The organism is Brevundimonas sp. Bb-A, from assembly GCF_009394735.1.
In the GTDB taxonomy this organism is placed as follows: domain Bacteria; phylum Pseudomonadota; class Alphaproteobacteria; order Caulobacterales; family Caulobacteraceae; genus Brevundimonas; species Brevundimonas aurantiaca.
In genome coordinates this window covers 1,916,732-1,972,454 of the sequence record NZ_CP045456.1, presented here as the reverse complement: position 1 = coordinate 1,972,454, position 55,723 = coordinate 1,916,732, and the positions used below count along the sequence as shown (strand labels likewise).

At 67.1% G+C, this 55,723-nt stretch carries 56 protein-coding genes and 3 tRNA genes (2 of these 59 cut by a window edge); 28 read left to right on the top strand and 31 right to left on the bottom strand.

All coding sequences use genetic code 11. The annotated features are described in order from the left end of the window. A protein-coding gene (locus BSP_RS09720) for an amino acid permease (protein ID WP_152950221.1) crosses the window boundary here: on the top strand, positions 1-1,076 show its 3' portion. Its footprint begins 535 nt before the window's first position; only the last 1,076 of its 1,611 coding nucleotides appear in the window; its start codon lies off the left edge, out of view; the stop codon is at positions 1,074-1,076. A 187-nt stretch (positions 1,077-1,263) separates the two neighbouring features. Here BSP_RS09720 and BSP_RS09715 read toward each other — a convergent pair. Continuing rightward, a tRNA-Leu gene (locus tag BSP_RS09715) sits at positions 1,264-1,348 on the bottom strand. Positions 1,349-1,635: 287 nt separating this feature from the next. Next, positions 1,636-1,709 (bottom strand) — tRNA-Gln (locus BSP_RS09710). 199 nt (positions 1,710-1,908) lie between these two features. Between BSP_RS09710 and BSP_RS09705 the strand changes: the two genes are divergently transcribed. After that, positions 1,909-1,985 (top strand) — tRNA-Pro (locus tag BSP_RS09705). A gap of 111 nt (positions 1,986-2,096) precedes the next feature. On the opposite strand, the gene ilvC is transcribed toward BSP_RS09705, so the two are convergent. Next, entirely contained in the window at positions 2,097-3,131 is a 1,035-nt protein-coding gene (gene ilvC, locus BSP_RS09700; protein ID WP_152950219.1) for a ketol-acid reductoisomerase, read from the bottom strand. Here ilvC and BSP_RS09695 point away from each other — a divergent pair. From BSP_RS09695 to BSP_RS09680, 4 genes are all read left to right on the top strand, one after another. Then, complete coding sequence (locus tag BSP_RS09695; protein WP_152950217.1) at positions 3,130-3,672, top strand: DUF924 family protein; 543 nt, start codon at positions 3,130-3,132, stop codon at positions 3,670-3,672. The two genes, ilvC and BSP_RS09695, sit on opposite strands and share 2 nt — an antisense overlap. 78 nt (positions 3,673-3,750) lie before the next feature. Further along, the gene (gene yaaA / locus BSP_RS09690) at positions 3,751-4,536 is read left to right on the top strand and encodes a peroxide stress protein YaaA (RefSeq protein ID WP_152950216.1); all 786 of its coding nucleotides are present in this window, start codon (positions 3,751-3,753) and stop codon (positions 4,534-4,536) included. 52 nt (positions 4,537-4,588) lie between these two features. Further along, on the top strand, positions 4,589-5,413 hold the full coding sequence (locus tag BSP_RS09685; protein ID WP_152950214.1) for a 3-hydroxybutyrate dehydrogenase: 825 nt from the start codon (positions 4,589-4,591) through the stop codon (positions 5,411-5,413). Positions 5,414-5,437: 24 nt separating this feature from the next. Further along, positions 5,438-6,502: a patatin-like phospholipase family protein gene (locus BSP_RS09680; protein ID WP_152950212.1), complete on the top strand. Its 1,065-nt coding sequence runs from the start codon at positions 5,438-5,440 to the stop codon at positions 6,500-6,502. Here BSP_RS09680 and BSP_RS09675 read toward each other — a convergent pair. Continuing rightward, positions 6,499-7,425: an L-threonylcarbamoyladenylate synthase gene (locus BSP_RS09675; RefSeq protein WP_152950210.1), complete on the bottom strand. Its 927-nt coding sequence runs from the start codon at positions 7,423-7,425 to the stop codon at positions 6,499-6,501. The genes BSP_RS09680 and BSP_RS09675 overlap by 4 nt on opposite strands. Next, on the bottom strand, positions 7,422-7,973 hold the full coding sequence (locus BSP_RS09670) for a cytochrome b (RefSeq protein ID WP_054765639.1): 552 nt from the start codon (positions 7,971-7,973) through the stop codon (positions 7,422-7,424). The genes BSP_RS09675 and BSP_RS09670 overlap by 4 nt, the downstream gene beginning before the upstream one ends. A gap of 124 nt (positions 7,974-8,097) precedes the next feature. On the opposite strand from BSP_RS09670, the gene BSP_RS09665 reads away from it, so the two are divergent. Next, on the top strand, positions 8,098-9,882 hold the full coding sequence (locus tag BSP_RS09665) for an acyl-CoA dehydrogenase (RefSeq protein WP_152950208.1): 1,785 nt from the start codon (positions 8,098-8,100) through the stop codon (positions 9,880-9,882). A gap of 75 nt (positions 9,883-9,957) precedes the next feature. After that, complete coding sequence (locus BSP_RS09660) at positions 9,958-12,177, top strand: S9 family peptidase (RefSeq protein ID WP_152950206.1); 2,220 nt, start codon at positions 9,958-9,960, stop codon at positions 12,175-12,177. Positions 12,178-12,196: 19 nt separating this feature from the next. Here the strand turns inward: BSP_RS09660 and BSP_RS09655 are convergent, their stop codons facing one another. After that, the gene (locus BSP_RS09655; RefSeq protein WP_152950204.1) at positions 12,197-13,057 is read right to left on the bottom strand and encodes an NAD(P)-dependent oxidoreductase; all 861 of its coding nucleotides are present in this window, start codon (positions 13,055-13,057) and stop codon (positions 12,197-12,199) included. A gap of 122 nt (positions 13,058-13,179) precedes the next feature. On the opposite strand from BSP_RS09655, the gene BSP_RS09650 reads away from it, so the two are divergent. Continuing rightward, entirely contained in the window at positions 13,180-14,079 is a 900-nt protein-coding gene (locus tag BSP_RS09650) for a flagellar motor protein MotB (protein WP_152950202.1), read from the top strand. A gap of 114 nt (positions 14,080-14,193) precedes the next feature. After that, positions 14,194-14,931, top strand: coding sequence for an arginyltransferase (locus tag BSP_RS09645; protein ID WP_152950200.1), 738 nt, complete (start codon positions 14,194-14,196; stop codon positions 14,929-14,931). A gap of 24 nt (positions 14,932-14,955) precedes the next feature. Here the strand turns inward: BSP_RS09645 and parC are convergent, their stop codons facing one another. Beyond that, complete coding sequence (gene parC / locus BSP_RS09640) at positions 14,956-17,169, bottom strand: DNA topoisomerase IV subunit A (RefSeq protein ID WP_152950198.1); 2,214 nt, start codon at positions 17,167-17,169, stop codon at positions 14,956-14,958. A gap of 148 nt (positions 17,170-17,317) precedes the next feature. Between parC and BSP_RS09635 the strand changes: the two genes are divergently transcribed. After that, a complete protein-coding gene (locus tag BSP_RS09635) occupies positions 17,318-19,048 on the top strand; it encodes a cytochrome c biogenesis protein DipZ (protein ID WP_054765632.1) in 1,731 nt (576 codons plus the stop codon). Between the two features lie 6 nt (positions 19,049-19,054). Here the strand turns inward: BSP_RS09635 and BSP_RS09630 are convergent, their stop codons facing one another. From BSP_RS09630 to BSP_RS09585, 10 genes are read right to left on the bottom strand one after another with little or no spacing between them, the layout of a single operon-like run. Then, entirely contained in the window at positions 19,055-19,441 is a 387-nt protein-coding gene (locus BSP_RS09630; RefSeq protein WP_054765631.1) for an iron-sulfur cluster assembly accessory protein, read from the bottom strand. Next, on the bottom strand, positions 19,441-19,830 hold the full coding sequence (locus tag BSP_RS09625; protein WP_054765630.1) for an SUF system Fe-S cluster assembly protein: 390 nt from the start codon (positions 19,828-19,830) through the stop codon (positions 19,441-19,443). Before BSP_RS09625 ends, BSP_RS09630 begins: the two co-directional genes overlap by 1 nt. 4 nt (positions 19,831-19,834) lie before the next feature. After that, positions 19,835-21,073, bottom strand: coding sequence for an aminotransferase class V-fold PLP-dependent enzyme (locus tag BSP_RS09620; RefSeq protein WP_152950196.1), 1,239 nt, complete (start codon positions 21,071-21,073; stop codon positions 19,835-19,837). Continuing rightward, the gene (sufD, locus tag BSP_RS09615) at positions 21,052-22,074 is read right to left on the bottom strand and encodes a Fe-S cluster assembly protein SufD (protein ID WP_152950194.1); all 1,023 of its coding nucleotides are present in this window, start codon (positions 22,072-22,074) and stop codon (positions 21,052-21,054) included. The genes BSP_RS09620 and sufD overlap by 22 nt, the downstream gene beginning before the upstream one ends. After that, the gene (gene sufC / locus BSP_RS09610; RefSeq protein ID WP_054765627.1) at positions 22,071-22,820 is read right to left on the bottom strand and encodes a Fe-S cluster assembly ATPase SufC; all 750 of its coding nucleotides are present in this window, start codon (positions 22,818-22,820) and stop codon (positions 22,071-22,073) included. Before sufC ends, sufD begins: the two co-directional genes overlap by 4 nt. Position 22,821: 1 nt before the next feature. After that, positions 22,822-23,127 carry a type II toxin-antitoxin system RelE/ParE family toxin gene (locus tag BSP_RS09605; protein WP_152950192.1) on the bottom strand — a complete coding sequence of 102 codons (306 nt, stop codon included), beginning with the start codon at positions 23,125-23,127 and terminating at the stop codon, positions 22,822-22,824. Continuing rightward, on the bottom strand, positions 23,124-23,384 hold the full coding sequence (locus tag BSP_RS09600; RefSeq protein ID WP_054765625.1) for a hypothetical protein: 261 nt from the start codon (positions 23,382-23,384) through the stop codon (positions 23,124-23,126). Before BSP_RS09600 ends, BSP_RS09605 begins: the two co-directional genes overlap by 4 nt. Before the next feature lie 52 nt (positions 23,385-23,436). Continuing rightward, positions 23,437-24,903 (bottom strand): Fe-S cluster assembly protein SufB, encoded by a 1,467-nt coding sequence (sufB, locus tag BSP_RS09595; RefSeq protein WP_152950190.1) that lies wholly within the window; start codon positions 24,901-24,903, stop codon positions 23,437-23,439. Further along, complete coding sequence (locus tag BSP_RS09590; protein WP_152950188.1) at positions 24,903-26,042, bottom strand: cysteine desulfurase family protein; 1,140 nt, start codon at positions 26,040-26,042, stop codon at positions 24,903-24,905. Before BSP_RS09590 ends, sufB begins: the two co-directional genes overlap by 1 nt. Then, positions 26,039-26,521 (bottom strand): Rrf2 family transcriptional regulator, encoded by a 483-nt coding sequence (locus BSP_RS09585; RefSeq protein WP_054765622.1) that lies wholly within the window; start codon positions 26,519-26,521, stop codon positions 26,039-26,041. The genes BSP_RS09590 and BSP_RS09585 overlap by 4 nt, the downstream gene beginning before the upstream one ends. A 158-nt stretch (positions 26,522-26,679) precedes the next feature. On the opposite strand from BSP_RS09585, the gene BSP_RS09580 reads away from it, so the two are divergent. Beyond that, the gene (locus BSP_RS09580; protein WP_152950186.1) at positions 26,680-27,330 is read left to right on the top strand and encodes an alpha/beta hydrolase; all 651 of its coding nucleotides are present in this window, start codon (positions 26,680-26,682) and stop codon (positions 27,328-27,330) included. Between the two features lie 21 nt (positions 27,331-27,351). Here the strand turns inward: BSP_RS09580 and BSP_RS09575 are convergent, their stop codons facing one another. After that, positions 27,352-28,329 carry a TerC family protein gene (locus tag BSP_RS09575; RefSeq protein WP_152950185.1) on the bottom strand — a complete coding sequence of 326 codons (978 nt, stop codon included), beginning with the start codon at positions 28,327-28,329 and terminating at the stop codon, positions 27,352-27,354. A 186-nt stretch (positions 28,330-28,515) separates the two neighbouring features. Here BSP_RS09575 and BSP_RS09570 point away from each other — a divergent pair, with 186 nt between their 5' ends. Beyond that, a complete protein-coding gene (locus BSP_RS09570) occupies positions 28,516-29,832 on the top strand; it encodes an NAD(P)/FAD-dependent oxidoreductase (RefSeq protein ID WP_054765620.1) in 1,317 nt (438 codons plus the stop codon). A 10-nt stretch (positions 29,833-29,842) separates the two neighbouring features. On the opposite strand, the gene BSP_RS09565 is transcribed toward BSP_RS09570, so the two are convergent. The 6 genes from BSP_RS09565 to BSP_RS09540 all read right to left on the bottom strand — a co-directional run bounded on the left by BSP_RS09565 (position 29,843) and on the right by BSP_RS09540 (position 35,383). Beyond that, entirely contained in the window at positions 29,843-30,805 is a 963-nt protein-coding gene (locus BSP_RS09565; protein ID WP_152950183.1) for a DMT family transporter, read from the bottom strand. A 67-nt stretch (positions 30,806-30,872) separates the two neighbouring features. After that, entirely contained in the window at positions 30,873-32,459 is a 1,587-nt protein-coding gene (ahpF, locus tag BSP_RS09560) for an alkyl hydroperoxide reductase subunit F (protein WP_152950181.1), read from the bottom strand. 142 nt (positions 32,460-32,601) lie between these two features. Further along, complete coding sequence (gene ahpC / locus BSP_RS09555) at positions 32,602-33,165, bottom strand: alkyl hydroperoxide reductase subunit C (RefSeq protein ID WP_152950179.1); 564 nt, start codon at positions 33,163-33,165, stop codon at positions 32,602-32,604. Positions 33,166-33,286: 121 nt separating this feature from the next. After that, positions 33,287-33,625, bottom strand: a complete 339-nt coding sequence (locus tag BSP_RS09550) for a hypothetical protein (RefSeq protein ID WP_152950177.1) — start codon at positions 33,623-33,625, stop codon at positions 33,287-33,289. A gap of 40 nt (positions 33,626-33,665) precedes the next feature. Continuing rightward, positions 33,666-34,868 carry an exo-beta-N-acetylmuramidase NamZ domain-containing protein gene (locus BSP_RS09545; RefSeq protein WP_152950175.1) on the bottom strand — a complete coding sequence of 401 codons (1,203 nt, stop codon included), beginning with the start codon at positions 34,866-34,868 and terminating at the stop codon, positions 33,666-33,668. Continuing rightward, complete coding sequence (locus BSP_RS09540) at positions 34,865-35,383, bottom strand: DOMON-like domain-containing protein (protein ID WP_152950174.1); 519 nt, start codon at positions 35,381-35,383, stop codon at positions 34,865-34,867. Before BSP_RS09540 ends, BSP_RS09545 begins: the two co-directional genes overlap by 4 nt. A 199-nt stretch (positions 35,384-35,582) precedes the next feature. Between BSP_RS09540 and tyrS the strand changes: the two genes are divergently transcribed. Together tyrS and BSP_RS09530 are read left to right on the top strand one after the other, a co-directional pair. After that, positions 35,583-36,836 (top strand): tyrosine--tRNA ligase, encoded by a 1,254-nt coding sequence (gene tyrS, locus BSP_RS09535; protein WP_152950172.1) that lies wholly within the window; start codon positions 35,583-35,585, stop codon positions 36,834-36,836. A 125-nt stretch (positions 36,837-36,961) separates the two neighbouring features. Continuing rightward, positions 36,962-37,429, top strand: a complete 468-nt coding sequence (locus BSP_RS09530) for a peroxiredoxin (protein WP_152950170.1) — start codon at positions 36,962-36,964, stop codon at positions 37,427-37,429. A gap of 60 nt (positions 37,430-37,489) precedes the next feature. On the opposite strand, the gene BSP_RS16220 is transcribed toward BSP_RS09530, so the two are convergent. Continuing rightward, positions 37,490-37,651: a hypothetical protein gene (locus tag BSP_RS16220; RefSeq protein ID WP_182713658.1), complete on the bottom strand. Its 162-nt coding sequence runs from the start codon at positions 37,649-37,651 to the stop codon at positions 37,490-37,492. Here BSP_RS16220 and BSP_RS09525 point away from each other — a divergent pair. Further along, entirely contained in the window at positions 37,650-38,759 is a 1,110-nt protein-coding gene (locus tag BSP_RS09525; RefSeq protein ID WP_255478906.1) for a peptidoglycan DD-metalloendopeptidase family protein, read from the top strand. The two genes, BSP_RS16220 and BSP_RS09525, sit on opposite strands and share 2 nt — an antisense overlap. Then, the gene (locus BSP_RS09520; protein ID WP_224762143.1) at positions 38,743-39,291 is read left to right on the top strand and encodes a polymer-forming cytoskeletal protein; all 549 of its coding nucleotides are present in this window, start codon (positions 38,743-38,745) and stop codon (positions 39,289-39,291) included. Before BSP_RS09525 ends, BSP_RS09520 begins: the two co-directional genes overlap by 17 nt. 53 nt (positions 39,292-39,344) lie before the next feature. Here BSP_RS09520 and prfB read toward each other — a convergent pair. Further along, positions 39,345-40,467, bottom strand: a protein-coding gene (gene prfB / locus BSP_RS09515) for a peptide chain release factor 2 (RefSeq protein ID WP_152950166.1) whose coding sequence is annotated in 2 segments (ribosomal slippage) — positions 39,345-40,397 and positions 40,399-40,467 — 1,122 coding nt in all. Because the reading frame shifts where the segments join, the coding sequence is not laid out codon by codon here. 120 nt (positions 40,468-40,587) lie between these two features. After that, positions 40,588-42,999 carry a penicillin-binding protein 1A gene (locus BSP_RS09510; RefSeq protein ID WP_152950164.1) on the bottom strand — a complete coding sequence of 804 codons (2,412 nt, stop codon included), beginning with the start codon at positions 42,997-42,999 and terminating at the stop codon, positions 40,588-40,590. A gap of 136 nt (positions 43,000-43,135) precedes the next feature. Between BSP_RS09510 and BSP_RS09505 the strand changes: the two genes are divergently transcribed. The 3 genes from BSP_RS09505 (at position 43,136) to BSP_RS09495 (ending at position 45,355) form a co-directional block, all read left to right on the top strand. Further along, complete coding sequence (locus BSP_RS09505) at positions 43,136-43,564, top strand: organic hydroperoxide resistance protein (RefSeq protein ID WP_152950162.1); 429 nt, start codon at positions 43,136-43,138, stop codon at positions 43,562-43,564. 169 nt (positions 43,565-43,733) lie between these two features. Continuing rightward, entirely contained in the window at positions 43,734-44,738 is a 1,005-nt protein-coding gene (gene cobS / locus BSP_RS09500) for a cobaltochelatase subunit CobS (RefSeq protein ID WP_054765606.1), read from the top strand. A 413-nt stretch (positions 44,739-45,151) separates the two neighbouring features. Continuing rightward, positions 45,152-45,355: a DUF1508 domain-containing protein gene (locus BSP_RS09495; RefSeq protein ID WP_152950160.1), complete on the top strand. Its 204-nt coding sequence runs from the start codon at positions 45,152-45,154 to the stop codon at positions 45,353-45,355. A 38-nt stretch (positions 45,356-45,393) separates the two neighbouring features. On the opposite strand, the gene BSP_RS09490 is transcribed toward BSP_RS09495, so the two are convergent. Both BSP_RS09490 and BSP_RS09485 read right to left on the bottom strand, forming a co-directional pair. Continuing rightward, the gene (locus BSP_RS09490; protein WP_152950159.1) at positions 45,394-45,735 is read right to left on the bottom strand and encodes a HigA family addiction module antitoxin; all 342 of its coding nucleotides are present in this window, start codon (positions 45,733-45,735) and stop codon (positions 45,394-45,396) included. Next, on the bottom strand, positions 45,710-45,991 hold the full coding sequence (locus tag BSP_RS09485; RefSeq protein WP_152950157.1) for a type II toxin-antitoxin system RelE/ParE family toxin: 282 nt from the start codon (positions 45,989-45,991) through the stop codon (positions 45,710-45,712). Before BSP_RS09485 ends, BSP_RS09490 begins: the two co-directional genes overlap by 26 nt. 107 nt (positions 45,992-46,098) lie before the next feature. Between BSP_RS09485 and BSP_RS09480 the strand changes: the two genes are divergently transcribed. From BSP_RS09480 to BSP_RS09460, 5 genes are all read left to right on the top strand, one after another. After that, positions 46,099-47,871 carry a response regulator gene (locus BSP_RS09480; protein WP_227975911.1) on the top strand — a complete coding sequence of 591 codons (1,773 nt, stop codon included), beginning with the start codon at positions 46,099-46,101 and terminating at the stop codon, positions 47,869-47,871. A gap of 64 nt (positions 47,872-47,935) precedes the next feature. Further along, on the top strand, positions 47,936-49,846 hold the full coding sequence (gene mutL / locus BSP_RS09475; RefSeq protein ID WP_152950155.1) for a DNA mismatch repair endonuclease MutL: 1,911 nt from the start codon (positions 47,936-47,938) through the stop codon (positions 49,844-49,846). A 75-nt stretch (positions 49,847-49,921) separates the two neighbouring features. Next, positions 49,922-51,280, top strand: coding sequence for a hypothetical protein (locus BSP_RS09470; RefSeq protein ID WP_152950153.1), 1,359 nt, complete (start codon positions 49,922-49,924; stop codon positions 51,278-51,280). A 49-nt stretch (positions 51,281-51,329) separates the two neighbouring features. After that, positions 51,330-51,791, top strand: coding sequence for a low molecular weight protein-tyrosine-phosphatase (locus BSP_RS09465; protein ID WP_152950151.1), 462 nt, complete (start codon positions 51,330-51,332; stop codon positions 51,789-51,791). A gap of 160 nt (positions 51,792-51,951) precedes the next feature. Then, the gene (locus BSP_RS09460) at positions 51,952-52,404 is read left to right on the top strand and encodes a hypothetical protein (protein WP_152950150.1); all 453 of its coding nucleotides are present in this window, start codon (positions 51,952-51,954) and stop codon (positions 52,402-52,404) included. Between the two features lie 71 nt (positions 52,405-52,475). Here BSP_RS09460 and rsmD read toward each other — a convergent pair whose 3' ends face one another. Together rsmD and BSP_RS09450 are read right to left on the bottom strand one after the other, a co-directional pair. Next, complete coding sequence (rsmD, locus tag BSP_RS09455; RefSeq protein WP_152950148.1) at positions 52,476-53,051, bottom strand: 16S rRNA (guanine(966)-N(2))-methyltransferase RsmD; 576 nt, start codon at positions 53,049-53,051, stop codon at positions 52,476-52,478. A gap of 3 nt (positions 53,052-53,054) precedes the next feature. Then, positions 53,055-54,512 carry a pseudouridine synthase gene (locus BSP_RS09450; RefSeq protein WP_152950146.1) on the bottom strand — a complete coding sequence of 486 codons (1,458 nt, stop codon included), beginning with the start codon at positions 54,510-54,512 and terminating at the stop codon, positions 53,055-53,057. A gap of 12 nt (positions 54,513-54,524) precedes the next feature. On the opposite strand from BSP_RS09450, the gene tadA reads away from it, so the two are divergent. The 3 genes in view from tadA to BSP_RS09435 are tightly spaced (at most 40 nt apart) and all read left to right on the top strand, a layout consistent with a single transcriptional unit that may run on beyond the window. After that, the gene (gene tadA, locus BSP_RS09445) at positions 54,525-54,983 is read left to right on the top strand and encodes a tRNA adenosine(34) deaminase TadA (protein ID WP_054766924.1); all 459 of its coding nucleotides are present in this window, start codon (positions 54,525-54,527) and stop codon (positions 54,981-54,983) included. 39 nt (positions 54,984-55,022) lie between these two features. Further along, positions 55,023-55,448, top strand: coding sequence for an MliC family protein (locus BSP_RS09440; RefSeq protein ID WP_224761429.1), 426 nt, complete (start codon positions 55,023-55,025; stop codon positions 55,446-55,448). Between the two features lie 40 nt (positions 55,449-55,488). Beyond that, on the top strand, positions 55,489-55,723 hold the beginning of the coding sequence (locus BSP_RS09435; RefSeq protein WP_152950145.1) for a nitronate monooxygenase family protein. 812 nt of this gene lie beyond the right edge of the window; 235 of the gene's 1,047 nt are visible here — the first part of the coding sequence; the start codon lies at positions 55,489-55,491; its stop codon lies beyond the right edge, outside the window.

Here is a 55,723-nt window from a genome sequence, read left to right as displayed (position 1 = left end):
TGGTCCTGGGCACCACCGAGTCGGCCCGCGTCAACGCCATCCTTGTGGCGATCAAGGTCGCGGCCCTGACGGTCTTCATTGTCCTGACCCTGCCGGTCATCGACACCGCCAACCTGTCGCCCTTCGCGCCCAACGGCCTGTTCGGCGCCTATTCGGGCATGGGCATCGTCGGCGCCGCCGCCTCGATCTTCTTCGCCTATGTCGGCTTCGACGCCGTCTCCACCGCTGCTGAAGAGACCAAGAACCCGCAGCGCAACGTGCCGATCGGCCTGATCGGCTCCCTGGCCTTCTGCACCGTCTTCTATCTGCTGGTCGCCCTGGGCGCGGCCGGCGCCATCGGCGCCCAGCCGGTCCTCGGCGCCGCCGGTCAAGCCGTCCAGCCGGGCTCGCCTGCCTTCGTCGCCGCCTGCGCCCTGCCGGCCAACGCCGAGGCCCTGGTCTGCTCGAACGAGGCCCTGGCCCACGTCCTGCGCGTCATCGGCCATCCGCAGGTCGGCAACGCCCTGGGCACCGCCGCCCTCTTGGCCCTGCCCTCGGTCATCCTGATGATGATCTACGGCCAGACCCGCATCTTCTTCGTCATGGCGCGCGACGGTCTGCTGCCGGAAGGCCTGACCAAGATGCACAAGCGGTTCAAGACCCCCTATGTCGTGACCCTGTTCACCGGCGTCGCCGTCGCCATCGCCGCCGCCCTGTTCCCGGTCGGCCAACTGGCGGACATCTCGAACTCGGGCACCCTGTTCGCCTTCTTCATGGTGTCGATCGCGGTCCTGATCCTGCGCAAGACCGATCCGAACCGGCAACGTCCGTTCAAGACGCCCCTGGTCTGGATCATCGCGCCGCTTTCGGCCGCCGGCTGCGCCTTCCTGTTCTGGAACCTGCCGCATGACGCCAAGATGGTTCTGCCCATCTGGGGCGCCGTGGGCCTGGTGATCTATTTCGCCTATGGCTTCCGTAAGAGCCACGTCGCCCGCGGCCTGGTGGATGTTCCGGAACTGTCGCCGGACGCTCCCGTGGGCCCGGTCCCGCCCATGCCGGGCGCCCCGGCCCCCGGCTCCAAGGAAGAACGCGACTGATGCAAAGAAGGCCGGGGTCGACGCCCCGGCCTTTTTCTTCGCCGCAAGGGAAACAGTGGCGCGCCAACGGCGCCTCAACTAACGCCACGCGCGATGGGCCCACAAAATGGCCTCAAGCAGCGCGAAGCGCGATAAGCCTGCCCTACAAAGACAAAAAGGCCCGGGATCGATCCCGGGCCTTTTTGCTTGGTGCGGATGAGAGGACTCGAACCTCCACGCCTCGCGGCGCTGGAACCTAAATCCAGTGCGTCTACCAGTTCCGCCACATCCGCATGGGCAGGCAGTGGGCTCTAGAGGGCTGGATCGCCCCTGACAAGGGGCGCTGTAACCCCAACACCGTTCGGCCACCAGTTCATTGCGAATCGCGCCGCCCTGGGAATTGCGCGCCAGAAAGCCGCCTCCGCGCTGAATCGTCCGCGTCTTGAGGCTAGGCCGGTCGGGAAGGTTCCGGCGTCGAGCGGCCTTGGCGCGCTTCGATTCCACGCCAAGAGCCGGTCAGCGACGACGGCCTGACGCCAAGGGAGGCCCAAGGCAGGCCTTTGCTTATGGGAGGGGCGGATGGCTGGGGAACTAGGACTCGAACCTAGAATGACGGTACCAAAAACCGGAGTGTTACCATTACACCATTCCCCAGCAGGTCCGGCGTCCGCAGCACTCTCGTGCGGCGGAGGCGGTCAGATAGGCCAAACCGTTTTCGGATGCAACACCCCCGCTCAGGACAATTTTCGCCGACTGCGAAGAAGGTCGAAATGGACGCTTGCGGCCTCCGAAACCCATGGCTATAAGCCGCGTCCTCACTTCGGGGCGACGCCTTGCGGCCAGCCCCCACGGTCGGAGTGTGGCTCAGCCTGGTAGAGCACTGCGTTCGGGACGCAGGGGTCGGAGGTTCGAATCCTCTCACTCCGACCATTCTCTCTCATACCTCTAGTGATCGTCACCCTCGGGCTCGACCCGAGGGCCGGCCCGTCCGCCGCATGGCGTCGATAAGGACGCACAGGATGACGAGTCATCTCCCGCGCATCAGTCGTCGTTCGCCGCCGTCTCCCGCGCCCGCCGCGCCACCGCGTTCAGACGCGCCCCCACCGACTCGATCGGCCGCCGCCCCAGGGCCGCGCGCCGCGCCATGAGGTCGGGCGAGCCGGCGTCATAGTCCGCCATCAGATCCCGCACGAATCCTCCGCCCTGAACCTCGGCCAGGACCTGATCCATGGCGGCGCGCGATTCGGCGCCGATCACGCGCGGGCCGGTGCGGTAGGCCCCGTACTCCGCCGTATTGGAGATCTTGGCGAAGGCGCCGGCTATGCCGCGCTCGTACATCAGGTCGGTGACCAGCTTGGCCTCGTAGAAACATTCGAACCAGGCCACCTCGGCCGGATAGCCGGCCTCGACCAGTTTCATGAAGGCCGAATCGATCAGTTCGGCGATCCCGCCGCACAGCACCACCTGTTCGCCGAACAGATCGCTCTCGCACTCGTCCCGCATCGTCGTCTCCAGAATGCCCTTGCGTCCGCAGCCCAGGGCCGCGGCATAGGACAGGCCGAGCGCATGGGCCCCGCCCGTCGCGTCCTGATGCACCCCGAACAGGCAGAAGACCCCCTCCCCGGCCTCGTACAGGTCGCGAATGCGCGGCCCGATCCCCTTGGGCGAGGCCAGGATCACGTCCAGGTCGGCGCGGGGCTCCACCAGGCCGAACCGCACCGACAGGCCGTGGGCGAAGACCAGGGCCGCGCCGGGCCGCACAGTCGGCGCCAGCTCGTCGCGCCACAGGTCGCGATGCGCCTCGTCCGAGGTCATGACGGCGACCACGTCCGCCCCCGCCGCCGCCTCGCCCGCCGTCATCACCGTAAATCCGTCGGCCTCGGCGACGGCCCGCGTCTTCGAACCGGGCTTCAGGCCGACCACGATGTCGGTCACGCCCGAATCGCGCAGGTTCAGCGCATGGGTGCGTCCCTGGCTGCCGTAGCCGATCATGGCCACGCGCTTGCCGCGAATGATCGAAAGATCGCAGTCGCGGTCATGGAAGACGGGCAGAGGATTGGCTAGGATCTGGCTCATGGCCCCCTTCATAACCTCATCCGACGTCGTCGCCTTCTGGAAAGAGGCCGGTCCCGAAAACTGGTTCGCCAAGGACGAGGCGTTCGACGCCCAGTTTCGGACGCGCGGCCAGGATCTGCACCTGTCGGCCGCCCGGCGCGAACGCGACGACTGGATCGAGGCCCCCGAGACCGCCCTGGCCCTGCTGATCCTGCTGGATCAGTATCCGAGGAACAGTTTCCGCGGCACGGCCCATCAGTTCGCCACCGATCCCCTGGCGCTGATGTTCGCCGAACAGGCGGTGGCGCGCGGCTGGCACCTCCGGGTCGAACCCGAGCTGAAGAACTTCCTCCTGCTGCCCTTCGAACATTCCGAACGGCTCGAGGATCAGGACTGCTACCTGGCCCTGGTCGCCGGCGACGCCGAGCTGGAGAAATGGGGCCGCCTGCACCGCGACATCATCGTGCGCTTCGGCCGCTTTCCCCACCGCAACCTCGCCCTGGGCCGCGCGACGACGCCGCAAGAGCAGGCATTCCTGGACGAAGGCGGCTTCGGCGGCTGAGCCGCGGCATTCCGGCCTCGCCCGTTCAAATCTTCGCAGAAGCGGCCTATGTGAGCGGCGCCATCACGGAGCCGTCCCTTGCTGATCCTTCTTTCTCCCGCCAAACGGCTCGACTTCTCGCCGGCCGATCCGGCCCTGCCCGGCACGGAGCGTCGTTTTCTGGAAGACACCGCCAGCCTGGCGGCGACGGCGCGGCGTCAGACCAAGGCCGACCTGCGTCGCCTGATGGGGATTTCGGATGATCTGGCGACCTTGAATCTGGAAAGGTTCAGGGCGTTCGATTCGGAATCGACGGACGGCGTCCAGGCCGCCTTCGCCTTCGCCGGCGACGTCTATGAGGGGCTGAAGGCGCGTGAGCTGGACGCCGCCGCCCTGGCCTTCGCCCAGGACCATCTGCGGATTTTGTCCGGCTTCTACGGGCTGCTGCGTCCGCTCGACCGGATCCAGCCCTATCGACTGGAAATGGGCACGCGGCTGAAGACCCGCCGCGGCTCCAGCCTTTATGATTTCTGGGGCGATCGGATCTCCAAACAGCTGAACGCCGACGCCGAAGACCTCAGAGCCCAGGGATCGCCCGATCCGGTCGTCGTCAACCTGGCCAGCCAGGAATATTTCGGCGCCGTCGACGCCAAGGCTCTGAAACTGCCGGTCGTCACGCCCCAGTTCCGCGAGGAGAAGAACGGCGAAACGCGGATCGTCTCCTTCTTCGCCAAGAAGGCGCGCGGCGCCATGAGCCGCTTCGCCATCGACGAACGGCTGGAACGAGTCGAGGATCTGAAGGCTTTTGATCGGAACGGCTACGGTTTCGACAAGGCGGCCTCGACCGAGACCGAATGGATATTCATCAGGTCGGGAAATTCTTGATCTTCGCCGGGCGCCCCCGCTAGTCTCTCGCGAAAGAACGAAAGGCGCATCCATGTCCACCTCGCCCCAGTCCCCTGACTTCCGCGACATCGGCGATCTGAAGGGTCAGGCGGCGGTGATCTCGGGCTCGACCTCGGGCATCGGCCTGGCCCTGGCGCGCGCGGTGGCGACGCGGGGCGGCGACGTGGTCCTGAACGGCCTGGGCGATCCGGCCGAGATCGAGCGCACCCGCGCCGCGCTTGAAGCGTCTTCCGGCGTGCGGGTGCGCTATCACCCCGCCGACATGACGCGCGGCGAGGAGGTGGCCGACATGGTCGCCTTCGCCAAGCGCGAGTTCGGCCGCCTGGACATTCTGGTCAACAACGCCGGCGTCCAGCATGTGGAGTCGGTCGAGAAGTTTCCCACCGACAAATGGGAACAGATCATCGCCATCAACCTGTCCTCGGCCTTCTACGCTACCCGCGCCGCCATCCCGATCATGAAGGCCCAGGGGCGTGGTCGGATCGTCAACATGGCCTCGGCCCACGGCCTGGTCGCCAGCCCCTTCAAATCGGCCTATGTCGCGGCCAAACACGGCGTCATCGGCTTCACCAAGACGGTGGCGCTGGAGCTGGCGCAGGACAACATCACCTGCAACGCCATCTGCCCCGGCTTCGTCCATACGCCGATCGTGGAAAAGCAGATCGAAGACCAGGCCCGCACCCGCGGCATCAGTCCTGAGAAGGTCATGAGCGACGTGATCCTGGCCGCCCAGCCGACCAAACAGTTCGTCACGACGGATCAGTTGGCGGGGCTGTTCCTCTATCTGGTCAGCGACCTGGGCGCCTCGGCCAACGGCGCCAGTTTCTCGATCGACGGCGGCTGGACCGCTCAATAAGATCATCCCAGCGGGGGCCGACCTATGGCGATCTTCAAACGCAAGACCGCCGAGCCGACGGACCTGGCCGCCGCTTCGGCAGGCCGGCGGCCCTTCTGTCTGGCGCTTCAGGGCGGCGGGGCGCACGGCGCCTTCCAATGGGGGGTGCTGGATCGACTGCTGGAAGACGATCGGCTGGATATCCGCGCCGTCTCGGGCGTGTCCGCCGGCGCCATGAACGGGGCCGCCCTGGTTTCCGGCCTGGCGAGCGGCGACGCCCGCGCCGCCCTGGACCGGCTGTGGCGCGAGATCAACCAGTCGGGGGGCCGCAACGTCTTCGGCGACAGCGCCCTGTGGAATCCGGCCCAGGCGCCCGACTGGCTGAAGGACACGCCGCTCTGGCGCGCCGGAGAAACCCTGGCTCTGTCAATGAGCCCGTATGAATTCAATCCCTTGAACCACAATCCTCTGAAGCGGGTTCTGAAGACGGCCGTGGATTTTCAGGCGGTCCAGGGCTCCGACGTCAAATTGTTCGTCGCTGCCACGGCTGTGCGCCAGGCCAGGGCCCGCATCTTCGCGTCCAGCGAGATCACCGCCGACGTCCTGATGGCCTCGGCCTGTTTGCCGCACCTGTTCCAGGCCGTCGAGATCGAGGGGGAGCCGTACTGGGACGGCGGTTATCTGACCAATCCGCCGCTCTGGCCCCTGACGGGGGATGATACGCCGGACGACGTGCTGCTGGTGACGCTGAACCCGATGGTGCGCGACGAGACGCCCCGCGCGGCGGGCGACATCGTCGATCGGTTGAATGAGATCCTCTTCAACGCGCCGCTGCTGGCCGAACTGCGCGCCATCGCCATGGCCGGCGAAATGATCAGCCAGGGCCAGTTGAAACACGGCTCAGGCCCCTATCGACAGCTGCGCCTGCACGCCATCGAGGCCGACGGTTGGCTGTCGGACCTCTCCTTGAGGTCGAAGTTCAACACGGAATGGAGTTTCCTGACCGACCTGAAGGCCCGTGGCCGGGCGGCTGCGGACGACTGGCTGGAGACCTGTCTCGCCAGCGTCGGACGCCGCTCCAGCGTCGATCTTCAGGCGCGGTTCGGTTAGCCGACGAAGCCCGCCGCTCGCCGAAGCCTGTCGTTGATCGCCTCGCCCAGTCCGGAGGAAGGAATGGGCGCCACGGCTATGCCCGCCGGCTTGGCTCGGTCTGCTTCTCTGAACAACTTGAACAGATTAGCGGCGGCTTCTCGCAGATCGCCGGAAGGACTGAGACTCCAGCGGGAGTCGCCGACGCCCGGCCCGAACCCCAGCAGGATTTCGCCCGGACGCGGCTGGGTCGCCTCGATCCGCACAGGGGCGTCAGGCGCATAGTGGACGGCCAGCCGGCCCGGCGAGCGTCGCCCGTCGCCACCCTCGTCCAGGGGGCCGACCACGGCCTCGATCTCTGCTCGGGTGACGGCGCCGGGTCTCAGCAGGGCGACCCGTCCATCCAGGACCGAAACGACGGCGCTTTCCAGACCGACGGCGCAAGGACCGCCGTCCACGGCGGCCGAGACGGCGAAGCCGGTCTCCTCCACGGCGTCGGCGAAGGTCGTCGGACTGGGCCGGCCCGAGCGGTTGGCCGACGGCGCCACGACGGGACCGCCGAACATCGACAGCACAGCCCGCGCCTGGGCGTGGCCGGGAACGCGCACGGCGACGCTGTCCAGCCCGGCGCGCGCCAGATCGCAGACGCGGGTCCGATCCCGCACCGGGACCACCAGCGTCATCGGCCCCGGCCAGAAGGCCTGGGCCAGGGAACGGGCGGCGGCGTCGAAGAGGCCGATCGCCTCAGCGGCGGCGGCGTCAGAGACATGCGCGATCAAGGGGTTGAACCGAGGTCTTCCCTTGGCTTCGAAAATGGCGGCCACCGCTCGCGGATCGGCGGCGTCGGCGCCCAGGCCATAGACCGTCTCGGTCGGCAGCAGGATCAGTTCGCCGCGTCGCAGGGCGGCGGCGGCCTGATCCGGCGGGTCGCCCGCGTCCCTCACGGCCGCCGCGGGATCAGGGGGATCATCCGATGCAGCACATTGTCGCGGTTGATGAACTGATGCTTCAGCGCCGCGGCCACATGCAGGGCGATCAGGACGTAGAGGCCCTTCATCACCGTCTCATGGACGTCCATGAACCGACCGGCGGCCTCGCGCCCGCCGCCCACCGGCAACAGGGGCCAGTCGAACAGGCCGAACCAGGCGAAGTCGCGTCCCGCCGCCGAAGTGGCCAGCCAGCCCGACAGAGGCATGGCGATCAGGACGACGTAAAACAGGACATGGGTGGCGCGCGCCGCCAGCCGCTCCCAGCGCGGCATCTGCGCGGGCAAGGGAATGGCCGGGTGCGCCAGTCGCCAGCCGATGCGGGCCAGGGTCAGGATCAGGATCGACACGCCCAGCGACTTGTGCAGCATGACGAACTGCCCGGACAGCGGTCCTTCCGTGCTCTCATGGGCGGTGATCAGCAGCACCTGGACCAGGATCGCCGCAGCGATGATCCAGTGCAAAGCCAGTGACACCGACGAATAGCGATTGCGCGGCTCGGCCATGGCGACTTCCCTTCCCTCGCGGCAGGGCGTCACTGTGCCCCGACTGCCCCGCCTGCGCCAAGTCTCTCTTGCGACGGGGGGCTTCGGCGAGGCACTTAAGCCGGAAAGGACATTGAGGAAACCCATGAGCTACCGCGCCCCCGTTCGTGATCTGGCCTTCACCCTGGAGGCCGTGGCCGGCATGGCGGACGTCGCCGCCACCGGCGCCTTTCCGGATTACGATTCCGACGTCGCCTCAGCCGTGCTGGAGGCGGCCGGACAGTTTTCGCAGGAGGTGCTGGCCCCGCTGAACCGCATTGGGGACCAGAAGGGCTCGCTCTACGCCAACGGCGCCGTCACGGCCGCTCCCGGCTTCGCCGACGCCTATCGCCAGTTCGCCGCCGGCGGATGGACCGGTCTTTCGGCGCCGGTCGAGGCGGGCGGCCAGGCCCTGCCCAAGGCCCTGGAGCTGGCGGCCTATGAGACCGTCCACGCCGCCAACATGGCCTTCGGCCTGTGTCCAATGCTGTCTCTCGCCGCCATCGAGGCCTTGGAGCAGGTCGGCACGGAAGAGCAGAAGGCGACATATCTGACCAAGCTGGTCAGCGGCGAATGGACCGGCGCCATGGTGCTGACCGAGCCGGGCGCCGGATCGGACCTGGGCTCGTTGATCACGACGGCGACGCCGAACGGCGACGGAACCTACGCCATCCACGGTCAGAAGATCTTCATCACCTGGGGCGATCACGACGCGACGGACAACATCATCCATCTGGTCCTGGCGCGCCTGCCCGACGCGCCCAAGGGACCCAAGGGGATCAGCCTGTTCCTGGCGCCGAAATTCCTCGTCAAGGACGACGGAAGCCTGGGCGAACGCAACGCCTTCCGTCCCGTCGGGGTCGAGCACAAGCTGGGCATCCACGCCTCGCCCACCTGCGTCATGGCCTATGAGGGCGCACGCGCCGAACTGGTCGGACGTCCGAACGAGGGCCTGGCCCATATGTTCGTCATGATGAACGCCGCCCGCCTGGCCGTGGGGGTCGAAGGCGTCGGCATCGCCGAACGCGCCTATCAGCACGCCCTGGCCTATGCGCTGGACCGCCGCCAGGGTCGGTCGGTCTGGACCGGAGAAGCCAACGCCCCGATCTTCGATCATCCGGACGTGCGCCGGATGCTGGGGGTGATGAAGGCCAAGACCGCAGCCGCTCGCGCCCTGTGCCTGTCGACCGGGGTCGCCGCCGACCTGGCCCGTCATGCCGAAACGGAAGAGGCGCGCCGCCGCTGGAAGGCCCGCGAGGACCTGTTCACCCCGATCGCCAAGGCCTGGTCCACCGACGTCGGTTGCGAGGTCGCCTCCCTGGGCGTCCAGGTCCATGGCGGCATGGGCTTCATCGAGGAGGCCGGCGCGGCCCAATACTATCGCGACGCCCGGATCGCCCCGATCTATGAGGGCACCAACGGCATCCAGGCCATGGATCTGGTCGGGCGCAAACTGTCGATGGACGGGGGCGAGGCGGCCAAGGCCCTGATCGCCGACATGAAGACGACGCTGGCCGACCTCTCTGGCCTCTATGCCGGCAAGCCGGTCGAACGGTTCGCCACGGCCGTCGAGGCGGTGGAGGACGCCACCCTATGGCTGCTGGACCGCAAGGCCGACCCCGATGCGGCGGCCGACGTCCTGGCCGCAGCGGACGCCTATCTGAAGCTGCTGGGCGACGTCATCGGCGGCTGGATGCTGGCCAAGGGGGCGCTGGCCGCCAAGGCGCGGCTGGACGCCGCCGACGGCGATCCCGTCTGGCTGCAGGGCAAGCTGGACCTCTACGAACTCTATGCCGCCAATGTCCTGGGCCATGTCTCCAGCCGCCTGGCGGCCGTGGGCCAGGGTGGCGACCTGCTGAAACGGATGACGGTCGAGGCCCTGGCGGGCTGACGCCCGACGCGATCTTGATTTGACCTTGGGCGGCCCAAACGCCCAAGGTCGCATCCGCATGCCCGGGAGCCGACCATGAACCGACGCCAAATCCTCCTGTCCACCGCTGCGACGGCCTTGGCCGCCTCGGCCTCCCCCGCCCTCGCCCGCCAGTCTTCCGGAGCCTCGATGCCCCAACCCCCTGTCGCCAAGAAGATCCCCGTCGTCATCGAACAGCTGGGTCGCACCCGCACCGACGACTACCAGTGGATGAAGGACGACAATTGGCAGGCGGTGCTGCGCGATCCGACCCTGATCAAGGCCGAAGTCAAAGAGCATCTGACAGCCGAAAACGCCTATCGCGAAGCCATGATGGCCTCCACACTCCCTCTTCAGGAGACGATGTTCCAGGAGATGCGCGGCCGCATCAAGGAGGACGACAGTTCCGTCCCCGCGCCTGACGGCGACTGGACCTACTATGTCGAGTACCGCACGGGCGACCAGCATCCCCGCTACATGCGCGTCGAGCGCCAGGGAACCTGGATGGTCGATGGCCGGCCGGTGACGAAGAATTTCATCGTCGCCCCGACTCCCCAACTGCTGCTGGACGCCAATGAACTGGCCGAAGGCAAGGCCTATTCGGAAGTCTCGGCCGCCGCCCACAGCCCTGACCACAGCCTGTTCGCCTATGCCGAGGACGCGCAAGGGTCCGAGGTGCACAAGATCTATGTGAAGGATCTGGCGACCGGCGCCGTCCTGCCCGATGTGATCGAGAGCGCCACCGGCGACTTCACCTTCTCGCCTGACAGCCGGTGGATTTTCTGGACCAATCGCGACGACAACGGACGGCCGGACAAGATCTTCCGCCGCCCGGCGCGCGGCGGCGAGACGACCCTGGTCTATGAGGAGGCGGACGACGGCATGTTCATCGGCGTCGGCCGCACCGCCGACGACCGGTTCATCGTCATCGGCATCCAGAACCAGGAGACGTCCGAGGCCCGCTACATCCCCGCCGACGACCCGACCGCTGCGCCGGTCGTTTTGGAGCCGCGCCAGGTCGCCGTCCGCTATGACGTCGATCACTGGGACGACCGCTGGGTGATCCGCACCAACGCCGACGACGCCATCGACTTCAAGATCGTTCAGGCGCCGACGGAGACGCCCGGCAAGGCGCATTGGACGGATCTCGTCCCCCACACGCCGGGTCGTTTCATCGAGGGGATGGACCTGACCCGCCATCATCTGGCGCGCCAGGAACGGGCCGACGCCAACACTCGCATCATCATTCGCGACCGCGCCGGCGCCGAACATGCGATCGCCGTCGATGAACCGGCCTTCGCCCTGTCGCTGTCGGGCGCGTCCGAGTTCGACACCACGACGACCCGCTACAGCTACAACTCGCCGTCCACCCCGACCCAGACCTATGACTACGACATGGCGTCGCGGGAACGCACGCTGCGCAAGACTCAGGAAATCCCGTCGGGACACAATATCGAAGACTATGTGGTCGAACGGCTGAACGCCCCGGCGGCCGACGGCCAGCTGGTGCCCGTCACCGTCCTGCGCCGTCGGACCACGCCGATCGACGGCTCAGCGCCCCTGCTGCTCTACGGCTACGGCTCCTACGGCATTCCCATGCCGGCCGGCTTCTCGACCAATCGGCTGTCCCTGGTCGATCGCGGCTGGATCTATGCGATCGCCCACATCCGGGGTGGATCGGACAAGGGCTGGGGCTGGTTCCTCAGCGCCCGCCGGATGACCAAGAAGAACACCTTCACCGATTTCATCGCCGCCGCCGAACATCTGATCGCGCAGAACTACGCCCGAGCCGGCAATATCGTGGCCCAGGGCGGCTCGGCCGGCGGCATGCTGATGGGCGCCGTCAACAATATGCGGCCGGACCTCTGGGCCGGGATCATCGGCCAGGTGCCCTTCGTCGACGTCATCAACACCATGAGCGACACCTCCCTGCCGTTGACGCCGCCGGAATGGCCCGAATGGGGCAATCCGATCGAGGACCCGGACGCCTACGACTATATGATGAGCTACAGCCCCTATGATCAGGTGAAGCCCCAGGCCTATCCCGCCGTCCTGGCGACGGGCGGCCTGTCCGATCCGCGCGTCACCTACTGGGAGCCGGAGAAGTGGGTCGCCAAACTGCGGCCCGCCACCACCTCGGGCAAGCCGGTCCTGCTGAAGATCAATATGGAGGCCGGCCACGGCGGCGCCGCCGGCCGGTTCGACTATCTGAAGGAGGTCGCCCACGACTACGCCTTCGCAGTCTGGGCGATCGAAAAGGGCTGGGAGACGGCTTAACCCGCCCGCACCGGCGGCTTCAGCTCTTGGGCTGAAGCCGCGCAGCCAGGCTGGAGGTGTCCCAGCGATTGCCGCCCATGGCCTGGACCTCGGCGTAGAACTGATCGACCAGGGCCGTCAGGGCCAGGCGCGCCCCGTTCGACCGCGCCTCGTCCAGAACCAAGCCCAGATCCTTTCGCATCCAGTCGACGGCGAAGCCGAAGTCGAACTGGCCCTGGGCGGCGGTCTTCCAGCGATTGTCCATCTGCCAGCTCTGCGCCGCCCCCTTGGACACGGCGTCGAAGACGGCGTCCGTATCCAGGCCGGCGACCTGGGCGAAATGGACCGCTTCGGCCAGTCCCTGGACCACGCCGGCGATGGCGATCTGATTGACCATCTTTGTCAGCTGGCCCGAGCCCGCCGGTCCCATATGTTTGATCGCCTTGGAATAGGCCTTCAGCGCCGGTTCCGCCCGAGCCAGAGCCTCGGCGTCGCCGCCGGCCATGACGCTGAGCTGGCCGTTTTCGGCGCCCGCCTGACCGCCTGAGACCGGAGCGTCGATAAAGGCGCGCCCGACCTCGGCCGCCGCCTCGGCCATTTCCCGCGCCAGCCGGGCCGAGGTCGTGGTGTGATCCACGATGACCGCCCCTTCGGCCAGGTGCGGCAGGGCCTCGGTCACGACCGCACGCACGTCATCGTCATTGCCGACGCACAGGATGAAAAGCTCTGCTCCCTGCGCCGCCTCCGACACGGTCGCGGCCGCCCGCGCGCCCACGGCCTCGGCCCAGGCCTGCGCCTTGGCCTGGGTGCGGTTGAAGCCGACGACCCCATGGCCGGCGTTCACCAGGTGACGCGCCATCGGGGCGCCCATGACCCCCAGGCCGGCGAAAGCGATCTTCATGGCAGGCTCCCGTGTTCCCGCCTGGACTAGGCCGGGTCGGACAAGGGTTCAACCCAGGGCGCGGGTCAACGGGCGGTTAACCTTGCCGCGCCACACTGCCGCGAACTTGCCGGGGTGCGTCCATGTCCGTGAGCGATCGTCCGATCCTCATCAAGAAGGTGAAAAAGGTCTCCGGCGGAGGCCACCACGGCGGCGCCTGGAAGGTGGCCTATGCGGACTTCGTGACGGCCATGATGGCCTTCTTCCTGCTGATGTGGCTGATCAATACGACCGACCCGGAGCAGAAGAAGGGCATCGCCGAATATTTTGCGCCCGCCAGCGTGTCCGAAACCACCTCCGGCTCGGGCGGTCTTCTGGGCGGCACGGCGCTGGGCGACGACGGACCCAAGAGCTCCGGCTCGCAGTCGGTCATCGAACAGCTGGCCCCTGAGGCCCCGCCGGAGACGACCAACACCGGCCCCAGCTCAAACCTCGCCTCCGCCAGCGACGCCGCCCTGCAGGCCGAAATCCAGAAGCGCGAGGCGGCCGAGTTCGCCAGTGCGGCGGAATCGCTGCGTCAGGCCATGCAGTCCATGCCGGAACTGGCCGAACTGTCGAAACAGCTGATCGTGGATCAGACGCCCGAGGGCCTGCGCATCCAGCTGGTGGACCAGGAAGGCCGGTCCATGTTCGACAACAACTCGGCCCGACCCAATGCGCGGGCCCAGATCCTGCTGCGCGCCGTCGCCAAGGTGATCAACCAGCTGCCCAACCGCATCTCCATCACCGGCCACACCAGCGCCACGCCGGGCTCGAACCGCGCCAGCGGCCCGGCGGACTGGACCCTGTCCTCCGAACGGGCCAACGGCTCGCGGCTCGTGTTGCAAAGCGCGGGCGTGGACCCCGATCGGGTCTATTCGGTCGCCGGCAAGGCGGGCTCTGACCCCCTCTATCCCGACGATCCCAGCCTGCCGGGCAACCGCCGCATCGCCATCGTCCTGCTGCGCGAGGCCCCGGTCCTGCCTATGGACACCTCGCTGTGATCCTGAGCGGCTGTGGCGCCTTGGCGCTTGCGGCCGAGCGCTCAATCGCGCCAAATCGCGGCATGAGCGTCAGACCGTCCTATTTTGGGCCAGATCGGGTGCGGACCTAGAGTCGTGACCCAACATGTGCCGACACGCCAGCTCCGGTTCTTCATGACCTCGGTCGCCCCGTGTCCCTATCTGCCGGGCAAGACGGAACGGAAGGTCTTCGCAAACCTCCCCTTTTCGGACGGCGCCCACGTCAATGACGAACTGACCCTGGCGGGTTTCCGCCGCAGCCAGAACATCGCCTATCGCCCCGCCTGCGAAGCCTGCGACGCCTGCGTCTCCGTCCGCCTGCCTGTGCCGGACTTCGCCTTCAGCCGATCCCAGCGCAAGGTTCTGGCGCGCAACGCCGACCTGACGCGCGCCCTGGTCGAGGCCGAGGCCACGACCGAACAGTTCCAGCTGCTGCGCCGCTATCTGACCAGCCGCCACCCCTTGGGCGGCATGAGCGATATGGGCTGGCTCGACTATGTCGCCATGGTCGAGGACACGGCCGTCCGCACCCATCTGATAGAATACCGCCTGCCGTCCGACGACGGCGGGCCCGGCGACCTGGTCGCCGTGACCCTGACGGACCTGCTCAGAGACGGCCTGTCCATGGTCTACAGCTTCTACGACCCGCGTCTTGACCGCCGCAGCCTGGGCCGGTTCGCCATACTCGATCATGTACGTCAGGCGGCCCAGGTGGGCCTGCCCTTCGTCTATCTGGGCTACTGGGTCCGGGGCTCGGAGAAGATGGACTACAAGGCGGACTTCCGCCCCCTCGAGGTGCTGGGCAAGCTCGGCTGGAGCCGTTTGGAAGCCTGACTCGCACCCCGAAGCAGCGCCGTCCTATCTGAACTTCCGCAATCCCCTCGGCCCCTGGCGACCGGCCCCGGCGCGCTTGCCCAGCCAGTCCTTCCAGTCGGGCCAGTTGCGCCGCCGTCCGCCGCCGTCGGCCCATTCCGGCCCCTGTTCGGCGTTGAAGACCGTCACATCGGCCAGGCCGCCCTGTTTGAAGCTCTGCAGCTTCACCCCCTTGCCGCGCCCCATTTCGGGCAGGTCCGCCAGGGGGAAGATCAGGGTCTTGATGTTCTCGCCGATCGTCGCGACGTGATCGCCCATAGGATTGGTCGGCACGCGCAGCATGGCCAGCATCTCGCCGTTCAGCACCTGTTTGCCGCCCCGCTTCTGGGCCAGGGTGTCGTCCTCGGGCGCGATGAAGCCGTAGCCGGCCTTTGAGGCGATCAGCAGCTTGCCGCCCGGCTGGTGCGCCAGCAGATTGATGATCTCGGCCTTCTCGTCCAGGTCGATCATCAGCCGCAGCGGCTCGCCGTGGCCGCGGCCCGACGCCAGCTTGTCCGCGCCGATGGTGAAGATCCGGCCGTCCGACGCCCCGACCAGCAGCTTGTCCGTCGTATAGGCCGGAACCAGATAGGCCAGCTTGTCGCCTTCCTTGAACTTCAGCTCCGACGGATCCTCGACCTTGCCCTTGGCGGCGCGGATCCAGCCGCGCTCCGACAGGATGACGGTGATGGCCTCGCGCGGGATGAAGGCCTCGGGGGCCACGAATGCCGAGGCGTCGACCGCCTCGCCCATCGTCGTCCGCCGCGGCGAGATCAGCGCCTTGCGCACCGCCTCAAGCTCTTTGGAAACAGCCTTCCACTGCTTGCCTTCCGAAGACGTGAGCGCCTTCAGATTGGCAAGTTCTTCCGACAGCTCCTTGAATTCTTTCTCGATCGTCATCTCTTCCAGACGCGCCAGCTGGCGCAGCCGGGTGTCGAGGATGAAGTCGGCCTGGACCTCGGTCAGGCCGAAGCGAGCGATCAGGACGGCCTTGGGCTGGTCCTCCTCGCGGACAATGCGGATCACCTCGTCCAGGTTCAGGAAGACGATGCGCAGGCCTTCCAGCAGGTGCAGCCGCTTCTCGACCCGGGCGATCCGCCATTGCGACCGGCGGTTCAGCACCTCGCGCCGGTGGTCCAGGAAGGCCTTGAGACAGGCTTTCAGCCCCATGACGCGCGGCGTGCCGTCGGCGTCCAGCACGTTCATATTGATCGGGAAACGGACTTCCAGATCCGACAGCTTGAACAGGCTCTCCATCAGCATCTCGGGCTCGATGGTGCGGTTCTTGGGCTCCAGGATCAGTCGGATGTCCTCGGCCGACTCGTCGCGCACATCGCCCAGCAGCGGCGCTTTCTTGTGCTCGATCAGGTCGGCCATCGCCTCGATCAGGCGCGACTTCTGCACCTGGTACGGCATTTCGGTGACGACGATCCGCCAAACGCCGCGGCCCAGGTCCTCGGTCTCCCAACGCGCGCGCAGCCGCACCCCTCCCCGGCCCGTCTCATAGGCGTCCAGAATGGCTGCGCGGCCTTCGACAGCCACGCCGCCGGTGGGGAAGTCGGGTCCGGGGACCACCTGCACCAGCTCGTCCGTGGTCGCCTCGGGCCGCTCCAGCAACAGCTGACAGGCGTCGATCAGTTCGCCGACATTGTGCGGCGGGATGGAGGTCGCCATGCCCACGGCGATGCCCGAAGACCCGTTGGCCAGCAGATTGGGGAAGCCGGCCGGCAGGACGACCGGCTCCTCGTCCTGGTCGTCATAGGTGGGGCGGAAATCGACCGCGTCCTGGTCGATCCCCTCCAGCAGCAGGACGGCGGCCGCGGTCAGCTTGCACTCGGTATAGCGCATGGCCGCAGCGCTATCGCCGTCGATATTGCCGAAATTCCCCTGGCCGTCGACCAGCGGATAGCGCTGGGCGAAGTCCTGGGCCAGGCGCACCAGGGCCTCATAGATGGAGGCGTCGCCGTGAGGGTGGTATCCACCCATGACTTCGCCGACGACCTTGGCGCATTTGCGCGCCGCCGCCTGCGGGTTCAGCCGCATCTGGTGCATGGCGTACAGGATGCGCCTGTGCACGGGCTTGAACCCGTCCCGGACGTCGGGAAGGGCGCGGTTGGTGATGGTCGACAGGGCGTAGGCCAGATAGCGACGGCTGAGCGCCGTCTCCATCGGCTCGTCGATGATACGGCCGCCTTCCGGCGGCGGAGCGTGGATCGTCATGGGCCAGCGAATCGGGGATCGGAAGCGCGAAGTCTAGCCCGTTCGCGGCCGGCAGGTCGTCTATCTGTGGGAGATAATGTCATCGGCGGGGTAACCGAAGGCCGCCCGGCTTCGTATGTGGAGAACTCCACCCGCATCGGGCGCCCGCATGATCCTGTTTCTCTTGTCCTATCTCGCCGGCGTCCTGACGATCGTCAGCCCCTGCATCCTGCCCGTCCTGCCGTTCGTCTTCGCTCGGGCGGATCGACCGTTCGTCCGCAACGGCCTGCCTCTCCTGGTCGGCATGGCCGTCACCTTCGCCGGGGTGGCCAGTCTGGCGGCGCTCGGCGGCGGCTGGGCGGTGCGGGCCAATGAGGTCGGGCGATGGATCGCTCTGGCGGTCATGGCGGCGCTGGGCCTCAGCCTGCTGATCCCTGCCGTAGGGGACCGGTTGATGCGGCCCTTCGTGGCGGCCGGGTCCTGGCTGACCGATCGCGTCCAGCGCGGCTCGGACGACCGGGGCGAGGTGCGATCCTCCCTGTTGCTGGGCGTGGCGACCGGCCTGCTGTGGGCGCCCTGCGCAGGCCCGATCCTGGGGCTGATCCTGACCGGCGCGGCCTTGCAGGGCGCCGGCGTCGGCTCGACCGTCCTGTTGCTCGCCTATGCGGCGGGCGCCGCCACCTCCCTGGCCCTGGCCCTGCTGGTCGGCGGGCGGGTGTTCAAGGCGATGAAGGGCGCCCTGGGCGTCGGCGAATGGGTGCGGCGCGGCCTGGGGGTTCTGGTTCTGGTCGGGGTCGCCGCCATCGCTCTGGGCCTGGACACCGGCCTGCTGACCCGGATTTCGGCCGCCGGCACGGGACGGCTCGAACAGGCCCTGCTGACGACGGTCGGCCGCGGCGTCCCGACCAACACCGCCCCCGCCGACCTGAACAACCTGCCGGTCGAGGGCGTCATGCCGCCCCTGTCCGGCGCCACGACCTGGATCAACTCGCCGCCCCTGACCCGCGAGCAACTGCGCGGCAAGGTGGTGGTGGTCGACTTCTGGACCTATTCCTGCATCAACTGCCTGCGCGCCCTGCCCTATGTCCGCGCCTGGGCCGAAAAATATAAGGATCAGGGACTGGTTGTGATCGGCGTCCACACGCCCGAGTTCGCCTTCGAAAAGTCCGAGGCCAATGTGCGCGAGGCCGTCGCCCGTCTCGGGGTCGCCTATCCCGTAGCCATGGACAACGACTTCGCCGTCTGGCGCGCCTTCAAGAACCAGTACTGGCCCGCCCACTATTTCATCGACGCCCAGGGCCGGATCCGCCACCACCATTTCGGCGAGGGCGACTACGACGGCTCCGAACGGGTCATTCAGCAACTGCTGAAGGAGGCCGGCGCCGCCGACGTCGCTTCCGACCTGGTGCAGGTCCAGGCCCAGGGCGCCGAGGCCGCCGCCGACATGGCCCAGCTCGCCTCGCCCGAGACCTATGTCGGCTACGCCAGGGCCGAGAATTTCCGTTCGCCCGGTGGTTTCGCGCGCGACGCCGTCAAGACCTATGGGCCGGCGGCCTTGCGGCTGAACGACTGGAGCCTGACCGGCCCCTGGCGGGTGACGCGGGAACACGCCGCCCTGACGGCGCCGGGCGGACGCCTGGCCTTCCGGTTCAAGGCGCGGGATCTGCATCTGGTCATGGGGCCGGGTGAAGGCGACGCCGGGGTGCGCTTCCGGGTCCGGATCGACGGGGCCGCGCCGGGATCGGACGCGGGATCAGACATCGACGTCGAGGGCCAGGGCCGCATCGACCGCCAGCGTCTGTATCAGCTGGTTCGCCAGTCCGGCCCGGTGGGCGAACGCACCTTCGAGATCGAATTCCTGGACCCCGGCGTCCAGGTCTTCGCCTTCACCTTCGGCTAGTTCGGCTCAGCCCGCCGCCGGCACGATGGTGACGCTCTCGCCACAGCCGCAGGCGTCGGTCTGGTTGGGATTGTTGAACACGAATTTCGAGGCCAGCCGGGTCGTCTCATAGTCGATCTCGGTGCCGATCAGGAACAGGACGGCCTTGGGCTCGATCAATATGGTGACCCCCTTGTCCTCGACCACCTCGTCCAGGGGGCCGATCTCATCGGCATAGGCGAAGGTGTACTCCTGGCCTGCGCAGCCGCCGTTCTTGACCCCGATCCGCAGACCGATGTGGCTGTTGTCGGCCTTGTCCAGGATCTCACGCACCCGCTCGGCGGCCCGGTCCGTCAGGGTCACGACCTTGGGGCGCGGGCGGCGGGGACGGGATGTGGTTTGAAGTTCGCTCATCAGAACATGTTCAGGGCCAGCTTGGCCTCGTCGCTCATCTTGGAGGCGTCCCACGGCGGGTCGAACACCAGATTGGCCTTGGCGCTGCGAACGCCCTCCACCTTCTCCACCGCCGTCTCGACCCAGCCCGGCATCTCGCCGGCGACGGGACAGCCGGGCGCCGTCAGGGTCATGTCCACCACCACGTCGCGGTCGTCATTGACGTCCACCCGGTAGATCAGCCCCAGCTCATAGATATCGACCGGGATTTCCGGATCATAGACGGTCTTCAGCGCCTGAATCAGATCGTCGGTCAGCTGATCCAGCTCGGCCTGAGACAGGGCGCTCTTCTGCGGCTCGGCCCAGGCTTCCTTGAAGGCGTCGCTGTCTTGAATAGGGTCGTCTGTCATGGCGTTATACGAAGAAGTTCCGCGCCTTGATCAGCGCATCCACGAAGGCGTCGGCATCCTCCACGGTGTTATATAGGGCGAAGGAGGCGCGGGTGCTCGACGTCACCCCCATTCTTTTCGCCAAGGGCTCGGCGCAGTGCAGTCCGGCCCGCACCGCCACCCCGTAACGGTCCATGATCTGGGCCACGTCGTGGGCGTGGGCGCCCTCGACGGCGAAGGTCAGGATCGCGCCCTTGCCTTCCACCTGCCCCAGGATCCGCAGCCAGTTCTGCCCCCGCAGGCGATCAACCGCATGCTGGTACAGCGCATGCTCATGCGCCTGAACCGACGTCCGGTCGTATTGCGCCAGCCATTCCAGCGCCACGCCCAGGCCGATGGCCTCCAGGATGGGCGGCGTCCCCGCCTCGAACCGATGGGGCGGCTTGGCGTAGGTCACGCGGTCCGTCTCGACCGTCTCGATCATCTCGCCCCCGCCCTGATAGGGCGGCAGGGCCTCCAGCGCCTCGGCCTTGCCGTACAGGGCGCCGATGCCGGTCGGAGCGAACAGCTTGTGACCCGTCAGCACATAGAAGTCGCAGCCGATGGCCTGCACGTCCGGCGCCGCATGGACGGCGCCCTGGCAGCCGTCGATCAGCACCTGAGCGCCCGCCGCATGGGCCAGGTGGCTGATCTCCGCGACCGGATTGATGGTGCCCAGCACGTTCGACATATGGGTGACCGCGACCATTCGCGTCCTCGGTCCCAGCAGTTCGGCATAGGCCGCCATGTCCAGAGAGCCGTCGTCCAGCACCGGAATCCATCTGATCACCGCCCCGCGCCGCTCCCGCAGCAGATGCCACGGCACGATGTTGGAGTGATGCTCCATCTCCGAGACGATGATCTCGTCGCCCGGTTGGATTTGAAGCCCCAGCCCATTCGCCACAAGGTTGATCGCCTCGGTCCCGCCCTTGGTCCAGACCACCTGTTCCGCGCTCTCGGCGTTCAGGAAGCGGGCCACGATCTCCCGCGCCTTCTCGAAGGCCTCAGTCGCCTCGTTCGACAGGGTGTGCAGACCGCGGTGGACGTTGGCGTAGCCGCCCTCCATCGTCGCCACCAGGGCGTCGATCACCGCGCGCGGCTTCTGGGCCGAGGCGGCATTGTCCAGATAGATCAGCGGTCTCCCGTTCACCTGCCGCGACAGGATCGGAAACTGCGCCCGGACGGCGTAGGGATCAAACAGGGTCACAACCGAGCCGTCAGCCATTCCCGCGCCACCTCTCTTGCGCCCTCGTGCTCGATCCGGTCGATCACCTCGATCAGAAAGGCCTGGGTCAGCAGGGCGCGCGCCTCTTCGGCCGGGACGCCCCGCTGCTGCATGTAGAACAGGGCGCTCTCGTCCAGGGCCCCGACCGTGTTGCCGTGCGCGCACTGCACGTCGTCGGCATAGATGATCAGTTCCGGCTTGGCGTCGATCTCAGCCCGCTCAGAGGCGATCAGCGCATGGTGGCCCATCCGCGCATCGGTGCCGTCGGCGCCGCGTTCGACCACGATCTTGCCCTGAAAGACGCCGCGCGCGGTGTCACGAGCCACGCCCTTGATCAGCTGCGAGGTCGCGCCGTCATGCTCCATGTGCCGCACCACGCTGGTCAGGTCGGCATGGCGCGATCCGTTCAGCAGATAAAGGCCGTCCGCCTGGACCTGGGCGCCCTGGGCGAAATGGGAAATCCGGGTCTCGATCCGTTGCAGCCTGGCCCCGGTGGCGATGACGGTCTGGCGATAGACGCCGCCCGCCTCGACCTTCACATGGGCTTCTGACACGGAAATCCCGTCCTCCGGCTCCTCGACCAGAACGACGCGCGTCACCTCGGCCCCGGCCGCCACGTCCAGCTCCAGCGTATTGTGGGCGACATAGGCCGAGCCCGCGCCCTCATGCGTCTCCAACAGCAGCAGCTTGGCGCCCGCCCGCGCCGCCACCCGCGCGCTCGCCGTATGACCCGTTCCCACGGCGTCGGAGATGTAGCGCAGCCGCAGCGTCTGCTCGCCCGAGGCGATGAAGTCGGTCACGCCCACCGGTCGCCCGTTGGCGAAGACGACAGCCTCGCCGCCCAGGTCATAGAAGGGCCCCGGCGCGCCCACCGCCGCCGTACCCGACGGTGCCGGCGCCTCGCGCAGATAACGCTTCAGGTCGCTGTATTTCCACGCCTCATCCCGCCGCGACGGGAAGGTGGCGGCGTCGGCCAGGTCGATGGCGAAGGTCGCGCTCACGCCGGTTCCGGAAGATATTTGTCATATCCTTCCGCCTCCAGCTGATGCGCCAGCTCCGGCCCGCCCGAGGCCACGATGCGGCCGCCGGCCAGCACATGGACCCGGTCCGGTTTGATGTAGTCCAGCAGGCGCTGATAGTGGGTGATGACCAGCATGGCCCGGTCGGGCGACCGCAGGGCGTTCACCCCTTCGGACACGATGCGCAGGGCGTCGATGTCCAGCCCCGAATCCGTCTCATCCAGGATCAGCAGCGACGGCTCCAGCAGGGCCATCTGTAGGATCTCCATCCGCTTCTTCTCGCCGCCGGAGAAGCCGACGTTCAAAGGACGTTTCAGCATGTCGAAGTCCATCTTCAGCGCCTTGGACGCTTCGCGGACAAGCTTCAGGAAGGCCGGCGCCGCCACCTCCTCCTCGCCCCGCGCGCGCTTCTGGGCGTTCAGCGCCGTCCGCACGAAGGTCAGGGCCGGGACGCCGGGAATCTCGATCGGATACTGGAAGGACAGGAAGACGCCCTTGGCCGCCCGCTCGGACGGCTCCAGCGCCAGCAGGTCCTCGCCCGCCCATTCGACCGATCCTTCCGTCGCCTCATAGCCCGGCCGGCCCGACAGGGCGTAACCCAGGGTCGACTTTCCGGCCCCGTTCGGCCCCATGATGGCGTGCACTTCCCCCGCTGGCACTTCGAGCGTCAGCCCCTTGAGGATCGGCTTGTCGCCGACGGAGACGTGGAGGTTAGAGATGGAAAGCATCTTAGTTCGAATCTGACTTGGGCTGGACGGCGGCAAGGTCTTGCCGGGCGTCATAAAATGAAACGATCACCACCTCGTCAGGCAGAACCTGAAAGACGACGACCTTGCGCCAGCGTAGAAGGCTGGCTTCGCGAAATCCTCTCCATCGCGACGGCCGATAGCGAAAGGGATGATCGCCAAGCTTCAGCGACAAGGCTTCGCTTTCAGCCAGGGCTCGATCCGTCAGGCGCGGGTCCTGCTGCTCCAGCAGATCCAACCACTCCCTCTGCCCATCCCTGGCCTCCTTCGACCATCGGACGGTCCTCATCGCTTGAAGCGCGCCTTCAGTTCATCGAAGACCTCTTCATGGCTATAGACCCGTCCGGCCGCGACATCTTCGACGCCGCGACGGATCGAGGCGAGCTGCGCCTCCGAAAGCGGCGCTCCCAGTTGCGCTTCGCCGTCGGTGACAACCTGCTCGGCGGCCGAGGCGATGAATTCTTCCAATGGCATGCCGATCTCTGCAGCAGCGCGCTTCAGCCGATCGGCGGCGTCGGTATCGAACGGAACGGCGATGGTTTCCATTATGATTTCCCGCGCATAGGACTGATGCGCGGATCATACCACAGCGTCGCCATCACCCCACGCTCCCTTCCAGACTGATCGCCACCAGCTTCTGCGCCTCGACGGCGAACTCCATCGGCAGCTCCTGCAGCACGTCGCGGACGAAGCCGTTGACCAGCAGGGCCACCGCCTCCTCCTGCGACAGCCCGCGCTGCTGGGCGTAGAACAGCTGATCGTCCGACAGGCGCGTCGTCGTCGCCTCGTGCTCCAGCTGGGCCGAGCCGTTGCGGGCTTCGATATAGGGGATGGTGTGCGAGCCGCACTCCTTGCCGATCAGCAGACTGTCGCACTGGGTGAAGTTGCGCACCCCCGTCGCCTTCGGATGCACCGAAACCAGGCCGCGATAGGTTGAGTCCGACCGACCCGCCGACACCGCCTTGGCGATGATCCGCGACTTGGTGTTCTTGCCCAGGTGGATCATCTTGGTGCCGGTGTCGGCCTGCTGACGCCCGTTGGTGATGGCGATGGAATAGAACTCGCCCGAGCTGTCGTCGCCCTTCAGGATGCAGGACGGATATTTCCAGGTGACGGCCGAACCGGTCTCGACCTGGGTCCAGGACACCTTGGACCGGTCGCCCCGGCAATCGGCGCGCTTGGTGACAAAGTTGTAGATGCCGCCCCGCCCTTCCGCATCGCCGGGGTACCAGTTCTGGACCGTCGAATATTTCACCTCGGCGTCGTCCAGGGCCACGATCTCGACCACGGCCGCGTGCAGCTGGTTCTCGTCGCGCATCGGCGCGGTGCAGCCCTCAAGGTACGAGACGTAGCTGCCCTTGTCGGCGATGATCAGGGTGCGCTCGAACTGGCCCGTCTGGCTCGCATTGATGCGGAAATAGGTCGACAGCTCCATCGGGCAGCGCACGCCCGGCGGGATGTAGACGAACGACCCGTCCGAAAAGACCGCGCTGTTCAGGGCCGCGAAATAGTTGTCCGAGACCGGCACCACCGACCCCAGATATTTCCGCACCAGCTCAGGATATTCACGCAAGGCCTCGGAAATCGGCATGAAGATCACGCCCGCCTTGGCCAGCTCCTCCTTGAAGGTGGTGACCACGGACACGCTGTCGAACACGGCGTCCACGGCCACGCGCGGGGCGCCCTGCACCCCCGCCAGAACCTCCTGCTCCTTCAGCGGAATGCCCAGCTTCTTGTAGACGTCCAGGATCTCGGGATCGACCTCGTCCAGCGACTTCGGCCCTTCCTTCTTCTTCGGCGCGGCGTAGTAGAACAGGTCCTGATAATCGACGGGCTCGTAACGAACCGCCGCCCAGGTCGGCTCCTCCATCGCCAGCCAGCGTTCATAGGCGGCTAAGCGCCATTCCAGCATCCATTCCGGCTCGCCCTTCTTTTCGGAGATGAAGCGCACGATGTCGGCGTTCAGCCCCCTGGGGGCGAACTCCTGCTCCACATCCGAGGTGAAGCCGTACTTGTACCGTTCCAGTTCGGCGACGGCGTCGACGGTTTCCTTGACGGCGGCCATCAGGCGACCTCTCTCACGCGCGCGGCGGCGCGTGCCTTGTGTTTGGTCCAGGCGTCCACCCAGGCGTCGGCGAACCGCGCCCAGTCGCCCTCGGTCGTGCCCCAGCCGCCGGAGACGCGCACGCCCCCCGTGGCCAGCCTATTCAGTCCCATCGCGCTGATCGTCTTGGACGGCTTGACCTTGCCCGAGGAACAGGCCGAACCGGCGGACACCATGATCCCGGCCAGATCCAGGGTGATCAACTGTTGCGGGCTGTCCCAGCCCTCGACGGCCAAAAACAGGGTGTTGGGCAGGCGATCGGCGCCCTCGCCGATGATGGTCGCCCCGGCCGCCTTGACCCGCGCCTGGGCGGCGTCACGCCAGGCCGTATGCGACGCGACAGTCTCCAGATCGCGCGCGGCGCAGGCTGCGGCGACGCCGAAGCCTGCGATGCCGGGCCCGTTCTCGGTCCCGGCGCGCAGGCCCCGTTCCTGCCCCGCCCCGTGCAGGATACGCACGCCCGACACGCCTTCCTTGAAGACCAGGGCGCCGACGCCCTGGGGACCGCCCAGCTTGTGCGCCGACAGGGTCAGGCTGTCCGCATCCAGAGCCCGTATATCGACGGCGATCTTGCCCGCCGACTGGATGGCGTCGACGTGCAGCCAACCACCGACGGCCCGCACCAGGGCCGCCGCCTGCGCGATCGGCTGGATCACGCCGCTTTCATTGTTCGCATGATGGATGGCGACCACCGCCCGACCGGGCCGCGCCAAGGCCTCGGCCAGCCAGGCCAGATCGACCAAGCCGTTCGCATCGACCGGCAGAATCTCGACCGGCGCGCCTGCCGCCGCCGCAGCCTCGGCCACGCACGGATGTTCGGTCGCCGACACGATCAGCCGTTCGCACCCGGCCGCCAGGGCGCTGGCGATCGCTTGCGCATTGGCCTCGGTGCCGCCCGAGTTGAACACCACCGCCGTCGGATCGGCGCCGACCAGTTCGGCGACCTGGGCGCGCGCCGTCTCGATCCGCGCCCGCGCCCGACGGCCGGCGGCGTGGACCGCCGACGGATTGCCGTTGTCGGCCAGGGCCTTGGTCATGATCTCCAGAACCTCGGGCCGCACCAGCCCTGAGGCGTTGTAGTCCAGATAGACCGCGCTCATGCCGCCGCCTCCACCGCCACGGGCGGATCGACATGCTGGCGTCGCCGGCCGGTGCGGTTCATCACCACATCCTCCAGCGAAACCCCGGCCAGATAGCGATGGATCTCGTCGCCCAGATCTTCCCAAAGGTTGTGGGTGATGCAGCGCTCGCCGGCCAGCATGCAACCCTTGGGTGTTCCGTGGGCGACGCACCGGGTCGCGCGGATCGGCTCGTCCACGGCCAGAACGATTTCCGCCACCACCGTCTCATCCGCCCCCTTGGCCAGGCGATAGCCGCCGCCGGGCCCGCGCACGCTCTTGACCAGGCCGCTCTTGCGCAGCCGGGCGAACAGCTGCTCCAGGTAACTCAGCGAAATCTCCTGCCGCGCGGCGATCTCGGCTAAGGAAACCGCCCGGATTTCCCCGCCCGCGCCGCGTCCATTCTTCGCCAGATCGGCCATCGCCATGACGGCGTATCGTCCCTTGGTCGACAGACGCATATCGCACCTTCAAAAATTGCGCGCTTTTCGGGGCTCCTGTGCTAGAACCCGCGCCTTCGCAAAGGCGGCGCGCTTGCGGAGGGACTTAGAAAGTCCCACCCCTGCGGTCAAGTATTACGCACGCGCGAAATGACAGTTGAACGGATTCCAGAGCCCCTATGCCTGAAGTCATCCTGCCCGGCGCCTCCGGTCGCATCGAAGGCCGCTATTCTCCGGGCAAGCGCCCGAACGCCCCGATCGCCTTGATCCTGCACCCGCACCCCAAGGCGGGGGGGCACATGAACAACCCCGTGGCGGTGACCCTTCACCAACTGTTCCAGCAGCGCGGCTTCGCCACCCTGCGCTATAATTCGCGCGGCGTCGGCAAGTCCCAGGGCGAGTTCGACTCCGGCATCGGCGAACTGGCCGACGCGGCGACAGCCCTCGACTGGCTCCAGTCGAACAACCCCGGCGCCAGCCAGACCTGGGTCGCGGGCTATCAGTTCGGCGCCTATATCGGCATGCAGCTTCTGATGCGTCGGCCCGAGACGGACGGCTTCATCTCGGTCTCGCCCCCGTCCAACATGTACGACTTCAGCTTCCTGGCGCCCTGCCCCGCCTCGGGTCTGTTCCTGCACGGCACGGCCGACACCATCGTCCCGCCCGTCGAGGTCGAGCGGGTGGTCAACAAGCTGCGCACCCAGAAGGGCATCGTCATCGACTATGAGCTGGAAGAGGGCGCCAGCCACTTCTGGCAGGATCATATGGCCGCCGTGGATCGCCGCGTCGGCGCCTATCTGGACAAGCGGCTGGAAGAAAAGCCGGCCTGAACCTCAGGCCGGCCGCTCGGTTCACCCGGGCTTGGCGTCTGATCGCGTCCGCCACAGCGAATAGCCCACCCCCGCCGCCAATATGGCCGCCGTCACGCTCAGCGAGACGGCAGGCGGGATCTTGTCCAGTCCCATCAGGGGCGCGGCGATCACCTTGCCGCCGATGAAGATCAGCAGCACGGCCAGGGCCTGTTTCAGATAGGCGAAGCGGTGAATGACCGCCGCCAGGGCGAAATACAGCGCCCGCAGGCCCAGAATGGCGAAGATGTTCGAGGTGTAGACGATATAGGGGTCGGTGGTGATGGCGAAGATGGCCGGCACCGAATCCACCGCGAACACCACGTCCGCCAGTTCGATCATCACCAGGGCGAGAAACAGCGGCGTGACGTGCAGCGCCGTCCGGCCCGTCTTGTTCGACTGACGCACGAAGAAGGCGTGTCCGTGCAAGGTCTCCGTCACCGGCAGACGGCGACGCAGCCAGGCCAGCAGCCGATTGTCGGCGATGTCCTGCTCATTCTCGTGACGGGCGGCGAACATCTTGATCCCGGTAAAGACCAGGAAGGCCGCGAAAAGATACAGCACCCACTCATAGCGGCTGACCAGGGCCGCGCCCCCCGCGATCATCAGGGCCCGCAGGACGATCACCCCGACGATGCCCCAGAACAGCACCCGGTGCTGGTAGATGCGCGGTATGGAAAAGGCCCCGAAGATCATGGCGATGACGAAGACATTGTCCATCGCCAGGCTCTTTTCGATCGCAAAGCCGGTCAGATATTCCAGCCCCTTTTCCGACCCTAGCTCCCACCAGACGAAGCCGCCGAACGCCAGGGCGATCGCAATGTACATCGAGGACAGCAGCAGGCTCTCGCGAACCCCGATTTCATGATCCTTGCGGTTCAGGACGCCCAGGTCGAGCGCCAGCAGCAGGGCCACGATTCCGATAAAGCCGACCCACATCCATGCGGGCTTGCCGAGCCATTCGGCCAGCAGAAAATCCACGTCTACCTCCATCAATGTCGAGAGGCGGCCGACATCGCGATCGGAAGGGATCGCCAGAGGGGCCCGGATCGCCGCCTCTTATGGCTAAGACAGAGCCGATATCGCGTCAACGGGCGCGACAAACGGTCTCGCCGGGTCCACATAGGGGCCAGTGGAACCCTGCCGATAAAGCCTCGCTAGATCCCCATGACGCAAACCGCTTCCTCCTCCCCTGCCGCCGCGCCGCGGCCCGTTCATGACATCGTCATCATCGGCGGCGGCGCAGGCGGGCTTGAGCTCGCCGCCCGCCTTGGCCGTCGGTTCGGACCGCGCGAGGGGCGCCGGCGCGTCCTGCTGATCGACCGCTCCATCTTCCACCTGTGGAAGCCCAGCCTGCATGAGGTGGCGGCGGGGTCGCTGGACAGCCATCAGGAGGGCCTGTCCTATCCCGTCCTGGCGCGCCGCAACCATTTCAGCTTCGCCTTCGGCGACCTGACCGGCCTCGATCCGGCGAACAAGACCCTGACCCTGGGTGAAATCCACGATCAGGACGGCGCCGTCCTGGTGGCCCCGCGCACCCTGGCCTTCAACACCCTGGTCCTGGCGATCGGCAGCGGATCGAACCTGTTCAACACGCCGGGCGCCGCCGAACACGCCCATCTTCTGGAAGACGTCGCCGACGCCGAGGCCTTCAACAAACGTTTGACCAGCGCCTTCCTGGCTGCGGCCTATTCGGATGATCGCAGGCTGAGCATCGCCATCGTCGGTGCCGGCGCCACGGGGGTGGAGCTGTCCACCGAACTGATCGAAGGCCATGACGAACTGTCTGCGGGCCTGACGCCGGACCAGAGGTTCGACATCGACGTCACCATTGTGGAGGCCGCGCCCCGTATCCTGGGCGGTCTTCCGGAACGGGTTTCGACCAAGGCGGCCCAGGCCCTGGAGGCCAAGGGGGTGAGGCTGCTGACCGACGCCAAGGTCCAGGCCGTCCATGCGGACCGGCTGGAGACGTCCAGAGGCGCGGTCCCCGCCGACCTGATCGTCTGGGCCGCAGGGGTCAAGGCCGCCGAGACCAACCGCGACCTCGGCCTGACGACGGGACGTCTCAATCAGTTCGTCGTAGACGACCGGCTGCGGACCTCCGCCCCAGACATTTACGCCCTGGGCGACTGCGCCGAAGCGCCAGGCCCCGACGGGCGCCCGGTCCCCGCCCGCGCCCAGGCCGCCGCCCAACAGGCCGCCTATCTGGCCCAGGCCCTGGCGGACCCGGCTCGCGATCCCGGCCCCTATGTCTATCGCGACCGGGGGTCGCTGGTGTCGCTGGGCGGGGACCGGGGCGTGGGATCGCTGATGGGCAATCTGAGCGGGCCGAACTTCCTGATCGAGGGGCTGATCGCCAAATGGGCCTATATGGCCCTGCACCTGGACCACCACCGGGCCATTCTGGGCGTCCGTCGCACCGTCATCCTGGCCTTGTCACGGCTGCTGCACCGCCGCGTCTCGGGTCGGCTCAAGCTGCACTGAGACGCCGTGATCAGTGCGGCGGCTCCTCCGCGCCGCGTGGCGGGGCGTGGGCGCGCACGCACCAGATGACGCTGACGATCATCATCAGTATGGCCAGTATCTCCACCAGGGCCGGCCCCCGCCCCTCCCAGACATAGCCGTAGACGAAGGCGAACACCGTCTCGAAGACGATCATCTGGCCCAGCATGGACAGGGGCAGGCGGCGGCTGGCCTGGTTCCACAGGGCGTTGCCGATGATGGAGGCCAACAGGGCCACGCCCAGGCAGACCCCCGCCAGATGCAGCCATTGCCCCCCGCTCCAGCCGTGGGCGGTCCAAACCGCCGGGACCGCCAGGATCAATGCCAGGCCGCCGGTCACGACGCCGGTCAGCAAGGACCAGTCATGGGGCGAGACCTCGGGCAGCCGCGCCATCCAGCGGCTGTTGCCCACCGCATAGGCCGACCAGGACACCAGGGCGCCCACGGCGCAGACCAAGCCGATCAGGGTCTGAAACCCCGTCGGTCCCTCCGCCCCCGCCTCCCCCTGACTCAGGGCCCGCCAGCCGATCAGGGCCACCGCCAGGGCGGCCAGGACGATGGGGGGCGCCGCGCGCGACAGGGACGGTCCGCTGCGGTCCCTCAGCCCCCACAGGGCCACCACCACCGGCACCATGCCGACGATCAGGGCCGAGGCCGCCACCCCGGCCAGATGCACTGCGACCACGACAAAGGCGAAATAGACCAGATTGCCCGCCAGGCTCAGCCAGACCAGGGCGCGCCATGTCCGCGCCTCGATCAAGGGCGCCAGCCGCCGCCAGCGCGGGGCGATCAGGACGGCGGCGATCAGCCCATAGGCCAGATACCGCCCGGCGGTCAGCAGCAGGGGCGAGGCCTCGGGCGCAAACTTCGGCGCCAGGAAGACCAGCCCCCACATTGCGCCTGCGCCCAGGCCGGAGGCGACGCCCCACAGCCGGCCCGAGGATGCCGCCGTCATATCGCGCTCCGCCTAAACCTGGCCTGCGCTTACACGGTTCGCCTCACAGCGGAAACCGCCCTGGACGTCAGGCGGCCTCGACCGCCTCTTCGGCCGGGACGGTGCGGATCATATAGTCGAAGGCGGCCAGCCCCGCCTTGGAGCCCTCGCCCATCGCCACCACGATCTGCTTATAGGGCACGGTCGTCACGTCGCCCGCCCCGAAGACGCCCGGCTGAGACGTCTCGCCCCGGTGATCCACCTCGATCTCGCCGCGCGTCGTCAGGGCCACGGCGCCGTGCAGCCATTCGGTGTTCGGCACCAGGCCGATCTGGACGAAGACGCCTTCCAGATCGACGTCGTGATGGGCGTCGGAGTTGCGGTCCTTGTAGACCAGGCCCGTCACCTTCTCGCCGTCGCCGCGCACCTCGGTCGTCAGGGCCGAGGTGACGATCCGCACGTTCGGCAGGGTCGCCAGCTTGCGTTGCAGCACCGCATCGGCCCGCAGTTCGCTGTCGTACTCGATCAGGGTCACATGGGCCACGATGCCCGCCAGGTCGATCGCCGCCTCGACGCCGGAGTTTCCGCCGCCGATCACCGCCACCCGCTTGCCCTTGAACAGCGGCCCGTCGCAGTGCGGGCAATAGGCCACGCCCTTGTTCTTGTACTGCTCCTCGCCCGGCACGTTCATCTGGCGCCAGCGGGCGCCGGTCGACAGGATGACGGTGCGCGACTTCAGACTGGCGCCGTTCTCCAGCACCACCTCGTGCAGACCGCCCGGAACCTTGGCCGGGATCAGCTTGGCCGCCTTCTGCAGGTTCATCAGGTCCACCTCATATTCGCGGACATGCTGTTCCAGATGGGCGGCAAGCTTCGGCCCCTCGGTGTGCGGCACCGAAATGAAGTTCTCGATCGCCATGGTGTCCAGCACCTGGCCGCCGAACCGTTCGGCCACGATGCCGGTGCGGATGCCCTTGCGCGCCGTATAGATGGCGGCCGCCGCCCCGGCGGGACCGCCGCCGACCACCAGGACGTCGAACGGGTCCTTGGCCTTCAGCCGCTCGGCGGCCCGCGCCTCGGCGCCCGAATCCAGCTTGGCGACGATCTGCTCCAGCTCCATCCGGCCCTGGCCGAACAGTTCGCCGTTCAGGAAGACCGTCGGCACGGCCATGATCTTGCGCTCGTCCACCTCGTCCTTGAACAGGCCGCCTTCGATGGCGACGTGTTTGATGCGCGGGTTCAGCACGCTCATCAGGTTCAGGGCCTGCACCACGTCGGGGCAGTTCTGGCACGACAGCGAGAAATAGGTCTCGAACACATAGTCGCCCTCCAGATCCTTGACCTGCTGGATCACCTCCTGCGCCGCCTTGGACGGATGGCCGCCGACGTGCAGCAGGGCCAGCACCAGCGAGGTGAACTCGTGGCCCAGAGGAATCCCCGCGAACCGCACCCCGATGTCGGTGCCCTTCCTGCGGATCAGGAAGCTGGGCTGGCGTTCATCGTCATAGTCGCGGCCCATCTCGACCTTGCCGTGCGAGACCGAGACGATCTCCTCCAGCAGGGTCTTCAGCTCCTGCGACTTGGGCCCGGCGCCCAGAGAGGCGACCAGTTCGACCGGATGGACGATGTTCTTGAGGTAGCTCTCGAGCTGAGATTTCAGATTGGCGTCCAGCATGGGGCAGTCCTCGAATTCCAGGGTGACGCGCCGCCTTCGAGCCGATCCCGGCGAGGCTTGCGCGATAGGGTCCGGCCCCCACGAAACAGGGCGGCGGCCGGGTGGGTCCGACCCGAAGGCCGGACCCGATAGGCGTTCCGTCTTAGATCTTGCCGACGAGGTCGAGCGACGGCGCCAGGGTGGCTTCGCCCTCTTCCCACTTGGCCGGGCAGACTTCACCCGGATGCGCGCGCACATATTGCGCGGCCTTGACCTTGCGCAGCAGTTCGGCGGCGTTGCGGCCGATGCCTTCCGAGGTGGTCTCGGTGAACTGGATCACGCCGTCCGGATCGACCAGGAAGGTCGCACGATCGGCCAGGCCCACGCCCGGACGCATGGCGTCGAAGTTGTTGGTCACCTGACCCGAGGGATCGCCCAGCATGGTGTAGGTGATCTTGCCGATGGCCGGCGAGGAGTCGTGCCAGGCCTTGTGCGAGAAATGGGTGTCGGTCGACACCGAATAGATTTCAACGCCCAGCTTCTGGAACTCGGCGTAGTTGTCGGCCAGGTCTTCCAGCTCGGTCGGGCAGACGAAGGTGAAGTCGGCCGGATAGAAGAAGAAGATCGCCCACTTGCCCGCCACATCGGCCTCGGTGACGGTCAGGAACTTGCCGTCCTTATAGGCCTCGGCCGTGAAGGGTTTGATGGTCGTGTTGATGAGGGCCATGCAGGGCTTCCATTCCGTTGGGAGGTTGGGGAGGCCCGCTTCCTACCGCATCGCAGCAGATAAGCCCAATCACTTATTTGCAGATGCGTGATAGATTTTGGTTATACATCCTCGTGTCGGTTCAACTGGGCAGCGCGCCGCCGTCTATTGCGTCCTGAATACAGGTGCGGCGCTCAGCGGCGAAGAATTCGGCGTCTTCCAAGCGGCGTCGTTCCACCGCCGCCTGAACCGCAGCCAGCCTTTGATCCTTCAGTTGTGCTGGGTTCAGCTTTTCGATCCACCAGTCGCGAACAAACCAGCTGGGGCCGGCCACGCGACCGCCGTCCTTGGCAGCTTCGATGATCAGCAGCATCACGTGGGCGTAGCAGATTTCGGCGCGCTGCATGTCCGATGGATAGGAGGTCGCCGACGGCGCCGCCGCCTGCTGGAGCGCCATCGCGGCGATCAACGAAACCATCATGGCCTAACCCCCTCCAAACGTCCAAACCGCAGCCTTGAACCTAATACAGCAGGAACGCCCGCCGCGCCTCTTCCCACGCCGCCTCATCCGGGCGCGTCGCCGCATCCAGATCCCCCGGCCCCGCCGCCGCATCGTCCACCCATTCCCGCAGACCCGGCCCGCCGTTGATCACGTCGATGGGCAGTTTCCCGAACGCATATTCATAAGGAAAATCCCGCCACAGATCGTAGTCGGGATACAGCCGCCGGATCGCCTTGAAGCCCAGGGCCTGCACCCGCCACGGCCTGAAGGCGGCGTGGTCATAGCCGGGGTGATCGACATGGATCTGCACCCCGCTGCACAGTTTGCCGACATGCTTGTGGAAGGTCGGCTCGAACCACATGTCGCGCAGCACGCAACCGCCCAGCCATTCCGGCGCCAGAGCCTGCATCTCGGCGATCACCGCCCGCGCGTCGATGTCCGGCGCCCCGAACAGCTCCAGCGGCCGGGTCGTGCCCCGGCCTTCCGACAGGGTCGCCCCCTCCAGCATCACCGTCCCTGCGTAGCAGCGCGCCATCGACAGGTTCGGCGCATTGGGGCTGGGATTGACCCAGGCCCGCTCGCCCAGTGGCCAGCCGAAGCCCGGCCCCGCCTCGGGGGCCCAGCCCTGCATCTCCACGACGCGGTAGTCCACATCCAGCCTGAACCGGTCGATGAACCACAGGCCCAGTTCGCCCATCGTCATGCCGTGCCGCATCGGCATCGGCCCGGCCCCGACGAAACTCTCCCAGCCGGGCTTCAGCGTCTGCCCTTCGACCGGCCGCCCCGCCGGATTGGGCCGGTCCAGCACCCAGACCGACTTGCCGTGTTTCGCCGCCGCCTCCAGCACATACAGAAGCGTGGTCACATAGGTGTAGATGCGGCAGCCCAGGTCCTGCAGGTCGATCAGGACGACGTCGAACGTCTCCATCCACTCGTCCTTGGGCCGCCGCACCTCGCCGTACAGGCTGAAGACGGGGAAGCCGTGCACCGGATCGCGATAATCCGGGCTCTCCATCATATTGTCCTGCAGATCGCCCTTCATCCCGTGCTGCGGCCCGAAGGCGGCGGTCAGCTCGATCTCGGGACAGGCGGCCAGGGCGTCCACCGCATGACCCAGGTCCTTCGTCACCGAGGCCGGGTGCGCCAGCAGGGCCACGCGCCGCCCCTTCAGCTGCCCCCTCAGGGCGTCGTCGGACAGCAGGCGGTCGAGACCGAAGTTCATGGCAGTTCCAGCGCGAACGAGTCGGGATGATGAAAGTCCGGCTTATCCGGTGGATGCGCCAGGGCCCAATAGGCGATCGCCCCGTCCAGCCCCCCGTCCAGCCTCTCGACCACCGCCGTCAGCCCGACCGCGTCCGTCGCATCCTCGGGCAGTTCCACATCGACCGTCAGAACGAACCGCCCCTGGGCCATGCGCGTGACGATGAAGGGCGCCGCGATCTCCAGCCCCCGCATCCCCTCGCGATAGCCGTCGAACCGATAGGCCGCCCAGGCCCCAGACGGCGACAGATTATATTCGACATAGCCGCCCTCCGTCCGCACGAAGGCCTCGAAACAGGTCGTCCGCCACAGCTCGTCCGTTCGCACCCGCGCCGTCGCCTCGGGCCACCGCACCCTCTCGACCGGCCCGGCCAACAGATACTCCAGGCTCAACGCCCGCCCCGCCCGCCGCGCCTCGACCTCCAGCGTCAGCCCGGCGGGGGAAGAGGTCGGGTGCGGGATCAGGGGCAGACGCATCCCGTCTTCGTAGCGCAGGCTTGACGCCGGTCAACGCTGCGCCTTATCCAGAACCCATGTTCGCCGCCCGCGCCATCACCGGCCTGTATTACCGCCCGCTGTAAGCGAGCGGCCCGCGAACACGCGCCGCCTTCGCTGGCGACGCGCTCTTCGGAAATGGAAGACGACCGCCGGCATCCCTGCTAACGGAGCCTCCGCCATGACCGACCAAGCCTTCAAATCCGACTTCCTCCGCACCCTTCAGGCCCGCGGCTACATCCACCAGATCACCCACCCGACCGAGCTGGACGAGGCGGCCGCCTCGGGCGGGCTTGTCGGCTATGTCGGCTTCGACGCCACGGCCAAGAGCCTTCATGTCGGAAACCTGATCTCGGTCATGATGCTGCGCCGGCTCCAACAGGCGGGCGGCAAGCCTGTCGTCCTGATGGGCGGCGGCACCACCAAGGTCGGCGACCCGACCGGCAAGGATGCGTCGCGCCCCCAGCTGACCGAAGAGACGATCCAGTCGAACATCGACTCCATCAAGACGGTCTTCGCCAAATTCCTGACCTTCGGCGACGGCCCGACCGATGCGGTCATGGTCAATAACGACGACTGGCTGTCGACCTACGGCTACATCCAGTTCCTGCGCGACTTCGGGACCCATTTCACCGTCAACCGGATGCTGAGCTTCGACTCGGTCAAGCTGCGGCTCGAGCGCGAGCAGCCGATGACCTTCCTCGAGTTCAACTACATGCTGATGCAGTCGGTGGACTTCCTGGAGCTGAACCGCAGCCTGAAGGTCACGCTGCAGATGGGCGGGTCGGACCAGTGGGGCAACATCACCTCGGGCGTGGATCTGGTGCGCCGGGTGGACCAGAAGGCCGCCTTCGGCCTGACCACCCCGCTTCTGACCACGGCCTCTGGCGGCAAGATGGGCAAGACGGCGCAAGGGGCCGTCTGGCTGAACGCCGAACAGCTCAGCCCCTATGACTACTGGCAGTTCTGGCGCAACGCCGAGGACGCCGACGTCGGCCGCTTCATGCGCCTGTTCACGGACCTCAGCCTGGAGCAGATCGCCGAATACGAAGCCCTGGAGGGCGCGGCCATCAACGAGGCCAAGAAGGCCCTCGCCGACGCCGCCACCACCCTGCTGCACGGGGCCGAGGCCGCCGCGACCGCCCGCGCCGCCGCCGAAAGCGCCTTCGAGAAGGGCCAGCTTTCCGCCGACCTGCCGACCGTCGAACTTCCGGCCGCCGAGATCTACGGCGCCATGATCGCCGCCGTCGTGACCAAGGCCGGCCTGACCGCCTCCAACGGCGAGGCGCGCCGCCTGGCCCAGGGCGGGGGCTTGCGCCTCAACGACGTCGCCGTCTCCGACGGCGCCCAGCTGCTGACCGAGGCCGATCTGAAGGACGGCGTGATCAAGCTGGCGGCCGGCAAGAAGAAGATCGTGCTGGTTAGGCCCGTTTAATCTCCGTCACCCTCGGGCTTGACCCGAGGGCCGGACCATCCGCCGCTTGTGCGAACAAGCGCCGCACTCCGAGCACCACATCCGATCCTCGGGTCAGGCCCGAGGATGACGGAAGGAGACAGCCCATGTCCACCGATGAACGCCAGCCCGCCCCCGCTCTCGACCTGCCGACCGACAACGGCGGCCGGATCTCCCTCGCCGCCCTGAGGGGCAAGCCCGCCGTCGTCTACTTCTATCCCAAGGACGACACGACCGGCTGCACCCGCGAGGCCCAGGACTTCACCGCCCTGTCCGCCGACTTCGCCGCCTTGGGCTGCCCGGTCATCGGCGTGTCCAGGGACACGGTGAAGAAGCACGACAAGTTCAAGGCCAAGTACGACCTCGCCGTCGTACTGGCCTCCGACGAGGACGGCGCCGCCTGCGAGGCCTGGGGCGTCTGGGTGGAGAAGAAGCTCTACGGCCGCGAATATATGGGCATCGAACGCGCCACCTTTCTGATCGACGCCCAAGGTCGGATCGCCCGCGCCTGGCGCAATGTGAAGGTCGCCGACCACGCCGCCGAGGTTCTCGCAGCGGCCCGCGCCTTGGGCTGAGAACGCCGAATCGCCTTCAAGGGGAATCCCGTCCAAGCGGGTTCTCGCATTCCGGGATTCTCAAGGCACTTTTGCGTGAAAATGCCCGAAAAGGCCGGAAATGATAGTTAACAACAGGTGAACCATCTTGCCGCTGTCATAAAGGCGGCGGATAAACCCCACCTCGACGTGGGGGCGTTGCTTTATGGACCTGGAAGAGAAAGCGCCGAAACGCTCCTTCATGGATCGTTTTTTGCCCGTCCGTTACGTCTATCTCCGCAGCCATGACGAGGTTCGGGCCTACGCCCTCACCGCCCGGCGTCAGATCCTGCTCGGCCTGGCGGCATCGGCCTTCTTGGTCTGGTCTCTGGTCGCCTCGGGCGCCTTCCTCTTCGACATCGTGACCCGGCGCCACGCCGATTCCGAGGTCATCCGCGCGCGCGCCGCGTCAGAGCGGCTGAACGCGGACCTTCAGGCGCGGCTGGAAAGCGCGGTCGTCCGCATGTCCGCCACGAACGGCGCCCTGGACCAGACGGCCGCCATGATCGAGCGGCGTCACGCCGCCCTGGCCCAGATCATGACCGGCTTGAACGGCGTGAACGGGGCGGTCCAGGCCTTGGCGCCCAAGCCCCTGCGCCCCGACATGCCGCCGATCCAGCGCATCCTGGCGGTACGGCTGGACCAGGAACGGCTGCTGGATCGAGCGGAGACCTTCGCCCAGACCCGCGCCGAACGGCTCCGGCTGGCCTTCCGCCTCGCCGGCCTCAATCCCGCCGCCTATGTCGCCGCCGCCGAACCGCTGGGCGGCCCCCTGGTGGAGGCGCGCGATCCCCGGGCCCTGGCCGCTATTCTGGACGTGGACGAACCCTTCGCCGTCCGCATCCGCCACGCGGCGACCAATCTTAACGAAATGCGGACCCTGTCGGAGGCCGCCGAAGAGCTGCCGTTCAAACGACCGACCCAGGCCCGCACCACCTCCGGCTTCGGCGTCCGCTTCGACCCCTTCAACGGCCGTCCCGCCATCCACCAGGGCCAGGACTTCGCCGCACCGCTGAACACCCCCATCTACGCCACGGCGCCCGGCGTCGTTTCCTTCGCCGGCGTTCGTTCAGGGTATGGCAATACGGTCGAGATAGACCACGGGCGCGGCTTCAAGACGCGCTACGCCCATCTGAACGCCCTGGCCGTCCAGCCGGGGCAGTCGGTCGCGCTCGGCCAGAGGATCGGCGCCATGGGCACCACCGGCCGATCGACCGGCGTCCACCTCCATTACGAAGTCTGGCTGAACGGCCGGCCGCAGAACCCCGCACGCTTCCTCAGAGCAGGAGATCAACTTGTTCAACAAAATTAGCAAACCCGCGACCCCGACGCCGTCGTCGCCTCGTCCTGCGGCCCCGGCCATTCCGCCGCTGCCGGACATGCCGGCCGCCCCGCGCCCCGGCGCAGCCCCGGCCGCCACGACGCCAGGCCGCGGCCTGTCCACCCTGTCCTCCGACCTGGCCTTTGAAGGCAATATCACCGGCGCGGGCGATCTGCAGATCGATGGACAGATCAAGGGCGACGTCCGCGTCGGCCGCCTGATCGTCGGCGAGACCGGCGCGGTCGAGGGCAATGTCCAGGCCGACTATATCGAAGTGCGCGGCCGCATCGTCGGCGGCGTCCAGGGCAAGCAGATCAAACTGGTCGCCACAGCCTATGTGGAAGGCGACATCACCGCCGAACAGCTGTCGATCGACGTCGGCGCCTTCTTCCAGGGCCGCGTCGCCCAGGGCCAGCGTCAGGCCCCCGCCCCCGCGCCGGTCGCCCCCGTCGCGCTCCAGCCGACGCCCGCCCCGGCGAGCGAGGCCAAGGCTGACGTCGTGGCCCTGAAGCCGAACGCCTGATCCGCGTCGCGGCCTGATCGCCGGATTTCAGCGATCAGGCCGCGCCCTCGCCGTCAATCGGCGACCGAGCCCCGCGTCTGGCCGACCCGCGCCGCCAAGGCCGCCCCCATGAAGGCGTCAAGGTCACCGTCCAGCACCCCTTGCGTATCCGAGGTCTCGACCTCGGTCCGCAGGTCCTTCACCATTTGATACGGCTGCAGCACATAGGATCGGATCTGGTGCCCCCAGCCGATGTCCGTCTTGGCGTCGTTCAGGGCCTGGGCCGCCGCCTCGCGCTTCTGCAGTTCCAGCTCATACAGACGCGCCCGCAGCATCTTCCACGCCTGTTCGCGGTTCTGGTGCTGCGACCGGCCGGTCTGGCAGGACACGACCGTATTGGTCGGAATGTGCGTCAGACGCACGGCCGAATCCGTCTTGTTGATGTGCTGACCGCCGGCGCCCGAGGCGCGATAGGTGTCGGTGCGCACGTCGGACGGATTGATGTCGATCTCGATCGTGTCGTCGACGACTGGCGAGACGCCGATCGAGGCGAACGAGGTGTGCCGCTTGGCCGCCGCATCATAGGGGCTGATCCGCACGAGGCGATGGACGCCGGATTCCGACTTCAGCCAGCCATAGGCGTTGGGGCCGCTGATCAGAACGGTGGCCGACTTGACACCCGCCTGTTCGCCGTCCTCCTGAGCCTCGACCGTGACTTCATAGCCGTGCGCCTTGGCCCAGCGGCTGTACATCCGCAGCAGCATGCCCGCCCAGTCGTTGGATTCTGTGCCGCCGGCGCCGGAGTTGACTTCCAGATAGGCGTCGTTTCCGTCGGCCTCGCCGGACAGCAGGGCCTCCAGCTCGGCCCGCGCCGCCCGTTCCTTGATGCCGCGCAACAGGGCGCGCGCCTCTTCCAGAGCGGCCTCGTCGCCTTCTTCATCGGCCATATCGGCCAGCATGACCCCGTCTTCCAGGTCCTGCTCCATCGCCTTGACGGCGTTGATCTGGCCTTCCAGGCGCGATCGGTCGCGGCTGACGGCCTGGGCCTCTTCCGGCCGGTCCCACAGGGTCGGGTCCTCGACCCGTGCGTTCAGCTCATCGAGCTTTCTGACGGCGACGTCCCAGTCAAAGACGCCTCCTGAGCAGAGCGACGCTCTGCTCGATGTCGGCCTTCATGGCCTCGACATCCGGTCTCATCGCAATCTCCAGCGACACTAGGCCCTCAAGCAGCGCGGCCCGCAGGTCGCGCGATAGGGCGAAAAGAATGAAGAACGGCGCGCCACGAGGACGCGCCGTTCGGAAGGCCTACCTAGAGCCTCAGTACAGTCCGCTCAAGTCCTCGGCCGGCGCCTTCTTCGGCGGCGGCGGGGCGGCGGCGGGCGGCGGGGCGTTGGCGCCGGCGGCCGCCGCCTCCTGTTCGCGACGGATCACGTCATAATAGTTCTGGGGTCCGACCGGCTGGCTCGGGGCCTGGACCGGGGCCGGCGCCTGGCGTTCAGTGCCGGGGCGGAAGGCTTCCTCGATCCCATTCACCGTGCGGAAAACGGCGTTCTTGGGCCGCACGAATGGCCGGGCCGGCCGCTCCTTCAGCGCCGTCTGCATGAATTCGGTAAAGACCGGCACGGCGGCCGAGGCGCCGGCCTCGCCGGACCCCAGCGACCGGTTGTCGTCAAAACCGATGAAGACCCCGACCACTATGTCGGTGGTGAAGCCGACGAACCAGGCCGAACGGTATTCATTGGTCGTGCCGGTCTTGCCGGCGACCCAGCGACCCAGGCCGCGCGCGCTGGCGGCCGTGCCCCGCTGGACCACGCCTTCCAGCATCGAACTCATCTGATAGGCGGTGATCGGATCGATCACCTGGGTTCCGCGCGGCTGAAGACGCGGCGATTCCTGACCGGAGAAGCCCCGCCCGCATTCGCGGCAGTTGCGGGCGTCCGCGCGGAAGATGGTCTGGCCGTCCCGGTCCTGAACATAGTCGATCAGATAGGGGGTCACGCGCCGTCCGCCGTTGGCGAAGGCCGAATAGGCGGCCGTGATCTCCAGCGGCGTCACCTCGCCCGCGCCCAGGGACACCGACAGATTCGGCGTCAGCCCCGGAATACCCATCCGGGCGGCCTGATCGACGATCTTCTTCATGCCGACCGACTGGGCCAGGCGCACCGTCATGACGTTGCGTGACAGCTCCAGCCCGCGCCGCAGCGTCTGGGGTCCGTAATATTCCCGGCTGTAGTTCTCAGGCGTCCAGCGCTGGCCGTTGGGGCCGCCGGCGAAGCTGATCGGGGCGTCCAGAACGATGGAGGCCGGGGTGAAATCCCCCTCCAGCGCCGTCGCATAGACGAAGGGCTTGAAGGCCGACCCCGGCTGTCGCTTGGCCTGGGTCGCCCGGTTGAAGCTGGACAGGGCAAAGGAATAGCCGCCCACCATGGCCAGAACCCGGCCCGACTGGGGCTCGATCGCCACCAGGGCGCCGTTGACGCGCGGCACCTGTTTCAGGGCGAACTGGCCGTTCTTCTTCTCGACGAAGATCAGCTCGCCGCGCCGCAGCTGCCGATTGGCGTTGGCCCAGGCGGCGTCGGCGGCGATCAGGGTTCCGCTCTCGTCGCCCTTGGCCGTGCGGATGCGAACCGTGTTTCCGCTGACGCTCTCGATGGCGGCGGCCTGCCAGCTGCGGCGTTCGGGCGGCGCCTGTTCCTTCAGGGCGGCGGCCTGCCAGCCCTCGGCGAAGTCGGTCGAGCCCCACCCTCCGCGCCAGCCGTGGCGACGGTCATAGTTCTCCAGACCTTGCATCAGCGCCTGGCGCGCGGCCGTCTGCAAGGTCGGGTCCAGGGTGGTGCGCATATAGAAGCCGCCGGCGCGCAACTGGGCGCCGAAATCGGGATTGGCCGCCGCCTGACGCCGCGCCTCCTCCACAAAGAAGTCCGCGTCCTTATATTCCGACCGCTGCGGCGCGTCGCGCGTGACCAGGGGCCGGGCGCGCGCCTCGGCCAGCTGAGCCTGGGTCAACCAGCCGCTCTGCTCCATCTCGCCCAACACCCAATCCCGCCGGCCCTTGGCCGCGCCCGGATGACGTTTGGGGTGATAGTTGTTCGGCCCCTTGGGCAGGGAGGCCAGAAAGGCCGCCTCGTCCGGCGTCAGCTGGTTCAGCGACTTGCCGAAATAGTTGTAGGCGGCCGAGGCGATGCCGAACGACCGGTAGCCCAGGAAGATCTCGTTCAGATACAGGCCGAGGATCTGCTCCTTGGACAGGGTCGCCTCCAGACGATTGGCCAGGATGGCTTCCTTCAGCTTGCGGTTCAGGCTCGATTCATTGGTCAGCAGGACGTTCTTGGCCACCTGCTGGGTGATGGTCGAGCCGCCTTCCAGCCGGCGCCCCTGCGCCAGGTTGAAGACGTTCTTCAGCGACGCCCGGCCTATGCCGCCCACATCGATGCCGCCGTGCTGGAAGAAGTTGCGGTCCTCGGCGGCCAGGAAGGCCTGCACCACCGTCGCCGGAATCTGGTCGTAGGAGACGTAGATTCGCCGCTCGTCCGAAAACTCCCCGATCAGGGTGCCGTCGCCCGCATAGACTCGCGTCGCCGTCGGCGGACGGTAGTCCGCCAGTTCCGAGGCGTCGGGCAGGTCGTGGAACAGCCAGGCCGCATAGACGGCCACCGCCACCCCCGCCAGGGCGATGCCGCCCAGCAGGACCATGCCCGCCCATACGAACCAGCGTTCGGCAATCTTCACGGCCTACTCCGACGACACGCCCCGAATTGGTGCTTTAGCCCGCGTCGGCCCCGAAAGGCTAGGGTGCGGATGCAACGCCCCCTTTCCCTGCCTCGTTCAGCCCCCATCTGAAGCCTTCCCAACACAGGAGACCGCCATGGAAGTTCTGTACCGCGCCCAGGCCACCGCCTCGGGCGGCGGCCGCGAAGACGGCCGCTCGACCACCGACGACGGCAAGATCGACGTCAAACTCTCTACGCCGAAGGAAATGGGCGGAAAGGGCGGCGACGGGACCAATCCCGAACAGCTGTTCGCCACCGGCTATGCGGCCTGTTACCTGGGGGCGCTTCGTCTGGTCAGCGGCAAGGCGGGCACGCCCGTCGGCCCCGACACCAAGATCACCGCCGGCGTCGGCTTCGGCAAGAACACCCGGGGCGAAGGCTTCAACCTGGACGTCGATCTGACCGTCACCGACCACGGCCTGGACCAGGCTGTGATCGAAGACCTGATCGAAAAGGCCCACCAGGTCTGCCCCTATTCCAACGCCACGCGCGGCAATGTGGACGTCCGCCTGGCGGCCAAGTAAGACCTCCGCTCATCCCCGCGAATGCGGGGATCCAGTGCCTTGGGCGATGATCGCCGCCGTCTGCAAAAGCGCATCGCCCAACGCACTGCCGAGCAAAAGAACGGGATCCCCGCTTTCGCGGGGATGAGCGGGGTTTAAGTGATCCCGAACGTGCGCTAATCGCACAGGCATGACCTCCCCGCTCGACGCCTCCCCCGATCCGCTGATCACCCTGGAACCGACCCGCCGCGTGACCCTGCGCGAGGCCTTCGGGATCGACAGCGACATGACCGTGCCCGCCTTCGCCGAGCGCGACAGCCATGTGCCCGAGATCGACGAGGCCTATCGCTTCGACCCTCAGACCACGATCGCCATCTGCGCCGGCTTCGCCTTCGACCGCCGCGTCATGGTCCAGGGCTATCACGGCACCGGCAAGTCGACCCATATCGAACAGGTTGCGGCCCGCCTGAACTGGCCCCTGGTCCGCATCAATCTGGACAGCCACGTCAGCCGCATCGACCTGGTCGGCAAGGACGCCATCGTCCTGAAGGACGGCAAACAGATCACCGAGTTCCGCGAGGGCATACTGCCCTGGTCGCTGCAACGCCCCGTCGCCCTGGTCTTCGACGAATATGACGCCGGCCGCCCCGACGTCATGTTCGTGATCCAGCGCGTGCTCGAGGCCCAGGGCCGCCTCACCCTGCTGGACCAGAACCGCGTCATCCGCCCGAACAAATATTTCCGCCTGTTCGCCACGACCAACACCATCGGTCTGGGCGACACCACGGGCCTGTATCACGGCGCGCAACAGATCAATCAGGCCCAGTTGGACCGCTGGAACATCGTCACCACGCTGAACTACCTCGACCACGACGTCGAGGCCGAGATCGTCGCCGCCAAGGTCCCCGAATGGTCGGACGCGGAAGGGCGCCGCCGCATCGCCGCCATGGTCCGCGTCGCCGACATGACCAGGAACGCCTTCATGAACGGCGACATCTCCACCGTCATGTCGCCCCGCACCGTCATCACCTGGGCCCAGAACGCCCTGATCTTCGGCGGCGACGTGGCGCTCAGCTTCCGCCTGACCTTCCTGAACAAGTGCGACGAACTGGAACGCCCCACCATCGCCGAGTTCTACCAGCGGGCGTTCGGGGAAGACCTGCCCGAGGCGGCGACGCGGGTGAAGGTGGGTTAAATCAACCCTATCCACAGCCTTGTGGGCCGTTGTGGGATTGGTCTACGCAGAACTAAATTAGCTTAGGAATTACAACCATTAACCGATTTGCAACCTGAATAGAATCGGGGGATAAGAACCACAACATGCAGTGGGCGAAGGCGATGCGACCCACTAGGGCTGGGATTTGGACCGGCAAATAAGCACTCACAGCTTGCGAGTGCTATTGCGCGTTTGCGCGGAATCGGGGATATGATTCGGTGACGCTTAAACGAAAGAAGCCGTCGGGCTGGCACCCAACGGCTTCCGGAAGTTAGGCGCTTGCCATCCAACTGACTTGGGCGGCAAGGACTGGCCCAATTCGCGAGCGGCACGATGTAGTGTCTGCTGGTCCAGTGTCAAGCCCAAGTCGTATGCTTCAAGGAGCAACGACCATGGCCATAAACGGCCTCACTTACCCCTGCTACTATCAGTACAAGGACGCCGCTGGATATTGGCGTTGGACCTACTACGCCTCCAACGGCAAGGCTATCGGCGTCAGCAGCGAGAGCTACGTTGCAAAGGCGGATTGCCAACGCAGCATCGACATCATGAAGGCGTCCTACAACTCGCCGCTTTATGAACCTAAAGCGGCTTAGCCTTATGCTGATGTCGGCCGACGCTAGTCGTCGGCCGACTAAGCCGCCCTCGGCCTGATCATCTCCAGCGCATCGCCCATCTTCCGACGCTGCTCCATCAGATCGTAGTCCGCCTGCAACCCCAGGAAATACCCCGGCCGCACGCCCCAGTACCGCGCCAGACGCAGGTCCGTGTCGGCCGTCACCGCCCGCTTTCCCAGCACGATTTCATTGATCCGGCGCGGCGGCACGCCGACGGCCTTGGCCAGGGCGGTCTGGCTCATGCCCAGCGGCTTGAGAAACTCTTCCAACAGAATGTCGCCCGGCGTCGGATTCTTCAGCCAGTCGTCCGCAGGGCCGACATCGGCGACACGATCAATGGTAATCGCAGATTTCGACATCGTCGCAGCCTCCGTCGCTCCAGCGGAAACAGATCCGCCACTGTTGATTGATCCGGATCGAATACTGCCCGCTCCGGTCGCCCGACAAGGACTCCAGCCGGTTGCCGGGTGGTATGCGAAGCTCGTCCAGCGCCAGGCTTCTATTCAGCAGACGCAGCTTTCGCAGCGCCGCCTCCTGGATATCGCCCGGCAGCCGCCGCGATCTTTGACCGCTCCAGACCTTTTCCGTTTCACGGTCGCGGAAACTGCGGATCATGACGACATCATAACGCGTAACGTTACGACGCTCAATCCGTCGTTCCTGATTGAGGGCTCATTAAGGTCCTCCCCTTATGGCGAAGCTCGTAAGAGGGGCGCCGCCGCGTGATCCAGAAAGCCGACTATATCCGGGCCTATGCCGACCGGTATCGCGACATGTTCGCGGTCCGGCTGACGACCATCGTCGCCGTCATTCTGGTGGCCGCCTGGGTGCTGGACTGGGGCTGGGCGGCGAACTTCGGCCTGATCCAGCTGGGCCTCTATGTTCTTTTGTGGCGCACGGTCGAGATCGCCCGCACCCGGCCCGAGGCGCCGGGCGCCGGGCGGCGGTTCCGTCTTCGGACCGAATGGATCACCCTGGGCCTGGCCTCGCACAACGCCGTCTACATCCTGGCCGCCTGGTGGGTTCGGCCCGATACGATCGACTATCTGCGGCTGCTGCTGGCGGGCAATCTGATGGTGGGCGCCCTTCAGGTCCACATCAGCCGGCGCAGCTTCCTGGCGGCCGTGGCGCCGCCGTCGATCGCGGCCATGATCATCGCCGCCAACCAGCCCCAGGCCACGCCGACGCTGAAGTTCGCCGTCGCCCTGTTCGTCCTGGGCATCATCGCCGCCGCCTGGCGTCAGTGGCGCGGCGACCGCGAGACGGTGGAGCTGATGGTGGCCCTGACCGAACGCAGCCGCCAGCTTCAGGCCGCCCTGGGCCAGGCCGAGACCGACCGGGCCGCCGCCGAACGGGCCAACAAGGCCAAGTCCCGCTTCCTGGCCATGATCAGCCATGAGGTCCGCACCCCCCTGAACGTCATCCTGGGCCTGACCGAGGTGCTGCGCGGCCGGCGCCGGCCCAAGGCCGAGGCGGTCATCATCGACGACATGGCCGAGGCGGGCGGCATGCTGCTGCGGCTGCTGAACGGGGCGCTGGACATCTCCAAGATCGAATCGGGTCAGTCCGATCTTCAGATCGGCCCCGTCGACGTCGCCGCCCGGATCGAGGCCATCGCCCGGGTCTGGCGCACCCGCGTCGCCGAACTGGGCCTGACGCTGGAGGTCGTGCTGGACGGCGACCCTGCCGATTTCGCGGTCCTGACGGATCAGGCGCGGGTCGAACAGGTGCTGATCAACTATCTGTCCAACGCCCTGAAACTGACCCCGGCGGGAACCATCCGCCTGGTCGCCCAGGCCCGGCCCCAGGCGGACGGCCGGATCGCCCTGAGCCTGGAGGTCCACGACCAGGGTCCCGGCGTGCCCGAGGATCAGCGCGAGCGCATCTTCCAGCCGTTCGAACAGCTGGCCGCCGGGCGGGCCGCAGGCGGGGCGGGTTTGGGCCTGGCCCTGTGCCGCGCCGCCGCCGAGGGGCTGGGCGGAAGCGTCGGCGTGCGTCCGGCCGAGGGCGCGGGCGCCGTCTTCTGGTTCCGTTTCACTGCCCCGCGCGCCCCCGTCGAGGCCGACGCGGAGGCCGCTCCGCCCGCACCGACGCCCGACGCGCCCCCAGCCCTGCGCGTCCTGGCGGCCGAGGACCATCCGGCCAATCGCAAGCTGCTGGCCCTCTTGTTCCAGTCGTTCGGCCTGGACCTCGCCCTGGTCGAGAACGGGCGCAACGCGGTGGACGCCCTGCGCGCCGACCGGTTCGACCTTGTGCTGATGGACGCCATGATGCCGGTGATGGACGGGGTCGAGGCGGTCAGGCTGATCCGCGCCGAGGAGGCCGCCGAGGGCCGCCCCCGCACCCCGATTCACATGCTGACGGCCAATGTGTTCGAGGACGACGTGGCCCGCTATCGGGCCGCCGGGGCCGACGGCGTCCTGGGCAAGCCGATCCAGATCGGCGCGCTTCAGGCCCTGCTGGAACAGACGGCCGCCTCCGCCGTCCCCGCCTGACGGAAACGGTCCGGCCCTGACCGGCGTGGCGCGAATCCCTTCGCCCCCCTATCTTGGCGGGCACATGCCCATTCGCCGCCTCTCCCCCGAAACCATCAACCGCATCGCCGCCGGCGAGGTGGTCGAGCGCCCGGCCAGCGCCATCAAGGAACTGGTCGAGAACGCCCTGGACGCCGGGAGCCGCAATATCGAGATCCAGGCCGACGGCGGCGGCCTGTCGCGCATACTGATCGCCGACGACGGCAAGGGCATCCCCAAGGAAGAACTGCCGCTCGCCGTCGAACGCCACGCCACGTCCAAGCTGGAGCCCGACGACGCCGGCGACGTGGACCTGCTGCGCATCCACACCCTGGGCTTCCGGGGCGAGGCCCTGCCCTCGATCGGCTCGGTCGCCCGGCTGTCGATCACCACCCGAGCTAGGTCCGATTCCGGCGACGCGACCGAGGCCTGGGTCATTCAGGTCGAGGGCGGCGCGACCCGCCCCCTGGCCCCCGCCCCCTTCCCCGGCCCGCACGGCGCGCGGGTCGAGGTGCGCGACCTCTTCTACGCCACCCCCGCCCGGCTCAAATTCATGAAGTCCGAACGGGCCGAGGCCATGGCCATTTCCGAAGAGATCAAGCGCCAGGCCATGGCGCACGAGGCCGTCGCCTTCACCCTGTCGCTGGATGGCAAGGTCGCCCTTCGCCTGCCCGCCGAACACCCCGGCGACGAGGGCCGGCTGAAGCGGCTGTCGGCCCTCCTGGGCCGCGACTTCGAGGCCAACGCCCTGTTGATCGACCAGGAGCGGGACGGGGTCCGCCTGTCGGGCTATGCGGGCCTGCCCACCTATTCGCGCGGCAATGCGGCGCATCAGTATCTGTTCGTCAACGGCCGCCCGGTGAAGGACCGGCTGCTGCAAGGGGCCCTGCGCGGCGCCTATGCCGACTTCCTGGCGCGCGACCGGCACCCGGCCGCCGCCCTCTTCATCGACATCGACCCCCTGTACGTGGACGTCAACGTCCACCCCGCCAAGGCCGAGGTCCGGTTCCGCGATCCGGCCCTGGTGCGCGGCCTCATCGTCGGCGCCCTGAGGCACGCGCTCCACGCCGCCGGCCACCGCGCCTCCACCACTGTCGCCGCCGATGCCCTATCCAGTTTCCAGGCGGGGTTCCAGGCCCACACCGGCGTCTCCACCGGTCCTGCCTACAGCCCCAGTTCCCCGTCGGCCCAGGGCTTCAGCGGCTGGACCGGCTGGTCCCAGCCCGCCGCCGCCGCCCAGGTCCTGCCCGGCCTCAACGAACGCAGCGCCCGCGTCGAACCCAGCTGGGAAGGACCAGCCTGGCCTCAGCACCCCGCCCGAGACAGCGACCTCGCCACTCGCCACTCGCCATTCGACACTCCATTAGACCCCCTCGACTACCCCCTGGGCGCCGCCCGGGCCCAGCTCCACGCCAACTATATCGTCGCCCAGACCCGCGACGGCCTGGTCATCGTCGATCAGCACGCCGCCCACGAGCGGCTGGTCTATGAGCGGATGAAGGCCCAGATGGCCGAGGGGGCCGTGACCCGCCAGGCCCTGTTGACGCCCGAGGTGGTCGAGCTTGACCCGGCCGAGGCCGAGCGCGTCGCCGCCCGCGCCGAGGAACTGGCCGAGATGGGCCTGATCGTCGAGGCCTTCGGCGCCGGCGCCGTCCTGGTGCGCGAAACCCCGGCCCTGCTGGGCGACACGGACGTGCAAGGGTTGATCCGCGACATCGCCGACGACCTGGCCGAACACGGCGCCGCTCTCACGCTGAAGGAGCGGATGGCCGAGGTCTGCGGAACCATGGCCTGCCACGGCAGCGTCCGCTCCGGCCGCATCCTCACCGCCCCCGAAATGAACGCCCTCCTCCGCCAGATGGAGGCCACCCCCCATTCGGGCCAGTGCAACCACGGGCGGCCGACCTATGTGGAGCTGAAGCTGCACGATCTGGAGAAGCTGTTCGGGCGGCGGTGAAGACACCTCACGACGTGGACAGACCAACAAAGTGTGGCTGATCGCGACAAAGCGTGACGATCTGAATTACGCTAAGTGCTGCATACGCCGCAAAATTTCCGTGCATATTGCTCACACGTGAATCGCGCTGGGGTGGTGCCAATGCCTTATCAAGATCTGGAAGTCAGCGATCTTCTGGTCAACCAAGCCAATGACCGGCATGGGGAATTGGGTAGTGAAGATTTGGCCATTGCCGAACTGTTTCGGTTACATGATGCCCAGATGCGCAACCTAGCCGCAGATATTGCGGAAGTAGGCACAATCTACGACCCGCCACTGGTCATGCCCACTGATGATCGTTTTATCGTCTTCGATGGCAACCGTCGCATTACGTGCCTCAAGCTCCTGCTTAACCCTGAGCGAGCACCTACTGCCGAACTACGAGATTATTTCGCACGATTGGCTGAAGAAGCGACTGACCAAATTCCAGCATTGATCACGTGCCAAATTGAGCACGACCGAAATATCATCGATGCCATTTTGTATCGAAGACACACCGGATCTCAGCGAGGTGTAGGGCAATTAAGCTGGAATGACCGTGCGAAATTAAACTTCGTCGAGAGAACAGGACAAGGCGGCGGCGTAAATGTCGCAGCAGAAGTCGAACGCATCCTCACCGAAGCAGAACGACTACCGGATGGAGCGATACCTTGGTCCACGCTAACCAGGCTTCTTTCGTCAGAAGAATTTCGAAACCGAGCCGGTATAAGTACCGCAGGTCGACGTTTTCGATTAACCCACGAACCAGACGTAGTGATCAATGCGCTACACCGCATCACTACCGATCTTGCTAGTCAAACAATAACTCTAGGAAATCTATGGAACAATGCCGGTAAGCGCACTTATCTAAATTCGCTTCAAGATGAAGGCATCCTTCCTACAGAAAACGAACGACTTCCCAATCCAGCCAATCCAGTCAACATTAACGGCGCTGGACGAAATCCGGGACGCCCCCCACGTCCAAGACCTCCACAAACGAGCTTTGTACCAAGCGATGCGCCCCACATTCAGTGGATCGCTAATCAGCAGCGCATACGTGCAATTTGGGAAGAACTGCAGTCACTGCAACTCAGATCTCACCCAAACGCGGTATCGGCATTAATGCGCATTCTCCTCGAATTATCCGTGGAGAATTACATCGCTCAACACAATCTAGACGCCCCTGACAACCTTTCAAGAAGAGTCGGCGCAGTTTCGCGCCATCTTCGAGATAACGAAATTATAGACCAGGCGTATTTCGACGAAATAGAACGAATAAGGCTAAACGATCAACTGATTTCCATTGCAAGCATGCAACGCTACATTCACTCACCTGAATTCGCACCAATGGAACACGAACTAAGGACATATTGGATCCGTCTCGGTCGTTTTCTAGTCGCAATCTTGAATAGATAATACCACATGAACACACATTAGATTATCATAGATCTATCAAAATCGGCCCATGCCCTCCATCCTCTTCGTCTGCCTCGGCAACATCTGTCGCTCTCCCCTCGCCGAGGCCGCCCTCCGCGCCGAGGCCCAACGCCTGCGCCTTGATCTGATCGTCGACTCCGCCGGCACGGGGAACTGGCATGTCGGCCATCCGCCCGATCCGCGCGCCCAGGCCGTGGCGCGCAAACATGGGATCGACATCTCCGGCTATCAGGGCCGGCAGGTGACCCCGGCCGACTTCCGCCGCTTCACCCACGTGATCGCCCTGGACCACGACAACCTGGCTGATCTGCGCCGGATCGCGCCCGCCGACGGTGTCGCCGAACTCAGCCTTCTGCTCGACCACGTGCCCGGCCGCGAGGGCCAGGCCGTGACCGATCCCTATGTCGGCGACGACGCCGGGTTCGAGGTCACCTGGGCCGAGGTGACGGCGGCGGCGCGGGGGCTGGTCGAGAAGCTGGGCCGCGGCTGACCCCCTCCGTCGGCTGCGCCGACACCTCCCCCAGAGGGGGAGGAATGCCGAGGGTGATGACCGAAATCCTCCCCCCTTGGGGGAGGTGTCGGCGAAAGCCGACGGAGGGGGCTCGGCTCCACGTCCGACTCTGACGTATCGCCGGTTTACCGATACTGCCATGACCCAGCCCTATCGCATCCGTGAATCCCGCATCTGGGCCCAGGCCCGCGCCGACTATCTGTCCGGTCTCAGCGCCGAGGCCGTATGTCGGCGTCATGACCTGGGTCTGTCGGCCTTTCGCCGTCGCGCCCGCAAATACGGCTGGCGGCGCAGCGATCAGGTCGAGCCGCCGCCCGGCGAGACCGACCTGTCCCTGTATGAGGACATCGACCTGGACGAGTTGGCGCGCACCGCCCGCCTGCGGTTCATCGAGGCGGTGGAGGGCGGGCGCGCGTCGGACGCCCGGCGCTGGCGCGCCCTGGCCGACGACCTGACCCGCGAGGCCCGCGCCTTCGACGCCGACTTCTTCAGGGGCATGAGCCACGAAGAGGTGGCCGCCTCGCTGCAAGGGATGCGGCGCGAGATCGACGAGGAGGACGAGGCCCTTCTGGGTCCGCCGCCCGAGGACTGACCGTCCTGCGATCCGTTCGCAAAAATCTGCACGAAAGTGCACTAATAGAATTCGGAGTGCACTTTTCCCCGTCAGGCGGCGGGGTCCGCCACCTTCAGGAACAGCACCCGCGCCGCCCCATAGTCGCGCGCGTCCAGCCGTCGATAGCCGGGGGTGTCGATGTCGGGCTCATCGGACCCGCGCTCGAACACCACCAGGGCGCCGGGCTTCAGCCAGCTTCCCTCCAGCAGCCGCGCCAGGGTCTGTTCCCCCAGCCCCTTGCCGTAGGGCGGGTCCAGAAAGGCCAGGTCGAAGGCCTCGGCGATGGGGCCCGGTCGAACGCCCAGGTCCGTCGCGCTCCTGCGATGCACCCGGGTGCGGCCCATCAGACCATAGGCGTCGGCGTTCTCGCGAATGGCGCCCCTGGCCCCGTCGTCCGTCTCGACGAACAGGCAGAAGCCCGCGCCCCGGCTGATCGCCTCAAAGCCCAGGGCGCCCGAGCCGGCGTACAGGTCGATGATCCGCGCGCCCTGCAACGGCTCGCCCCAGGCGGCGTGCTCCAGCACATTGAACAGGGCCTGGCGCGCCCGGTCCGAGGTCGGGCGCGTGCCCTGCCCCTCCGGCGCGACGATGGCCCGGCCCTTCAGGCTTCCGGCGACGATCCGCATGGATCAGCCGCGCGGCGTGCGGGGTTTGCCGGGCTGCCCGCCGGGCTTGCGCCCGCTGGTCCCCGACGGTCCCGCCGGCTTGCCGCCGCCGCGAGGCCCGCCGCTGCGAGCCCCCTCGCTGCGGCCTGCGGGCTTCCTGCGGTCGTCGATGAACTGGTCGTCGCGGGGTTTGAACACCCGCTTGGGCCGGTCGCCGTCGGCGCGGGCGGGGCGTTCGCCCTCGGGGGCGGTGCGCTCGCGCGGCTTGAAGCTCTTGGAATGTTCGAACCTGGGCTTGGCCTTGGCCCAGCCGTCCTTCTTGGGCGCCCGCTCGCGGCGCTCGACCGCCTCGGCCTGGGCCGTCTCGGCGGCGCGGACGCGGCTGGGCTTCCTCGACGGGTCTGACATGGCCGAGCCCGACCGACCCTTGACGATGGGGGTCGCGATCCGGCGACCGGGAATGGGCGCGGGCGTCTCGACCGTATTGCCGGTCGGCAGGTTCTCGGGCCGGATATGGTCGGCCAGCAGCTCGCGGATCACGCGCGGCCCCACCTCCTCCACCGCCCCGACCGGCAGGACGTCCAGGCGGAACGGCCCATAGGCCAGGCGGATCAGCCGGTTGACCGTCAGGCCGACCGATTCCAGCACCTTCCTGACCTCGCGGTTCTTACCCTCGGTGATGGAGACCGAGATCCACAGATTGGCCGGCGCCTTGCCGTCCTCGGACTTGGACTCCTTGGCCTTGTCCAGGGTGGCCTCGATGGGCCCATAGGAGACGCCGTCCACGACGACGCCCTCCTTCAGCCTGTCGAGCTGTTCCTGGGTGATCTTGCCGCGCGCCCGCGCCCGGTACTGGCGCACCAGGGCGGTCGAGGGCAGCTCCAGCGCCCGGCTCAGCTCCCCGTCATTGGTCAGAAGCAGCAGACCCTCGGTCGCCAGATCGAGCCGCCCGACCGAGATCACGCGCGGCAGACCGGCCGGCAGGGCGTCGAACACCGTCGGCCTGCCCGCCGGATCCTTGTGGCTGGTCAAGAGGCCGGCCGGCTTGTGATAGCGCCAGACGCGCGTCGCCTGGGCCCCGCCGATCGGCTTGCCGTCCACGGTGATCACGTCGTCGCGCGTCACCAGGGTGGCGGGCGTGTCCAGGATGCGGCCGTTGACCGCCACCTTGCCCAGGCCGATCAGCCGCTCGACCTCGCGGCGCGAGGCGATGCCGGCGCGGGCCATCGCCTTGGCGATTCGCTCGCTGCGGGCTGGGGCGGCCTCGGCCTTGGCCGGTTTGGCGTCCCGGCCGCCCGCGGGCTTGCCCGCACGGGGGCGGTCGTCGCCCGACTTGGCCGCAAAGGGCTTGCGCGGCTTGTCGCCGAAGGGGGTCTTCCCGTCGCCGCTCTTGCGGGGACCGGAGGATTTGAAGGGCCCAGGCGACCGTCCGTCTTGACGGGCGCGGGGCTTCTTGTCGTTGTCGTTCGTATGGCGGACCATGATGAGCGGTTCATGCGCATGGCGCTGGACCAAGCGCAAGCGGCGGCGGACGCAGGAGAGGTGCCTGTGGGCGCAATTCTTGTCGATCCCGCGTCAAACGCGGTGATTTCGACCGGCGCCAACGGCCCGATCTGCGCGCACGACCCTACGGCCCATGCCGAGATCGTGGCCATGCGACGCGCGGCGACGGCGCTGCAGAACTACCGCCTCACCGGCCTGACCCTCTATGTGACGCTTGAGCCCTGCGCCATGTGCGCCGGCGCCATCAGCCACGCCCGCATCGGTCGCGTGGTCTGGGCGGCCGATGATCCCAAGGGCGGCGCCGTGCTCCACGGCCCCCGTCTGTTCGAGCAACCCACTTGCCACTGGCGTCCGGCGACGGAGTGGGGTCTGTTGGCCGAGGAGGCGTCCAGCCTGCTCAAGTCCTTCTTCCGTCAACGGAGAGGAACGGCCGCAGGCGGCGGACGTTAGACCGCCGCCCCAAGCGGCGCTGTTGTGAGGAGTATCGCCTTGTCCAAGCCGGTTCTGCGGCCGTCCTTCGCTCTCGGCGGCCTCGCCGCCGTCCTCCTTCTGACGGCCTGCGGCCCTGACCCCGACAAGGCTCCCACCACCGGCGACGAGGTCAAGGAACGCGCCATCGAGGCCCAGACCGCCCGCAAACGCACCGGCGCCGAGGTCCAGGACCGCGTCCTGAACCGGGTCGTCCATACGGTGTATCTGTGCGACAACGGCGAGCGGCTGTCGGTCGACTTCGACAATCCGCGCGAGATGGCCACGGTCCGCAACTCCTCGGGCGAGGCGGTGGATCTTTATCAGGAACGCGCCGCCGACGGCATCTGGTACCGCGCCTCCAACGTCGAACTGCGCGGCAAGGGGGTGCTGGCCACCTGGTCCGTCGAAGGCCGACAGCCGACCGAATGCCGGGCCGTCGACTGACCCCATTGCCGAAGCCGACCCGGCTCCCTAGCTGCGGTCCATGTCCCTGATCGAACAGCTTGGCCTGACCGCGCCGATCGTCCAGGCGCCCATGGCGGGCGTCTCGACCCCGGCCATGGCGGCGGCCGTTTCGAACGCCGGGGCGCTGGGCTCCATCGCCGTCGGCGCGACCGATGCGGCGGGGGCCGGCCGGATGATCGCCGAGACCCGCGCCCTGACCGACCGCCCCTTCAACGTCAATCTGTTCGTCCACGCCGCGCCCCGCCGCGACGAAG

Bases quoted from the DNA above. Each gene is read 5' to 3' on its own strand.
- sufB (WP_152950190.1), bottom strand. From the start codon at position 24,903: ATGGCCGCCGTCAAGGAAACCGTCGACGCCGTCGCCGAACTGGAACGG.
- BSP_RS09605 (WP_152950192.1), bottom strand. From the start codon at position 23,127: ATGAGGACCGTCCGATGGTCGAAGGAGGCCAGGGATGGGCAGAGGGAG.
- BSP_RS16220 (WP_182713658.1), bottom strand. From the start codon at position 37,651: ATGAAGGAGCGTTTCGGCGCTTTCTCTTCCAGGTCCATAAAGCAACGC.
- BSP_RS09485 (WP_152950157.1), bottom strand. From the start codon at position 45,991: ATGATCCGCAGTTTCCGCGACCGTGAAACGGAAAAGGTCTGGAGCGGT.
- BSP_RS09525 (WP_255478906.1), top strand. From the start codon at position 37,650: ATGGATCGTTTTTTGCCCGTCCGTTACGTCTATCTCCGCAGCCATGAC.
- BSP_RS09505 (WP_152950162.1), top strand. From the start codon at position 43,136: ATGGAAGTTCTGTACCGCGCCCAGGCCACCGCCTCGGGCGGCGGCCGC.
- BSP_RS09660 (WP_152950206.1), top strand. From the start codon at position 9,958: ATGAACCGACGCCAAATCCTCCTGTCCACCGCTGCGACGGCCTTGGCC.
- BSP_RS09680 (WP_152950212.1), top strand. From the start codon at position 5,438: ATGGCGATCTTCAAACGCAAGACCGCCGAGCCGACGGACCTGGCCGCC.
- BSP_RS09490 (WP_152950159.1), bottom strand. From the start codon at position 45,735: ATGTCGAAATCTGCGATTACCATTGATCGTGTCGCCGATGTCGGCCCT.
- mutL (WP_152950155.1), top strand. From the start codon at position 47,936: ATGCCCATTCGCCGCCTCTCCCCCGAAACCATCAACCGCATCGCCGCC.
- BSP_RS09655 (WP_152950204.1), bottom strand. From the start codon at position 13,057: ATGAAGATCGCTTTCGCCGGCCTGGGGGTCATGGGCGCCCCGATGGCG.
- BSP_RS09565 (WP_152950183.1), bottom strand. From the start codon at position 30,805: ATGACGGCGGCATCCTCGGGCCGGCTGTGGGGCGTCGCCTCCGGCCTG.
- BSP_RS09570 (WP_054765620.1), top strand. From the start codon at position 28,516: ATGACGCAAACCGCTTCCTCCTCCCCTGCCGCCGCGCCGCGGCCCGTT.
- BSP_RS09620 (WP_152950196.1), bottom strand. From the start codon at position 21,073: ATGGCTGACGGCTCGGTTGTGACCCTGTTTGATCCCTACGCCGTCCGG.
- BSP_RS09530 (WP_152950170.1), top strand. From the start codon at position 36,962: ATGTCCACCGATGAACGCCAGCCCGCCCCCGCTCTCGACCTGCCGACC.
- BSP_RS09460 (WP_152950150.1), top strand. From the start codon at position 51,952: ATGACCCAGCCCTATCGCATCCGTGAATCCCGCATCTGGGCCCAGGCC.
- rsmD (WP_152950148.1), bottom strand. From the start codon at position 53,051: ATGCGGATCGTCGCCGGAAGCCTGAAGGGCCGGGCCATCGTCGCGCCG.
- sufC (WP_054765627.1), bottom strand. From the start codon at position 22,820: ATGCTTTCCATCTCTAACCTCCACGTCTCCGTCGGCGACAAGCCGATC.
- BSP_RS09665 (WP_152950208.1), top strand. From the start codon at position 8,098: ATGAGCTACCGCGCCCCCGTTCGTGATCTGGCCTTCACCCTGGAGGCC.
- BSP_RS09585 (WP_054765622.1), bottom strand. From the start codon at position 26,521: ATGCGTCTGTCGACCAAGGGACGATACGCCGTCATGGCGATGGCCGAT.
- tadA (WP_054766924.1), top strand. From the start codon at position 54,525: ATGCGCATGGCGCTGGACCAAGCGCAAGCGGCGGCGGACGCAGGAGAG.
- cobS (WP_054765606.1), top strand. From the start codon at position 43,734: ATGACCTCCCCGCTCGACGCCTCCCCCGATCCGCTGATCACCCTGGAA.
- BSP_RS09650 (WP_152950202.1), top strand. From the start codon at position 13,180: ATGTCCGTGAGCGATCGTCCGATCCTCATCAAGAAGGTGAAAAAGGTC.
- BSP_RS09545 (WP_152950175.1), bottom strand. From the start codon at position 34,868: ATGAACTTCGGTCTCGACCGCCTGCTGTCCGACGACGCCCTGAGGGGG.
- BSP_RS09630 (WP_054765631.1), bottom strand. From the start codon at position 19,441: ATGAGCGAACTTCAAACCACATCCCGTCCCCGCCGCCCGCGCCCCAAG.
- BSP_RS09465 (WP_152950151.1), top strand. From the start codon at position 51,330: ATGCCCTCCATCCTCTTCGTCTGCCTCGGCAACATCTGTCGCTCTCCC.
- BSP_RS09625 (WP_054765630.1), bottom strand. From the start codon at position 19,830: ATGACAGACGACCCTATTCAAGACAGCGACGCCTTCAAGGAAGCCTGG.
- tyrS (WP_152950172.1), top strand. From the start codon at position 35,583: ATGACCGACCAAGCCTTCAAATCCGACTTCCTCCGCACCCTTCAGGCC.
- BSP_RS09670 (WP_054765639.1), bottom strand. From the start codon at position 7,973: ATGGCCGAGCCGCGCAATCGCTATTCGTCGGTGTCACTGGCTTTGCAC.
- BSP_RS09600 (WP_054765625.1), bottom strand. From the start codon at position 23,384: ATGGAAACCATCGCCGTTCCGTTCGATACCGACGCCGCCGATCGGCTG.
- BSP_RS09695 (WP_152950217.1), top strand. From the start codon at position 3,130: ATGGCCCCCTTCATAACCTCATCCGACGTCGTCGCCTTCTGGAAAGAG.
- ahpC (WP_152950179.1), bottom strand. From the start codon at position 33,165: ATGGCCCTCATCAACACGACCATCAAACCCTTCACGGCCGAGGCCTAT.
- BSP_RS09495 (WP_152950160.1), top strand. From the start codon at position 45,152: ATGGCCATAAACGGCCTCACTTACCCCTGCTACTATCAGTACAAGGAC.
- BSP_RS09685 (WP_152950214.1), top strand. From the start codon at position 4,589: ATGTCCACCTCGCCCCAGTCCCCTGACTTCCGCGACATCGGCGATCTG.
- ahpF (WP_152950181.1), bottom strand. From the start codon at position 32,459: ATGCTGGACGCCAATCTGAAATCTCAGCTCGAGAGCTACCTCAAGAAC.
- BSP_RS09635 (WP_054765632.1), top strand. From the start codon at position 17,318: ATGATCCTGTTTCTCTTGTCCTATCTCGCCGGCGTCCTGACGATCGTC.
- parC (WP_152950198.1), bottom strand. From the start codon at position 17,169: ATGACGATCCACGCTCCGCCGCCGGAAGGCGGCCGTATCATCGACGAG.
- BSP_RS09540 (WP_152950174.1), bottom strand. From the start codon at position 35,383: ATGCGTCTGCCCCTGATCCCGCACCCGACCTCTTCCCCCGCCGGGCTG.
- BSP_RS09450 (WP_152950146.1), bottom strand. From the start codon at position 54,512: ATGGTCCGCCATACGAACGACAACGACAAGAAGCCCCGCGCCCGTCAA.
- BSP_RS09590 (WP_152950188.1), bottom strand. From the start codon at position 26,042: ATGAGCGCGGTCTATCTGGACTACAACGCCTCAGGGCTGGTGCGGCCC.
- ilvC (WP_152950219.1), bottom strand. From the start codon at position 3,131: ATGAGCCAGATCCTAGCCAATCCTCTGCCCGTCTTCCATGACCGCGAC.
- BSP_RS09580 (WP_152950186.1), top strand. From the start codon at position 26,680: ATGCCTGAAGTCATCCTGCCCGGCGCCTCCGGTCGCATCGAAGGCCGC.
- BSP_RS09550 (WP_152950177.1), bottom strand. From the start codon at position 33,625: ATGATGGTTTCGTTGATCGCCGCGATGGCGCTCCAGCAGGCGGCGGCG.